Below are 57,671 nucleotides of genomic sequence, written 5' to 3'. Positions count from 1 at the left end.
ATTCCTGATCGACATTGGCTGGTCGATGCAGTGTCATTACTATAAATTCCGAATTCTTCAAACCCAATTCGTCCCAAATCGAGGGCTTTTGGAATCTGTGCCTGTGTTTTAAAAGCGTATCTATCATTGTATTGCCAACAAAAAATATTCGTTCCTCTTCCACTCCAGATTTGCGAAGGTTATTGTTTGCTATTTCGGTAGTAGTAAAAAAGTAGTTGGTAATACTATCAGTCACCATTCTGTTGATTTCCTCCGGCATAGTCCAATCTCCCGATCTGATACCCGCTTCAACATGTGCCACCGGCACATGCAATTTTTGGGCCGCTATCGCGCATGCCATAGTTGATGTCACGTCACCCACCACTAAGCAAAGGTCTGATTTCTCATTTATCAACAATTTCTCGTATCCAACCATTATTGCTGCGGCTTGTTCGGCTTGTGTCCCACCGCCAGCACCTAAGTTGATGTCAGGTTCAGGAATACCGAGCTGCTCAAAAAAACTGTCGGACATGTTCTTATCGTAGTGTTGCCCAGTGTGGACCAATCTAAACCCAATGTTATTCCCTTTGGAACGCGCCTCATAAATGGCGTCAATGATTGGGGCAATTTTCATGAAGTTAGGTCTTGCGCCCGCTATTAAATCTATATTCATATTCCCTTAATCGCTGTCGCTAGTTCTATTGTACTGAAACCCATGACTTGGACTTCAAGCTTTCGATCGCAGCAAAGCTTGCCTTAGTCGTATTCACTAATTCATCGATTGGGATAATGGGATCACCACCTCTCTTAATAGAGTCAATTAATCGATTAAACTGGATTTGATGCCCTTTGTCCTGCCCTGACGAAGCTGAACTGAAATTCCTAAATCCATACCCCTGCAACTTCCGCCAATTGTCCATAATCAGCACCCTGCCCTGATGAAAAACTTCAATCCTCTCCTTCGAATAGCTTTTGTGCCCATTTGAAAAGTAATTAATGACCGCATTTGACCCATTCTCATAGGACAGCAAAATGCTCGCATTATCGGTATTCTCTTCAGGATTTTCCCCAAGCGAATTCATACAGACAGAGTTGACTAAGGATCCTGTGAGGTAGGTGCACAGGTCAATAAAATGACAAGCCTCCCCTATGATTCTTCCCCCACCTACTTCCAAATCGTGAACCCAAGAATTACCTGGAATAAATCCTGCATTCATGGTAGCCACTATGTTCATTGGCGTATCAGTCGAACCCAAAGCATTTCTCATCTGCAATGCAAGAGGTGCAAATCTCCTGTTGAAGCCAACAGAAATCGACTTACCAGATTGGTGATAAACATCCAGTATTCGCATCAACTCTTCATTTGTCAGCGCAAGCGGCTTTTCAACAAATACATGTTTATCTGCAAGAAGTGATTGAATTACAAGATTTGCATGGGAATTGTGCCTTGTAGTAACCATGACCAAATCGACTTCCTGATCATCAAGAATACTTTGATTGCTCGTGGTTGATTGTTCCACACCAAATTTTTTCGCTAGCACGGTTCCGGACAAGCCACCTGAACTAGAAATGACTTTCAGCCTTGCCTGGGTCTTTTTCAAGCACGGAAGAATCATGGCCGAAGTGAAATTACCCGCTCCGATTATTCCGACGACCCCACTACCTGATTTGATTTTGCTGTGGACTAGTGAAATTGTCCTTTTCGGGATTTCATCGTTTTCCGAATATTCGAGGATGGAAGCGATTGACCTCCCATTGGACATATTGCCGTAAATTTGGTCGAATTGTTCCAAAGGAATCCTTTCAGTTATCAGTGGTCCAACCTTGATTGCTCCGGTAGAAATGGCATGAAGGACTGCTTCGAAATTTCTCTTTTCAGTCCATCTTACAAAAGCTAGGGGGTAATCCTGCCCCTTTTGCTCGTAATGTTCGTCATATCTGCCGGGACCGTATGAGCATGACACTTGGAAAGTCAACTCCTTTTCATAAAAATCAGCCCTCGAAATATCCAATCCGATAACGCCGATTAGAACGATCCTTCCTCTCTTGCGTGACATCCTCGCCGCCTGTGAGATTATTTCATTGCTTTTATTTGAAGCCGTGATGATAACGCCGTCGGCGCCAACAGCGTCTGTCACCGAATTCACAAACGCAACAGGGTCGATGCCTTTACTCGGATTCACCCCCACTACACCAAAAGTATTAGCCAAATCCACCTTGGCCTGATCAAAATCAAATCCTATAACACGACATCCGTTCGCCTTTAAGAGCTGGGCAGTAATTAGACCGATTAGCCCAAGGCCTACGACCACAAAAGTTTCCCCAAATGTGGGATTTGCCAGCCTTATTCCCTGCAGGCCAATGGCTCCAATCACCGTGAAGGAAGCATCTTCATCTGATACATCGTCCGGAATTCGTGCAACCAAATTTTTTGGTATTGAAACGTACTCTGCGTGGGGTCCATTGGAGACTACCCGATCGCCAACTTTAAAGTCTGTGACACCTTTGCCGATGCCAATGACCCTACCGACGTTGCAATAGCCCAATGGCAACGGTTGACCAAGTTTGTTCATCACCGCATTAATGGTAGGTCTCAAACCATCCGTCTTCACCTTTTGGAGCACTTCCTTTACTTTATCTGGCTGCTGACGGGCTTTTTCCAAAAAATTGGCTTTGCCGAACTCAACAAGCATCCTCTCCGTACCCAAGGAAACCAAACTTCGTGTTGTTTGGATCAAAATTTGGCCAGTTTTGACTTCTGGAGCTGGTACTTCCTCTAGAATTGTATGGCCGTTTTTTAGGTCCTGTATAATCTGTTTCATTGATCAACTTAAATTAAGAATCGACTTCTTTTCACTTCGATTTGGGTAGCTAATCAATACTGCTCTATATTTTCCTTTGAAGACAAATAGACTACCCGCAGCAGCACCGATGATTCTATATCTATCAATAAGCGACTTGATATCGGAAAAGGTGCCCGCCCCGCCTAGGACCGTGATTGGAAAATCTGTTTGATTCCGGATCGAATCGACCAATTCCAAATCGTAACCTTCCATGGTACCGTCTCTATCTATGGAATTGATGACGATCTCCCCCACACCTATCTCATTGAGATCCTGAATAAGTTTAGACAATTTCACGTCAACTTTTTCCTTGCCATTTTTAATGAAGACTTCAAAAGTCTTACCGAATAAGCCCCCCGTCTTTTTAACATCAATCACGACAACCACACTCTGGACGCCGACTGCGACTCCAATATCCCTCAACAAACGACGGTCTTTAATTGCAGAGGAACTCAACGCAACCTTTTCCGCCCCCAAACTAATGATTGTTTTTGCCTGCTCGACTGTGGTCACTCCACCACCGTAGCAGAATGGCATCCTGCATTCTATCGCAAGTTTTTTGATTAGCTCAAAATCAGGTCCCCTACCTTCTACCGTGGCATCGATATCTAAGACCATTAATTCATCCACTTCTTTCTCATTAAATATCTTGACGGCATTCAGTGGATCGCCGACATACTTGGGATCCTTGAATTTGACGGTTTTGACTAGCCCTTTTTTGTGGACTAACAAGCATGGGATAATTCTTGACCTAAGCATGGCTAAATTTTAGCAAAGTTTTCCAATAGCCGCACACCATTTGAATGGCTCTTTTCGGGGTGGAACTGGAATCCAAAAACGTTTCCGCTGGCAACCCCTGACGCGAACTCAGTACCATAATGGGTCAAAGACAGGATGTCGTCCACATTTTGGGCATCGAAAAAATAACTATGAACGAAATAAAACCCCATATCGTGGTCTATCCCGTCGAAGATGGGGTGGGCTCGTTGAATTTCCACCGTGTTCCAACCCATATGGGGGAGATAAGGCTTCTGGGTAAAATTGGCGACATTAAATCTTTTGACTCGCCCTGCCAGCCAGCCCAGCCCAGGTGTATGGCCCTCTTCGCTGGATTGCGCCAAAATCTGCATTCCGACACAAATTCCCAAAATCTTTCTTTTTCTCTCCAATACCAACTCATCAAGCTTGTCTTTAAGTCCAGAGGAAATCAGCTGATTCATCGTTGCGTCGAAGGCCCCTACCCCTGGAAGCAAAAGCCTTTCTGCACTTTCCAATGACTCTGGAGTACTGAGGATTTCAGCCGGAATGTTAAGTCTGTTGTATATGTTCTTTATAGCTTGAATATTTCCAGATCCGTAGTCAATAATGCCTATCATCGTTTACCTCCTTTTTCCTTTCCAAGTACTCGCATGACTTTGGCCCCAACATTGTAAATACTCTCCTGTGACTTAAAGTCTTTGTAGGTTTTCTTGGGTAAATGAAAATAGTGATTCAATTCTTCCACGGTTATTCCCAATTTGTTAGCCACATACTCAAAGTCGTGTTTGATGTTTTCGGGATCATAGGGAAGATTTTCTAATGCCCTCAATGCCTCTTCCCGGGTCATTTGGTTCGTCAAAATAAGGCTTGAAAACTGCACTCTCCTCACATCATACCCAAATCGCTCATACAACCAAAAGCTCTCGTAAAATCTGGTGAATCTCGACTCGAAGTGTTTTTGAGGGTATTTCTGATAGCCAAATTTATTGACCAGCTCTTCCATCGCTTTTTCTTTATTGTAGGGTACAAAATCCAAGGGTCTGATCAACTTGATTCCCTTGATATAGGGAAGATATATTTTGTGCCATAATATGTTCGTCACGGGATAGTCTCTCAGTTTTCCTGTACCATGCTTCTTGTATATATCTTTGAGCTGAATCGAATCGGACTGATAATACATCCATTCTAAAGGATTTCTAACACACTCGGTTGAATAATTACCTCCAGTTAGTATGTATTTGATTTTATGTTTGCTAGCGAACTTATACATAGTCGCGAAAAAAGCGTGATCCTGTGGGACATCTACATGAGGCACCCCGGATTTAAAAAACGCCAATTGTAGATCCTTTATTTCCTCCCAATTAATGACCTCGGTATATAAGTCCAAACCCAATCCATCAACCAATCTTTCGATGTTGTTTACAGCAATTTGGGAATTCCACCCTGCATCTACGTGAAAAACCAGCGGCCTCAAACCAAACTCCTTTACCATAATGTACAAGAGATAGGAACTATCAATTCCTCCACTCATCCCCATAAGGCAATCAAAATCCTTGTCCTTTCCCTCTTTCTTGATCTTATTAACCAAATCTTCGAGTTTCTTCCTACCACGCTCATCCGTATGCCAAAAAGGAAGAATGTCGTTATAAAAAGTATTGCAATGGTCACATACTCCCTTGTCATCAAAAACGATTTTTGAATCTGAGGTATCCATTACGCAATTAGTACAGATTTGATATTTTTTCATTAGTTACCTAAATATTAATTCATATCGATTGATTTTTTGGCGATTTCAGTGTATGAAAACACTTTTGGCCCTTTTTCCTCTGCATTTTTTCTAAGAGATGCAAATCTATTTGAATCCATCACAATTTCATGCATTGTTTTTCCGATCTTCTCTGCAGAGATTGATTCGATAAAAACGCAATTGCCTCCTACATCCACGTGAGTAACTCCATCCCACTTACAGAATATTGCAGGCAACCCCACACCAACAGCTTGTTCCCACAATACTGAATGTGTCCCAGGGAAAACCCCAAAATCGGCTGCCATAAAATATTCGGATACCTGTTTTGGCTCAAGCCATTTAAGATAGGTTATGTTAGATTGTCCTAGATGCTTTTCTATCTCTACCCTCATCTCGTCAGTGATAGAACCAAATAAAATTAAATGATAATCATCAAAGGCTTTATCCGAAAAGGCTTCCAAAAGTAGATGTATATTTTTCCGTCGATCAATCTTGCCTCCAGAGATAAAGACAAATTTTTCACCAAGGCCATGCTTCGTTCTTACTTTTTCCCTCACGAAAGCCTTGTTAGTAATATCCAACTCTGAATCATCGAGACCAAGAACAAGCAAGTCGACCTTTTCCTTATTGATACCATATACATCTATAAAAAAATCAACCCGCAACGGCGTGACTCCCCAAAATTTGGAAACATAAGGCTCAATCATTTTCGCGCACCACTTGTATATTACTTTGTGCAAAATGTTCCTAGAAACCCAATTCTTTGCACTATTCCCAAAATCCGTATGCCCGTCAGCATAGATCTTAACATTGGGGTTTCTTTGCGCAAAACGAACAATCTCCACAATGCTCAAAAATTGGACATCATGAAGAAAGATAATGTCCGGATTAACTTTTTTCAAAAAAGCCCCAATCCCTTCATATAACCGAAGTTTCCTCACAAGCACACTTGGAATGAATCGAGAATAAGGAATTCTTTTAACAGGTATTCCATTCTCGTTGATATATTCTCCAGGGGAGGTATAGCCCAATTTAGAGCCAATGTAAGTTTCAGTAGAGGCAAGAATGGTCACATCATGGCCAAGGAGCTTATGCATTTTCGGCAAAATGTTTTCCTGATAGCCGAAGTTGTCGATGTAAAAAGCAGCTAGACAGCAATGTAGAATCTTCATTCCAAGAACTTTAGGAAAGCCAACGGATCTTTGATATGAACGGCTGCACGAGTAAGCGTGTCTTCATCCAATTCCCACCATTTGGAAGACAGAAGTCTTTCAATAATAATTTCGTCAAATCTAAATCGGACTAGTTTCGCTGGGTTTCCTGCAAATATTGCATAAGGGGGAACATCTTTAGTGACAACGCTGCCCATGCCGATCACCGCACCGGTCCCAATACTAACACCCTGCTTGATCAATGCGTTTTGTCCAATCCAAACATCATGCCCCACGGTCGTTTTCTTCGGCGCAACCCTCGAAAAAGTGGAAAACTTAGCCTTGACACTATCCCTACCTTCATAAAATACTGGAGATGTACCCACCCAATCAATGGGATGGGAACCGCCACCAATAACCACACCATTCGCTATTGAGCAGAACGATCCGATTTCACAATTGATAATTTCACAATCATACCCGCAAAATGAGTGTTTACCCATTTGAGTATTTACGATATGGCTCCCTGATTCAATTTTTGAGCTTGGGTCAATCGTGGAATTCTTTATAGCAGCTCCACGTAGTTTCTTTAAGATTTTTGACCAATAATAAACTAACATCATTCTAATATTATCGTTATAGACCTAATCTGCTAAATATTTGTTCAGAATAATGGTGCATAGAAATGTATAAACAATCAAAAGATCATCTTATAGGGACAGCAATTATTGGAATTTCCACTAATCGCAAACAGAAACAGCAGGAAATAAGAAATCATCAAACCAAGTGAAAACAATTTCTTTTTTTCAATAGACCATAGGTAATACGCTAAATATGAAAGTAAAATTGGCCTCATGATCAGAAAATAACTATTAAGCCTGTTTATAAGCTGAATCTCGAAAAACAAGTTAAAAATTACTGCTCCAACTAAAAACAAAAAAAGGTGTATCCTCAAATAGTCAAACTCTGCAATTAATTTAGAGGAGTACCATAATATTAACCCATTGATAAGCAGCTTATAAATGAATCCTAAACCTATGCCCACTTCAGATCCAACGAATTTCCCCGACTCAACATACCTTGAGTATCTACTTACTGATTCAACTCCATCGCCCAATAAGAGCAATCCTAATTGAATCTGATCCAATATTGGCGTCAAGTTTCCAGAGACCAATACCAGTATTGACAATCCATAAATCACTAACCAAATTCTTCTCTTGAATAAAAATTGAAAATTGAGAAAATAAAAGACTAACATTAGCCAAGCGGTGGCATGAAATAAACTTGCGATGCCGATATAAAACAGATAGTAAAATAGTTTTCTCTCGTAAATATAACGGACTGAAAATACCCAAATTCCCATTGCCGCAAATTGCCGAACTCCATTCATCCCCCAAAAAAAATATTCGTCAACGAAAAGAAAGTACATCAGTAACGGCAAAAGAAAATTCTGGACCGATCTGAAGAAAAATGTCCAAGTTATGACTGACACAACAAAAAACATTATTTGGAATCCTAGACCCAACCTACCAACCATCCAATTTATGATTAGGTATCCCTTTTCGTAGTATTGATCTGAAGAAAAAATATCAGGAATCTCTGATATGGAATAAAAATCTTGAACATATCCCTTCCAATCTACACCTACGTCATTTCTGAACCCAACAAAAAAAGACAAAAGAACCACAACTAGTATGTGAAAAAGATTTAATCCATATCTTTTCTCCCTTTCCACTATTTCTCTAAGTTTAACCTTAGAAGCAAGTTGGGCCCCATAGATGGAAATTGACATCAAAAAAACGTAGAAAAGAGAACTTGAAAGCGTTTGCATTTTTGGACTCCAAAGTATAAAACTTGGGATCAGGCGATTTTAAATCACATGCCAAGCATTGTCCTGATATGATTTATGGTTTTGAATGTTTTTCTAGTGACTGGTATCCTCTTGTACTTGATCATGTTTGAATACATTTTCGGAATACTTCGCAAAAAATCCAAAAAGAATCCTTCCTTGAGTGCATAGACGGGATATACAACAACAAAATATATCAGAAATTGAACAAAATACTCAATAGGGTAAAGTTGATAAACATTCGCAAGTTTATTTCTCCAACTATTTAAGGTTTCATTTTTGACGTTCCTCGCATAACTTGATTTCTTGTGCCAAAGAATCACGTTTTCAGATTTTCTAATCTCATACCCCTTATCCATTATCCTAAACGATAAATACTGCTCTTCCCCCCCGTATATATAGTCGTCTGGGAAAAGTTCGATCGTGGAAAAAACCTTCTTCCTGATTAGACAAATCCCCCCCTGAAAAGTATGAATCTTATAGGTTTCAGATGGGATAATTTCATATTTGACATCAATCTCCCTTTCATCTGAAAATTCTCGAACTGTCCCAGTGACTACAAAACAATCCGCTCTCCCAGAAATTTCTTCGTAGGCAAATTTAACGGCATCCTTATGCAATACACCATCATTATCACAAAAGAAAATATACTCACCGCTGCATTCTGAAATCCCTCTGTTCCTCCCGCCCGGACAACCATAGTTCTTTGACAGAGATACTATCTTCAGGTTAGGGAACCTACCCGAGATTAACTCTACCGACCCATCTGTTGATCCGTTGTCAACTACGACAACTTCAAAATTTGGATAACTTTGATTAATTGCACTTTCAATGGCTCTGACCGTTTCAGTTGCTCTATTCCAATTTAGAATTTGGATGGTGATCAATGGAAAGTCTATGTTGCTTTTCATTATGGACAACTATTTACTAAACACTAATTCCCTGCTGTATCTTTTCTACGCAATCCGAAAAAAAAGATGGCGAGACTTTTCTTTTGGGTCAGTATAGAGTTCTCTCAAAAACCCAAAATCTTTTTACTGTAAGAATTCAGTCACATATTAACAATCAAGAAAAACGGGGAAACAAGTAAAAAGAATTCTGGCCTAGGTCAAACCTCTCCAAATTACAACTTACCTATTTGTTTTAGCATGATATTATCGAAAATCCCAATTAATTGACCTGATAGAAAAACTTTGTCCAATAAAAATATTGGGAGACTATATATCAACTACTTCTTAAAATTAGTTGCTTTAAGCTTTTCCACTCTTCTCGATTTATGATGACAACGGATAGCAAGATCACCACGAATAGAGTAAGAATTTTATTGAAGAATGTAAACCCATTGAAAAAACCTTCGCTACAGGCTACAATTAACGAAACGGAAAGAATATACACAAAGGGCAATACAAACTCCCAACTTTTGAAGCCCAATATCCTTATAGTTATGATAAATTTCTGGAGATTGTAGACAAAGAATGGGATTGACATTGCAAGGGCAATCACCAAAATCGCATAGTCGGTCGGTTTGAACAATAATAAAATAAATGCGGCTAACATAGCCATGGAAAATCCCATAAGTGAGGTTTCTTTCAATTTCTCCAATGTGACCAAGATGAACGCACTTGGAACGAAAAATACACCAATGGAAATAAACCAAGAATATTTAACTACAAATATTGCCAATTCTGGTGCTTGATCCCCTAGCCAAAGTGGCAATAAATCAGCCGCAAAAAACTGAAATAAAGTCAAAATTAGGAGTGCAGAAATTGAAAATAGTTTTGAGGAAAGCTGATAAATCCCCTTCAATCGTTTTTCGTCACCAGCAGACCGGAAGAAATTAAATAACGGAGCCAACGCAGACGTGACAGGTGAAATCATTCCCCTCACAAGACTATAAAACTGCAGCCCTATTCCATAGTATCCAGAGTAAACTAAACCATACTTACGCGCAATGATTAGCATTGGGATTTGTAAGAATAACACATAATTGAGGTTGTGCAAAAAATTAAGCGAATTGAATTTTATTACTCCAACATAATAAGTCTTGTCAATTGGAACGATCGTTGGTATCGGTTTTATTCTGATCTTTATGCCAATGCTAAAATAAATCGCTAGAGTTACTGCCAAAGATTCCAAAACAAGGATCACCGAATAAACTATTATTGTTTTCGAAAATACGAAGATCGAAAACACCAATAGTATCCTGATAATAAATCCAAAAATCACTGATTTTGCCTGAAACTCGATTTTGTTGGTCGCCTGAAGAATTGCTAAACCAGGAAGAGCCAATATCTGAAGTAAGACATTCATTCCAGTGAGAAGAAAAACAATTCCCAGTTCCTCCGAACCTTCTGACATCAGACTAAATATGAAAAAAATCTCACAAGCAACTACCATTAAGAGGACAATGGCACAGACAATCAAAGTGAGATATGTTGTTGCAAGATAATGTCTATTAAACCCTTCTATATCATTTTTTACGTAATAATCAGTCAATTTCTTTCCCGCGGCCCCCGAAATGCTTGACTGTAATACCGAGATGATATTCACCAATGATACCGAAACAGTTAGAATCCCCCATTTTTCTATACCAACCGATTTAACGACATATCCAATAATCAAAAAACCAAAAATCATTTGAACAACCCTTGCAATTGCAGAATATCCAAAATTTCTAATGAAACTAGTGCGTAATGGAGCGGGTTTCTCTATCATTCAAATTTGATTCCCATATCTTTACAGTGAATGAATTTGAGACTTTTTAAGGTAATTATTTGAATACGAAGTTTTCCTAAAATTCAACAAACACCGTTACAAGGAAAGAAATATCGTTGGAATCCCCCATGGGATAACATTCTGAAAAAAATTGATAACACTAATAAAAAATCGTGAAGTTGAATCAAACGAAGGCCCGCTTAATCCAACTTCTTAAAATTCAATCTTGGAAGAACTCTCGTTAGAGCCTGGCATCCACCAACTCCTTCTCCAATATCGCCTTGACGTCAAACACCACCTGATTTGCGGATTTCGCGATTTTCCAATCCCTAAACTCCCTGTGTGCTACAGCCAATATTACTGCGGAATAATCCTCCAGATTCGGTTTCCGGCCACCATTGATGATGTGAATACCATACTCATGTTCCACTTCGGCAGCATCGGCCCAAGGATCGTAAACATCCACATCCATATCGAATGACTTGAGTTCGTTGTATATATCGATCACGCGGGTATTTCTCACATCTGGACAATCTTCCTTGAATGTAAAGCCCAAAATCAAAACCTTGGAATCGATCACCTTTAGGTCCTTGCGCATCATCAGCTTGATGACTTCTGTTGCCACGTGCTTACCCATTGAGTCGTTGAGTCGTCTCCCTGCCAAAATGATTTCAGGGTGATAGCCTACTTCCTGAGCTTTTTGGGCAAGGTAAAATGGATCCACACCAATGCAGTGCCCTCCAACAAGGCCTGGTTTGAATGGAAGAAAGTTCCACTTCGTCCCAGCAGCTGCCAAAACCTCGTGGGTATCTATTCCCAATAAGTTGAAAATTTTTGATAGCTCGTTGACGAACGCAATGTTGATGTCTCTTTGGGAATTTTCGATCACTTTGGCAGCCTCTGCTACTTTGATGGAAGATGCCTTGTGTGTTCCAGCTTTAATGACTGATTTGTACAACTGATCCACATAATCAGCAACCTCAGGCGTACTTCCTGAAGTCACCTTGAGGATTTTTGTAACGGTATGTTCTTTGTCTCCGGGGTTAATCCGCTCAGGTGAATAACCGGCAAAGAAATCAATATTGAATTTCAGACCAGAGAATTTCTCAAGAACTGGAACACATTCGTCTTCAGTCACGCCCGGATAAACCGTGGATTCATAAATGACCACATCTCCTTTTTTTAAGATTTTCCCGATCGTTTCAGAAGCCTTCAACATCGGCGTCAAAACCGGCCGATTGTGCTTATCGGTAGGTGTAGGTACCGTTACAATATACACGTTGCAGGAGGTGATTGGAATCACGGCGTCAGAGACCAAAAGGCCTTTCCGCTTCTGCTCCAATTCCACAGAAGTGGAGACGAGGACGTTTTTCAACTCCTCATCGTTCACTTCCAAGGTTCGGTCATGCCCTTTTTGCAATTGTTTGACCCTTTCGGCATCAATGTCGAATCCTATTGTAGGGTATTTTTCAGCAAAGGCAACTGCCAAGGGTAAGCCCACGTATCCCAGGCCAATAATGGCGATTTTTGCGTCTTTTATAGGGGTGATCATGATTGCCAAAAATTATAACGCATTCTTAATTAGTTGTTGAACTGGGTCTTGCGTACCGATCCCGTAATGTTCAAAACCATTTTCGGCCAAATAGGATTTGTCATAAATATTCCTTCCGTCAAACACAACTTTGTTTTTCAGCAGTTTGCCCAGTGCCGACCAGGAAGGTATCCTGAATTCGGACCACTCTGTGATCAACAACAAGGCATCGGCGTCCACGCAGGCATCGTAAGCGTCCTTTGCATAGGTGATCTTGTCGCCCACATAGATATGTTGGGCTTCTTTCATCGCAATAGGATCATAGGCCTTCACCTGTGCGCCTGCTGCAATAAGCTCATCAATAATCACAATGGCGGGTGCTTCACGCATGTCATCTGTGTTCGGCTTGAAGCTCAGTCCCCATAGTGCAAATGTCTTGCCGCTGAGGTCTTCGCCAAAATGCTGTTTAACCTTCTTGACCAAAACATACTTCTGGTCGTCGTTCACATCCTCAACCGCCTGAAGAACGCGTAGCTCGTAGCCATACTTCTTGCCGGTCTTGATGATTGCCTTCACATCTTTCGGAAAGCAAGAACCTCCGTATCCCACACCTGGGTAGATGAATTTGTTGCCGATCCTGGGATCTGAACCAATTCCTTTGCGGACCATATTGGCATCGGCACCCACAAGCTCACAGAGGTTGGCGATGTCGTTCATGAAAGAAATTTTAGTTGCCAACATCGCGTTTGCAGCATATTTGGTCATTTCGGCTGAAGGAATATCCATATAGATGATCCTATCACCGTTGAGTTGGAATGGCTTATATAGGCGCTTCATGATTTCTTCGGCACGCTCATCGTCCACACCTATCACAATCCTGTCTGGCTTCATGAAATCCTCCACCGCGGCACCTTCTTTGAGGAACTCAGGGTTGGAAGCAACTGCAAAAGGGATATTAGTGCCTCTTTTTTCCTGCGCTCCGGCAATAGCTGCACGTACCTTTTCACCCGTAGTAACGGGTACAGTACTTTTCGTCGCCACGACGATATAATCGCTCATCGTACGTCCGATCTCGTCGGCAACGGCCAACACATACTTCAAATCCGCGGAACCATCCTCACCGGGAGGCGTACCTACGGCAATAAAGGCTACCTCGGAACCCTGAATGGCTTCCCCGAGGTTGGTGGAAAACTGCAGCCTTCCACTCGCATAGTTTCTTTTGACGATTTCTTCCAATCCCGGCTCATAGATCGGCATGATACCGTTCTTGAGCTTGTCGATTTTTTTCTGATCGATGTCCACGCAGACAACTTCGATCCCCACTTCAGAAAAACATGCACCGGATACCAATCCAACGTACCCAGTACCTACTACTGTGATTTTCATTGATTATTTTAATTTAGGGTTAAAAAAGAATGATAAATTTTGAGATGATAAGCTATTTTGGATTCTTGAGGAATTTACCCTCTCTGAATTACGATTCAAATGTAAAATATTTTTCAAATACAAAAAAAGTATTTTTGAATATTTTTTTTTGTATTTAAATTGAAATCATTCATTTATTGTATACTTTTTATCTGTGTTAAACAGTTCTTCTCTTAGGCCGTTCCAATAAATCTTTCCAAAAACCAAGCCTAGTCCAGTTACGATACCGAAAATCAGAAATACCGCCAAAATCAATACTCTTTTGGGAGAATCTTTTTCTATCGGAACGGAAACAGGTTGAATCACAGAAAAAACGGGCGTATCCCTACTAACCTGCAATTTGGCGGTTTCCAATTGTTTTGCCAATTCTGTATAGACATTTAAGACAAAATTATACTCAGCTTCGAGTTTTGTAAGCCGGTTCTGTGCAAAAGCAGAGGAAATATTCTGATTTCTATCTCTAAAATTCGCCAACCTAGTCTGAATTTCCTCAAACTCTTTCCTTTTTTCTTCGAATCTCTCTTCCGTATATTTTAAATGCTCCCGGGCATTTTGGATCTTATATCCAATTACCTCACGCTGAAGCAAGTCTTCGGCAAATTTGGCCATTTGGGCAGCTAAAAGAGGCTCTGGCATTCTGAAGGATAAAGAAACAAAGCCTTCCTTATCATTGAACTGAACCGACATTTGGTTGTCAAGCCTTTTGAAATGTTCCAATTCTTCTTCAGAGAATGAAATCAATTCCGGATTAGATTCATCCTGTTGAGTCTGGGAAGCCGGTCTGATAGTCTTAAGAATTAACCCAGGTAACCCCAAGGTATACTTTAAGAGGGTTGACAACACTCCCGCATTATAGTTTTCATTGAAAAATTCAGCATAGGTCATTTCCGGAAGACCCGCGGGTGTTACTTTCGCTTCTAAAATCTGTTTCTTGAATGGAACAGATGAGACTATTTTTGGATATAAAGTCGGTGGTATTTCATTCCCTGAAGTGAGACCACCCAAATTAATTCCAGCCAATGAGGCCAAACCACTTAAACTTCCCCCGACTTTACTACCATCTGCGACCTGCGGTACGAAAGTCGACCCTGCAGCATATTCCTTTGGAATTAGGAACGCCACCAGGAGTCCAAAAATAACGAATAAAATAGTCGTTAGAAATATCTTTCTCCTATTTGCCCAAGAAACTCGGAAAATCTCAACCAAGTCTATCTCATCGACTTCCGTATTTTGGCTTTTTTGCATCGTTGAGTCTATGGTTTATTGAATAATGTTATTAACGACCAATGCCAATGTCGCAACGCTCGTTGCAATCGCTATCCACGCCTGGAGTGGAATGGAATCCTTCTCTGGCTTTTTGGGAACAATAATTTCAGATCCTGGCTCAATTTTGGGGTAAACCTTGAAAAAGAGAAAGTTGGAAGTTTTCCTTACGTCCCCGTTGGCATAAACTACGAATGAACGTTTTTTTCGCGCATTTTCCGTAAAACCGCCTGATCTCGAGATATAGCCTTTAAATCCTAAGCCCTCATCGAACCTAGCGGATGTTGGAAACAAAACTTCACCCCTCATCCGCACCGTCTGGAGTAATTTGGGAATACTCAAAACGTCACCTTCCTGAATAAATAAATCATGAACTCCACCTGGATTTCTCACGATTTCCTCCAGATCAATCCCGATCATTTCTAAAGTCTTGTCAGAAATCTCTTCGACGTTCAATGAATCGCCAACCAACTCCTCAATCGCCTCTCTCCTGAAATCATCGATCAAAAGACCACCTTGCTTATTGGAAAGATCTCCTCCCCGCTCCGCAATCTTCCCATCAATCCTTTCCAACAAGTATTTTTCAGCCTCGGTGTTTCTTCCCGTCCTTCTAAGACTGTTTTGCTTGACCTGCGTGAGGTTTTGTGACTTGATTTGGTTGTCACTTGGGGCTTTAAAAAACTCATTCCTGCGGATCAAACTCGCACCTTTTGGGTAGGCAAATTGGTTCAAGCCACCAGCACGCTTCAATAGATCTGAAATCCGCTCATTTGCATTCGAAATTGCATATTCTCCGGGATAAAACACTTCCCCCTCTACTCGAACCAATCGTTCCCGCTGGAAGCCTGGACTTCTTCGGATTATGACATGATCGAACGGCTTCAATATCATATCTGCATTTTCACCGGTGATCTTCAAGTCTTTGCTAATATCAATGTGGAAAATTTCGGCCAATTTGCCCGAAACGTCATCTTTTACCCTTCGCGCAACCTCGATTTGTGAAGGTGTCGCTGATTCCTTGAAACCACCCGCCCTAAGTACCAAATCAGCAACCTTCATATTTTCCCCAAAGGCAAAAGCCCCAGGTCGGTTTACCTCGCCACTAATCAAAACATAATATTCCTCCCGCAAGTCATAAATACTCGGAATATTGAGCACATCCTCTCTTTGCAATGCAATATCGGGGGCTTCTCCCCGCACCACAGCTCCAATATCAACAGTCACAATTTCGAGCGAAAAATCAGGTCTTGTCCGATAAAGCGTTGCCCGGTTCATAAATGCATCTTCCCTCAGGCCTTCCGCTCTTTTGATCAAATCATTGATGCCCATTCCAGGCTCCAACGCAAAAACCCCAGGCCTTATCAACGCGCCAGAGACCTGCACCCTGTTCTCGTATCTGTCAAGCAACTCTCCAAAAATGAACGAGTCACCGTCCTTAGGGTTAAAACTTGCAAAACCCGACTTCTCAATGTTTTCCACTTTCAATTCCTTTTCTGTGGTTCTCATCACCGTTCCAATATTTGGATAAGCGTTGCTTGTGAACCCTCCTGCAAACTTGATCAAATCCTCCAAACTCTCCTTACTTTTTACTTCGAAAAGACCCGGTCTTCTCAGTGGCCCAGCAATTTCCACTCTTGTTTGGACGGGTGGAATCAGAATTACATCGCCCTCTTCCAATCTAATATTGGATTTTTGGTCACCATTCACCAAGAACTGATAAACATCTACTTCAGCCACCAATTTGCTATTTCGATACACTCGGATTTCTCTAAAGGAACCGTCTGCTGTAATACCTCCCGCCGCATAAAGGGCGTTAAATACAGTCGCAAAAGAAGACAAGGTATAGTTTCCAGGAGCAAATACTTCGCCTACCATCGATACTTGTATGGAGCGAATGTTGCCTACCCGCAAGGACATAAAAGTGTTCGGATTGCTCCCTCTCAAACCAGAATAAATGTTAGAAAGGGCGTTCGAAATCCGATTAGTCGCAGCATCTACGGTCAGTCCACTGATATTTATTGGGCCAACGTTGGGGATGAAAATCAAGCCATCTGAATTAACAGTCACATCATACAAAAACTGGGAAGCACCATAGATATCAATCATCAATTGATCCCCAGCACCCAACACATAATTCTTGGGAGTTGGGATGTTAAGGTTGGGAGTGAAAGAAAGCTGAGTATTTCTAAAGACTGAAAAGCCAAAAATACGTTTTTCCTCCTCTGTCATTGGAACCTCCTTTTGTACATCTTCCTCAAGATCGAAGTTAAGTCCCCTTAGTTGGATCTCTCCTGAAGTGCTCGGCTGAGTGGTAGCATTAGAACTTCCACCGCCACTTCGGATTTTGTTGATTCGGGTTCTGAGTTTTGCGATTTCCGAAGCAGGTAACCCTCGTTCCCTTGCCATCATTTCGAGTTGCATTTCAGTCATTCCTGAAGCTTCGGCGCGTTTCAGCAACTGCTCGATTTGTGCATCACTCAGGTTATCCACTTTTATGTTTTGGATATCCGTGAGCGATTGTGAAAACACTGCAACCGCAGAAAGGAGAAAAACAAAAGCGACCAAAAGGCCCTTAACCAACCGCCTACTTGTTTGAGTTTTATTCATTTTGCTAAATAAAAATGACTTTTTATGATGGGTCACTTTTTACTGTCGTTTAAAAGATTTCGAAAATAATCCGAAACTTTGGATTCTTATCAATTTCTGGTCGCCGATCCTCACAGCTTCGCCCTTTCAGTCACATTTACTGTGCTTAACAACTAACGTTTTGATCGGCTTTCGCCCTATTTTTTATACAACACCAATGATTCCTTCGAAGAAAAGGACTCATTGACGCGAAAATTCACTTTCCTCTCGATCAACTCCTCAACCCTCGTACTCAAATGCTGCAGGTAATCTTCATTCAAGGAGGACCCGTTGACTAGAACTTCGATTTTACCACTATCCATACCCCTAGCGTAATCGCCCGTTAGGACGACTTCGTCGACATCTCCCATTCTTTCCAAAACAGCCTCAAGCAACCTATCAAATCCGAGATACTTGCGGATCAAATCCTGGAGGTTGTTGAAAAGTGGGTGGTGCGGGTTTGCCTGATATTCAATCTTGTTTTTGTCCGCAATCCTAACCAAAAATCCGGCTTCAGCCAGATTATTCAGCTCTTTTCTAATTGCATTGGTTGATTCACCAAACTCATCGGCCAAGCCCCTCAAGTGCCCCTGGATTTCGGGGTTGCTAAAAAACTTGATCAAAAGTCTTAGCCTAGTCTTGGATGTGATGAGAGAATCAAGCATAAAAGTGACGAGCACAAAACGAGCAACAAAAGTACTCGCGTAACAAAGAAATGCAAAATTTTTTCCCGGTTTTTCAATAGAAATAGGTATTCGACAACAATCGGTGAGGGCAAACTCAAAAAATAAATAACCAATTCAAATCTGAAAATCAAATAGTTATATGTTCTATATATTCTATGGTCGGGTTTTGTAAATATTTGTGTCGCGCCTCTCGAAAATCTTCTTGAACATACTACCGGTCAGTCCGGCAAATCCACCGATAAGGAATCCTAGAATACCGGTTCCAAACCATAATAGGTTGTCATTTTTAAGCCCCATCAATTCGGCAACCTTTTTTGGAAGCTCCGATTCAGAGTCTATCGATATCCAAATGGAAAGAACCAGCCATGCCAATCCAAACCCAAATCCCGTTGAGAAAAAACCTTTTGTTGGACCAATTCCAGTCAAAAAACAGGTCAATGCAACGAACACCATGAGTATCCAAAACGGAAACCATTTTCCGACCAAAACCACTAACACTGCCGTCAGCGCGAACACCAAAACAAATCTACCCATATCAGTTTCTAAATTCGGTTTCAAATAGAACTCCTTCCAAATCGTCAGCCTTGCGGAGGTCAAAGTTCAAATATTCCCCATTCGCCCACCTTTTGATGAAATTGTCGTAAAATTTACTGCCAGGATTTCCGGATTGTCCGCCTGGATAGATCCCAAAAGCCATTACTTCATCGCCAAGCTCAACTACCATGCGCCAACTTGCACCGTTGCGCTCGCTCGTGGCGTTTAGGATTCCCGCGCCGCCTCCTGTGTACACTTTGTCGTAACTGAAGGATTTGAATGTCGGCACCAAATGGTTGATCGAAGTGCCCTTGTAATTTGCCCAAGTATAATCTCCGTTTTCGGCATCCCATTTTTCAATTTCTGCCACCATCTTCCCAAAACTATCCTCAACCAATATCTGAGCGGTTTCAATTGTTTCGGTTTTCGGATCATCCAAAACTGTTGAAAATGGCTCATCCCTAAGCAATCGTGTGGTTTCATATTTATTTGGCAATACGACTGGCAATTTTTCCTTCCTCCATTTTCCCCAAATCCCGTCATACAAGTGCTTCCACCAACTGTGAAAAAGCGTTGGCTCCTCTTGGTTCGGAAAGGTATTGTAATTCCACGACCTCAGTTTTGCAAGGAATTTTTCTGCATTTGGATTGGAAATGGATACAGAATCCATCAGGCCCAACATGATTGGTAAGGCTTCTGCTGCATGTAGGTGAAAATTGTCAAATTGCAGGCTTTTCATATCATCGAGCGTGATGCCAGACATTTCATACAGTTTTGCATTAAGGCGCCGATTTCTGTAATGCTCGAAACTATTGTCAAAAATGTAGTAGGGATAGGATTGATCCACCGAATGCTGATTGGCAGAGGAAACGAATCCACGCTCAGGATTCAATGTCGATGGGTTTTGCTCAAAAGGAATAAAGCCGGACCACTCATATCTCGGGTCTGATCCATCCATCAGGAACTTACCCTGACCCTTCCATTTCAAAGGAAACCTTCCTTGCACTTTCATCGCAATGTCTCCTCCCCGCGAAGCAAATACAAAATTCTGCGCTGGTGAAGTGTAAAAATCCAAGGCCTCAAGGTAATCTGCGTGGTTCTTTCCCTTGTTTAGCGAGAGGAAAGTCTGTTGCTCATTGGATTCCATGTGTGCGGTCCATTTGAGGGAAAAGTTGACATCCTGACGATTACTACGGAACGATTTATCAAAAACCACAGGCCCATGGTGGGTATAGGCTACTGTATCATAGTAGATTTCCTGGCCCTTCACCTTTATTTCCTCTACCCTAAAGGTCGTCGGAATCCATTGGTTATTGTAGAAATATTCTTTTCTGCTGGCATCTTTGAACTGGATCAAATACCAATCCCTGAGATCACGCGTCGCATTGGTGACACCCCAAGCAATGTTTTGATTAAATCCCGAAATGATCCCAAGCGCCCCCGGCAATGTCGCTCCCTTGGCGGAATGATCCGGCGTAGACAGTTGCATCGCATACCAAAGCGAGGGAAGATTTAAGCTCAGGTGTGGATCGTTTGCCAAAATAGGATTACCACTCTTGGTTTTTTTTCCTGAAACCGCCCAATTGTTTGATCCCACGCCATCTTCCGGATTGGGAAGTGGTTCTTGGACGATCAAGCTGTCAGGATAATTGATGCCTTCTGGAAGGGGTACTTGAATTGCCTGGAAATCCCAAACACGCTCTTTTTCGATTACCGGATCGTTTTCGGCTGGAAATTCAGGAAAGAGCTTCGCAAACCATTCTTGCCCAATCAATTTCCTTGTGTTTGTGTAATCCAAGTCCCTATCTCCAACCAACATGTCCGCCATATATTTCAATAGAAGTGCCGATTTGTAGACGCTCCATTGCTCCGGTTCATAATTGAGAATCTTGTACTCCAATGGAGTGCGGGCTTTAGAAAGTTGCGCAATGTATTGATTAACGCCGTCCGCATAAGCCTCCATCAAACGATAAGTATCAGGATGCTCCTTTTGAATGAATTTCTCGGCTTGCTCGGCACTGTAGGCTAAGCCTTTTCTTCGAGTCATCCGATCCAACTCAAGCGCAACAGGTCCTACAATCTCTGAAATCCTGCCTGCCGCCGCCATAGTCTGGAATTCCATTTGCCAAAGACGATGTTGGGCAGTGACATAACCCTGCGTCCGATACAGGTCACTTTCATTTTGAGCAAAAATATGCGGTACTAAGTGCTCATCATAAACAACCTTCACAGGAGCGGAAAGCCCCTGTAAACTCACGAATTCCTGTGCAAGGCGATCTTCGCTGTAGCAGTTTTGCCAAAAACCATGGTTCGGGTCCAACAATTTCCCAATGGGCGGGACTGACCCAATCTGCATATTCAAAATTGCCCCAAGAAGGATCGAGACGAAAAGACTGACAAGGAATCCTAGGTATCGCATATTGTTGATGGGAGGAGGAAGTCGGCTGCTTGAAATTAGGATTGGAACTGAAAACCTTTTCCGGATCAATTCAAACCGTTCGCGTCATAAGTTTTGAAACCAATCAAATCTTGAAAGAAATGTTTTCGAGGCTCGAGAGTGGGCATTAATAAAAAGCCCCGAATTCCAATCGTGGAATTCAGGGCTTTTAAATCAATTCACATTATTGGATGGCGATCGGGAGCTTGAGCTTTTCCCAACGCACAACAATACCTGGAGACTCGATCGCGATTGTAAGCTGTTCTTGGCTGTCATTCACCCATTCTGGCGTGGATTCTACCCTCAGCACATCGTTTTCTTGCTTGTATTGGAAATGTCCATGCTCCAAATCCCATTCAGAATTGAATATTACCGTCCACTTACCCGATGATTTTGGAATCGTGAAAAGGGAATATCTACCCGCCTTCAACGGCTGTCCCTCTACGGTAACGTCAGCACTGAGGTCAACATAGGTCGCTTCGTTGGCGCCGGTTCTCCAAACCTCATTGTAGGGTACCAAATCCCCCCAAATCACTCGTCCCTTAACCGAAGGCGCTCCATATTGAATGGCAACGGTTGCCGCTCCAATTGTTCCTTGCAGCGATCTCAAGGGGCTTGGGCGCTGTTCGGCCTCGGGTTTTGCCTCCTCAGCACCCGCTTCGGTTGATTCAGCGGAGGTGGATTCCGAAGATTTCTCGCCCCCGCAGGAGGAGATCAAAAGCGTGCCGGCAGCGAGAAATGCCAGCAATAGGATATTTTTTTTCATTTTTGAGTGGTTTTTTGATATCCGAAGATAAATAATTTTTCAAGAACAAAACCAAATGTAAGGCCTTTTGCCTCGTTATGGCACCTTAGGGATTTTTCAAACCACATCAAATCAAACCAAATGAGTATTCAGCAAATTGATTGTCAATTCGTTAAGCATAATTTGATTGGATACCGCAATCTGCCTTTTCATTTTCTTCCACAAAAGCCTATTTTGGCACTTCCATAAAAATCACATCAACTAAAAGAGCCATGCACTCCATTAAGAAGATTGCCGCACTTCTTCTCATGATCGCTACACTTGCCGGATGCAAAAACGAAGCGATCAAACCATCCTTTGAAAATCCATTTTCCGGACCGAGCCCATGGCCAGAAATCAGAAAAGAGAGAATCCAAAAATTGCTCCCAGAGGCAATGAAAGCAGCATCAGTAGATGCGTGGGTTATCATTTGTCGGGAAAACAACAACGACCCCATTGCCCACCACATAGGAGGTGAGAATGCTGGCGGCACGGCACTATTTCTCTTTTATCTGGACGGAGAAAATGTCAAATCTGTCGCATTTTCTCCCATTGGAGAATCCACTGCGCTTGCGGACCTGAAAATCCACGACGAGGTGATTCCGGTCGAGCGTGGAAAATCAGCGGTTTTGGAAGCGATGCCTTTTATCAAATCAAAAGGATTCAAAACCATTGCAGTGAATTCATCTTTTGAAAATGAACTGGCCGATGGCTTGAGCTATACGCAAAGAAAAACATTGGAAGAGGCGCTTGGAGAAGATGCTGCAAAGCTCATTTCCTCCGATCAATTGGTCTATGAATGGCTCAGCGTGAAGTTGCCTGCTGAAGTGGAAATCATGACAAAAGCAGCCGAGTTAACCGCGCAATGGCAAGTGGAAGCCTACGAATCGGTCATTCCCGGAACAAGCACGGATGCTGATATCGGAAAGTTCCTAAAGAAAAAAATGGAAGAATATGGTGTCACCGACGCTTGGCACCCAGACCAGAATCCCAATGTAAACTCTGGACCCGATCGAGGTCACTCCCACGCGACCGACAAAGTCATCATGCCAGGTGATGTTATCCAGATTGATTTCGGTATCAAGGTTTACGACATGTGGGTTTCCGATATCCAGCGCTTTGCCTATGTGCTACGACAAGGGGAAACCAAAGCTCCGGACTCGGTGCAATTCTATTTTGAGTCTTCCATTGGTGGTAACAGGAAAGCGCTTGCCGCGATGAAGCCAGGTGTTCTTGGTTATCAAGTCGACAAGGCACAAAGAGACTGGATGGCGGAAAGAGGCTCTGAACCTGTAATGTGGAGCACCGGACACCCAGTCGGCTATGTGGCGCATGATATCGGGCCTAACCTCGGCGGTGGACTTCTCCCCGACCCTTCCGTAAGACCCGCATCGGTCAAACCGTTGAAAGAAGGAATGTTGTTTGCCTTTGATGGATTTCATGCCTGGAAACTCCCACAAGGTGGGACCAAAACCATGTCTGTCGAAGAGACGGCCGTTGTTACAAAAGACGGTGCCAGGTATTTGATGAAACCACAAGAAGAGTTGATCTTGATCAAATCAAAATGATCCCCGACCCAAGCTTACCAGAGGGCAATTGATTGAGGACATGTGCTTTTTGCAGGTCAAAAATAATTGGCCTGCAAAAAGTATTTGGATGGTGACCGTTTTACGAATAATTTTCGTCGCCAATCCTTTCACCATCCATGCTTAGGTTTTTCACCGTATTCTTTTTTCTGGTATCTCTTGCCCTATTTTTTAGCGTTTACATTTCCCCGCTTTATTTCCCGTACGTCGGATTGGTAGCACTTACGATTCCCGTTTTGCTCGTCATCAATTTGATACTGCTGGTAGGATTGATTTTGGCCAGAAGAAAACTCGCCATTCTTCCGCTCCTTGCGATCATTTTTGGGTGGAAATACGTCGGGATGACCTATCAGATCCGCCAAAATAATCCCGACAAAGAAGGCCTTTCTGTTTTGTCATATAACGTGCATTTGTTCAGTTACAGTCGTGACGGAAAGGCTGAAAATTCGCAGAATATCCTGCAATGGCTCAAGGAAAACGATTCGGATATCAAATGTTTCCAAGAGTTCTACCAAGACCCTACCACCCCGTCAAGAAACGCCATCAAGCAATTGGGTACCGAAAAGGGGTACGGCCATTCCTACCAAATCATCCAAGGCAACCCCAAAAAGGCAACCTACGGTATGGCCATTTTTAGCCGCTATCCTATCGTAAATGACGGCGTAGTCTTGGATTCGAGAACAACCAACGGGATCATTTTTGCCGACGTCAAAGTAAACAAGGACACGATCCGCATCTACAATGTGCATTTGGAATCAATGAATATTCCCTCTGCCGAATTGGACAACATCGAGGGTATAAAGGAACACTATAGAAAAACGCTTGGAAAACTCAAGCGGGGGCAGGTATCCCGCGCCTCGCAACTCAAGACATTGTTCGAACACATGGAGAATAGCCCCTACCGTAACATTCTTGTGGGCGATTTCAATGATGTACCATACAGCTACACGTACATGTCACTGCGAAGCATCATGGACAATGCCTTCGAAATGGCTGGCCGCGGCTTTGGGTTCACGTACAACAAAGTGCTTTTTTTCCTCCGAATTGATAATATTTTCCATGATAAATCATTGAAAATCAAAAATTTTGAAACCCATTCGGAAGTAGATTATTCAGACCACTATCCTATATCAGCTGTGTTTGAACTCGACGAGGATACGATTGCAAGATCAAAAGATTGACCTCGATTTTTCTACTTTGTGATAAAAAACCATCAAAACCGGCAACAACACCATATCCGCAATCAGCGCAAAAAATAACGCCAAGCTGATGAGCAATCCGACATAAAAAGTCACTCCAAACTGGCTGAAAACCAAAATCCCAAAGCCCGAAATCAAAACCAACGAGCTAAGTACGATGGACTTTCCCGTTTCAAGGTAGGTCCGCTTGATGGCATAAAGCCAAGGTTTCCCCTGCTGGTACTCGTACTGGAGTTTGGACATGAAATGAATCGTATCATCGACCGCTATCCCAAAAGCAACCGTAAAAATTATCGCTGTGCTCAAACTCAAATCTGCTCCAATCATCCACATGACCCCGGCAACCCAAAAAAGCGGAATCACATTTGGAATCAAAACCAAAATCGGCAAAAGCCATGACCGGAACAAGAATCCAACGAACACAGCCACCACCAAAAAAGCAATCCCGATGCCCTTTGCCAACTGCACTGACACATTTTGATGACTGATGTCAATCAGGTGAGAAGTACCAGTCAACCTTACCCGCAATAAATCCTGATTGATTTCTTTTTTAATGAATTCTTCAAATTTGACCTTGTCCTTTTCAGACCTATAGCTCCCAAAATCAGGCGATCTTCCCGAAATCCTACCTTGCTTTTGATCCGGGGAAAATACCTTCACTGGGCTGTTTTCGTCCCATTTCTGAATCAGCGGCCTCATTCGCTCAAGTTGACCCGGGCTTGGCAGTACAAAGGCCTTGTCGTTTCCTCCATTTTGGGCTTTATTCAAAAACTTGGCGACAGATACGGGCGAAACCACACTTGAAACACCAAAATGCTCCATCGCAAAACCTTCGATTTTTTCAATTTCAAGCAGTACATCCCGATCAAAAACGTTGTCTTTTAGCGCACCAACTTGCAGGTGGATTTCAATTGGTTTTGAACCACCAAACTCATCATCGAAAAACTTAAACTCTCGCGAAAGTTCACTGTCCTGAGGAAGACTATCCAATATAAAACCATTGATTTTCAATTGATTGGAAAGATACATTGAACCTAAGGTGGCAATAAGAAAGAATAGTGCAATGTTTCTTTGATATCGAATGACACCCATAAAGCTGAGTCTCAGAAAAGGCTCCCAGCGGTCTGTTTCGGCAATACCTTCCTTAGTCTTGAATCTCGGAAAAAGGTAAAATAAGCCCGGACTTAACCCAATCACAGCTAGCATCATAAGTATCACACCAAGTGCAGTAAACAATCCGAAAAATTTCAAGACGGGAACATCCGTAAAATACAGGGTGAAAAATCCCAAGGCTGTAGTCGCAGATGTGAAGAAAACCGGCAAAACAAGTTGAGAAAAAGCTTTTTGGATCGCTGCCTCCTTATCCAATCCTTCCTTGACCAGTGCCCGGTATTTGTTCATGAAATGTATCATGGCCGCCAAACCTACAATAGCGAGGATTGTCGGCAACATGACCGACATCAAATCCAGCGCCTTGCCCGCCCATAATTGGATGGCAATTGACCAGATTATTCCGATTGCCAATACGAGCAAGGGAACCACCACCGACCACCAAACTCTGAAAAGCAGCCATAAGACAAAGGCAATCAGGAGGAAAGACAATCCCAAGAAAAACCCAAACTCATTTTGCATCAGTGTCACAAATTCCCCTTGAGCCCTAATTTTTCCCGCGATGTGAAATGATTCAATCCCTGATTTTTCAAGGACTTCAAGAATCTTACCGTACAAGATGTCTCCTTCCTCCTTGGAAATCCTTTGTTTATTCTTGATTTGAATTAGAAAAAATTCAGCAGATTCACTAAAGAAATTACCCGCCAGATTCTGATCTTGGGCAATTTTTGATTTCGAATTGGTCAACGCTGAATTCGATGACCAATCCAAGACTTTCCGAAAACGCATCCCAAAAGGACTGATAACTGGTTCATCGACGGTCAATATAGAAATTGTCTCCTCCACCCCAGTCAAAGTATCGAGCATCATTTGTATCCGAAAAGCTTTGTCCAAAAAAAGGCTGTCAAAAATATCCGGTCTATTCCCTAATGCCAGCAATAAATAGTCATTGTCATTTTCAAAGGTGTTTCTGAAATCCTGGTAAAATTTGAGTTCATCGTTATCCTGACTGAAAAAATTCTCGAAATCGTAATCAAACTTTGGCTCAGGCCGAAAAATCAATATCAAAACGGTGACAAATAGCCCCATTAGTAGGTTGAAAATCGCCTGTTTTCTTTGAAAGTTCATGTTCGCTAAGATATACAGCGTAGGACAAATATTGTTTTCGTATCATTTGGGTTTGGGTGGATTTTGCGACTGATTTTTCCACAATTCAGATGCTTTGTTTTCAGGAAAACCAGACTCTTCCTATCTTGCCCACACAAATCCCGCTCCCTTATGAAACAGTATCATGATTTGATGCAGCATATTTTGAACAATGGCGTCAAGAAGGAAGACCGCACAGGTACAGGTACTATCAGCGTATTTGGCTATCAAATGCGTTTTGACCTTACTGAGGGCTTTCCTTTGGTTACTACCAAAAAGCTACACTTACGCTCCATCATCCATGAACTGCTTTGGTTTTTGAAGGGCGAAAGCAATATCCAATACCTCAAAGAAAATAAAGTGAGCATTTGGGACGAGTGGGCAGATGAGAATGGGAATTTGGGTCCGGTATATGGCTATCAGTGGCGGCATTGGCCTGATGGAAAGGGCGGCGAAATCGACCAAATCAAAAACCTTATCCATCAAATCAAAACCAAACCTGACAGCAGAAGGCATATCGTTTCGGCGTGGAACGTGGCGGATGTAGACCAAATGGCGCTTCCACCCTGTCACACCCTGTTCCAATTTTATGTAGCTGAAGGAAAGCTTTCCTGCCAATTGTACCAGCGAAGCGCCGATGTCTTCTTGGGAGTACCTTTCAACATCGCATCATACGCCTTGTTTACAATGATGGTCGCTCAGGTATGTGGATTGGAGCCAGGAGATTTTGTACACACCTTTGGTGATGCACACCTCTACAGCAATCACTTGGAACAAGCCAGGTTACAGCTTAGCAGAGAACTTAGGCCTTTGCCGACAATGAAAATCAACCCTGAGGTGAAGGATATTTTCGGATTCAGATTCGAGGATTTCGAACTGCTAAACTATGATCCACATCCCCACATCAAGGCTGAAGTGGCAGTTTAAAAAATTGGTTTCAAATACCTGTTTTTCAATGAAATAATTGGTCCAATTGATCGATTCTGGAAATATCAAATCTGTTTCCGTCGATTTCTTGGATATAACTGATTCCCGTGACATTGCTGACGAAAACCCTGTCAGCGTTCATTAGTTCTTCTGGTTTGAATTTTCCCTCTGCGAGGGGAATACTGTTTTTTTGAAAGTGGTTTAAAATCGCATTTCTCCCGACTCCAGCGATACAGGAACATTCCAGCGAAGGCGTATAAAACCTCCCGGTCTTCTCCCAAAATATATTCGCCGCGCCTGCTTCGGAAATGTACCCATCGGAATTTAACAGAATCACTTCGTCTTTCCCGAGTTGCTTCCGCTGTCGGTTGGCTAGGACGTAGGGCAGCGCGTTGAGCGTCTTAAAATGGCTCCAGGGCGTTTGCGGAACAAAATACGCTTTACTAACGTAGGCGTGTTGCTTTATCGAAACTGCGGGATGAAAACTTTGGATGAGAAGGTTTTCACCAATCCGGTCTGTTTCTGGCGTGTATTTCCCAAGACCGGCACGAAATACATTCCACCGAATTCTCAGTGGCTGGTTACATGAAGCCATTTTCAGTACCGCTTCTTCAATTTCCTCTAAAGTTGACAGTGTCGAGGATTCCAACCCAAGCACACAACAACCCTCTTCAACGCGACTTTTGTGAAAATCGGAAAACCTTATTTTTTGGTTTTTTAGCACCATGGTTTCAAAAATGCCGTCCCCGAAAAGAAACCCACGATTAATCGCCATGCCATCACCTATTTCCCATTTCCCAGAATCATGTTTCTGAATAAAAATTGTCTCAAAATCGGTCGTAGTAGTGTTCATTTTCGGTCAAAAGCATCGTTTGTTTTCTTTTTGCATGCTAAAAATAGTTAAAGAAAGCCTGATTTATCTCAAATTATCTGCGCTTCTCAAGTTTTATCCCTCCCATCTCTACCAAACTTATTACATTAGCACGTTAATTGCCTCATCAGGACAGCATGGGAACCAAAAGCAGCATTTTTGATATGATCGGGCCAGTGATGATTGGGCCATCTTCCTCCCATACTGCGGGCGTAGTACGAATCGCTCGGGCTGCAATAAAGATTTTAGGGGGTCGTCCAGATAGCGCGACGATCACGTTTTATAATTCTTTCGCCAGAACTTATGAAGGCCACGGAAGTGACAGAGCGATCATTGGTGGCTTATTGGATTTCAACACCGACGATGAACGTATCAGGACAGCCTTTGATTTTGCGGCCGCAAATGGACTGCAATACACGTTCAAATCAGTCGGTAACGCATCTATTTATCATCCCAATACCATCAAATTGAATTTGAAAAAAGGTGATCGAGAGATTGAAGTGATTGGCGAAAGCCTCGGCGGCGGGGTAATCAACATCGCGGCCGTGGATGGATTCAATGCGAATTTCTCCGCCCAGTCCCACACGCTGATCATCAAAGCTGACGACATTTCCGGAGCCATCGCCTTTATTTCTTCGGTAATTGCACAGGAAAAGACAAACATCGCTACAATGTCTGTGTCGCGAAAAGGCAAAAATGATCTAGCCTGCCACGTGATCGAGATGGACAGCGGAATCAGGGAAACCACAATAGCTTATTTAAGAAGTCTCACTTGGATTAAAGAGTTGATTTATATACCAGATATTGATATTTAACTACATGATTAAAAGAATTCTAACCACTATTGTTTTTTGTAGTAGCTTCTACTTTACCTACGCACAATCAACACCAGGTCAATCCTGGAACCAGACGGATCTGGAAACATGTATCCGATTAGCACTCGAAAACAACTTAACGCTGTTACGCAGCAGGGTTGAACTGTCAAGGTCAGAGGTAGACCTCATGGCTGCAAATGGTCAAAGAATCCCAACGTTCAACATGGGCGCGAATACGGGCTACCGTTGGGGTCGTTCCATCAACCCAGTGACCAACCTATTCGAAAATAACCGGATCGGCAACGTCAACTTGTTTTCCTCTTCTAACCTTACCGTCTTTGCGGGAAGACAAATCCACAACTCTGTCGAGCAGGCCAAAACAAACATCGAGCTGCAGACATACAATGTGGAAACCACGAAAAACAACATTACGCTCAACGTAGTCAATCTGTTTATCAATGTGGTTTTTGCCAAAGAACAGCTCAAGATAGCCCAAAACCAGCTCATCAGTACGAAAGAACAATACGAAAACACCTCAAAAAGAGTCGATGCAGGTGCTTTGCCTTTGGCCAATAAGCTTGACTTGCAGGCACAAATGGCAACCAACGAACTGGAAGTCATCAATGCAACCAATACGCTTCAGCTGGCGAAATTGAATCTGATACAAGCTTTGGTTTTGCCTAATATTCTTACTGAGGATTTCGATGTTTTCACCCCTGATTTAGATGCTGAAGAATACGTGTTGGCAATGACCGATCCATACCAAATTTACTCGGTTTCAAAGGAAATCATGCCCCAAACCAAAGCCGCATCGCTTGGCGTGAAAAGTGCCGATTACGGCATCAAGGTCGCGAATGGCGTTTTTCTACCAACTTTAGGTATTGGCGGTAGTTCGTTTTCCAACTACGTTGACCAATATTTCATGGGCCAACGCGATGTCTTTTGGACACAAATCCAAAATAACTTCTCCTACTCTGGAACGATCCAGTTGAACATTCCAATCCTTAACAACCTCAGAAACAAGGCCAACTTGCAGCGTGCGCGCCTGCAAAAAAGATTGAGTGAAATTCAGGAGTTTGAAACTAATCTACAGCTCAGACAGGATATTGAAACTGCACTTACCCAGGCCAATGCGGCAAAACAGTCCTACCGCGCTTCGATTATTCGGGTTGAATCGCTCGGCGAAGCGTTCAGGATTGCGCAGCAGCGATTCGATGCGGGTGCCATCAACTTCGCTGATTTTCAATTGGCTCAAAACAATTACTTCAACGCGCAGGCTGACCTTGTCGCAGCAAAGTACACATACATATTCAGGGCAAAAGTCCTTGATTTTTACCTCGGAAATCCTCTTGAACTTTAACCAACTTATCGCTTTATGGCAAAGAAAAAATCAAACAATAAGCTGATTTATATACTCCTTGGGGTCCTTGTAGGTGTGATCCTATTGGCAATTATCGGTAGGTCCGCCGGCTGGTTTGGCGGCAAAAAGGAAACGAGTGTCGAGATCGCGACCGCTTCCAAAAAATCAATTATTGAAAAAGTAAGTGCTTCCGGCGTCGTCGAGCCGGAAATCGAAGTGAAGCTCAGCCCCGATGTGGCGGGTGAGATCATCGAACTCAACGTGATCGATGGCGACTCTGTCAAAGTTGGCGACCTTTTGGTCAAGATCCGTCCTGACAATTTTATCTCAGCCTTGGACAGAGCTCGCGCAAACCTAAACCAAAACCAGGCAAATCTCGCACAGGCCCGTGCGAACCTCAAAAGAGCGGAGGCGCAGTTTACCCGTGCCGAACTTGAGTTCAGGAGAAACGAAAAGCTCTACAAAGACAAGGTCATTTCGGATGCAGATTGGGAACAGTTCCAAGCAACGTTCTTCACTTCCTCCAACGACCTTGACGCTGCCAAACAACAAGTGATTGCAGCTGAATACATTGTGAAAAGCTCACAGGCTACCGTGTCTGAAGCTGCTGAAAACCTCCGCCTGACCAACGTATATTCACCTGTCAACGGCATCGTTTCCAAACTCCTCGTCGAAAAAGGTGAAAGGGTGGTTGGAACGCAGCAAATGGCAGGTACCGAAATGCTGAGGTTGGCTGACTTGACCCGTATGGAAGTACGTGTGAATGTCAACGAAAACGACATCGTGAGGATCAGTATGGGTGACACCACAATCATCGACGTGGATTCTTATTCAGCCTCAGGCAAGAAATTCAAGGGTGTCGTAACCTCGATTGCAAATTCTGCAAACACAAAGGCTAGCGCTGATGCAGTTACCGAATTTGAAGTGAAAATCAGGATCATCAACGACTCGTACGCGGAATTGGTCACTGAAAGGAATAAGTATCCTTTCAGGCCGGGAATGACTGCAACAGTGGAAATCATCACACAGAAGAAAGATAATGTCCTATCCGTTCCACTCGGTGCAGTGACGACAAGGCCTGATACGACCATCAAGGATGCAAGTGCCAAAGCTCAAGAGCTTGTTTTCCTGATTGAAGATGGCAAGGCCAAAATCCAAAATATCAAAACGGGAATCTCGGACTTTGACAATATAGAAGTACTCGAAGGATTGACCGAAGGTCAGGAAATCATCTCGGGTCCATACTTCGTGGTCAGCAAGGAACTGAAAGAAGGCGATCCTGTCAAAAAGTTGGAAACCCCTACTCCACCTGTGAAAAAATAGCAAACGCTATTCGGGAAAAATGGGGCTCGGTATCACAACCGAGCCCCATTTTTATTTTACGGGAGACAAGCGCTACCCAGAAATATGCGATCTAGAACTTGAAATCGTTGTCTACTATTTCGCTTCCCTTCGGAAAGAAAATACTACAACTAACAATTCCAAGATTTCAAAACCTGATAAACCAAATGTAGGGGTAGCCCCATAACGGTGAAAAAAGAACCCTCGATCTTCTCGACACCGATAAATCCAATCCATTCTTGGATTCCATAGGCTCCAGCTTTGTCAAATGGTTTGAAACTTTCGATATAAAAATCGATTTCACCCTCACTCAAATCCCTGAAGTAGACCACTGCCGTATCTGATTCGGTCACTTGCTTAGTAGCCGAGGTAAAGCTAATGCCCGTTACAACCAAATGAGATTTTCCGGAAAGCGCCTTCAGCATCGACTTTGCCTCCGAGGCGTCCACAGGTTTGCCAAGTATTTTCCCGCCCAAAATCACCACTGTGTCTGAAGTAAGTACGATCTCATCTGTCCCAATGTCAGGCCGATAAGCTTCCGCCTTTTTCTTTGCGAGAAATCCGGCGACCTCAGTCACGGCAAGTTCTTCCGGATAGTCCTCGGCGATTGGTTTGACTTTGACATCAAAATCCAAGCCCAAACCGGCAAGCAATTCCCGGCGACGCGGTGACTGTGAGGCTAGGATTAGTCTAAATCCTTCGAGTTTGATCATGGGAAAAACGCTTCGTATGGAAAATCGAACTCCTCCTGTTTTATCGATCCGAAAAGAAGTCCAGACAATGTTTTTGGGTAAAAGTTTGTGGATTTCTGGGGCATCGTGTAGCCGCTTTTGCAAACATCCAAAACCTCGGACATTTTCACCTCTTTGGCGACCACGGCAAAATCGGCCCTTCCGGATTCTACTTGCGCCACGCACTTCATCAAACTTCGCTCGTACTCAATCTTCTCACTGAAGCGTTGTGCGTCCATCGGTATTCCCAGAACCTTCTCGACGAAAAAATAATGCAGCACGGTCATATCAACACGTTTGACTAGGTGAGGTACTTGCATATCCATTTGTTCGATGCATTCCGGTATGAGTCTGATTTTGTAGGCATTTTCTGGGAACACCAATCCAAAGGCCCAATCCTTTTGAAGAATGAGTTCGGAAATCTCGCTGACATCGTTGAGTTTTTTCACAATGAAAAAAGCCTCCAGCCTCTTCAGAATTTCGCCTTCATCTAAGCCGAAGTCTCTGAAAAGTCGATGAGTGGGCAATATCCTTAGATCTTTTGAAAGCGCGTTGGTAAAATACATCATGTGGTAATCATATGCGTTCCATCTTAGTGGCGGGGCATGTTCAGACTTTTTTTCTTTACGATATGCAATCGCACCTTCATACCGATGATGTCCATCTGCCAAGATGATCTGCTTGCTTGCCATCACTTCCAGGAATTTTCGAATCAACGACGCATCATGAATGACGGCCAAAACCTCCCTAACACCTTGATAATCTTCGATATCGAAAATTGGATCCAAGATCGCATCATCCATATAGGGTTCCAACTCGTGTAGTGGATCCTCGTAAAGCCCATGTGTGGGGCTCGGCTGGAATTCAGTTGCGCGCAAAATGTCCAAACGATCATTGACGGCTTTTGAGATAGTGTTTTCGTGCCGCAGCACAACACGTTCATCCCAATCATAGGTCTTGATTTGGGCAATAAAGCCTTTGCGGCAGGATTCCTGTTCCTCCCCCGGGAATCTAAAATACTGATAGTAAACATAAATCCCGGGAACAGCGTCTTGTTTGATTATTTTTTCAGCTTTCCAATCCACCAGTGTCTCGACTGCAGCGGCACCGGGATTTTCACCAAGCGGCACCGACAGATGGATGCTATTGTATGGGTTGGCATATAAGGCCTGCCTTTGCTTGTGAGAAACTACATCAAATAGCGGAGAGGTGAGTTCCTCTATGTTCTCAGCAAAGCGTCCGTGGTATCTCCAAGCCTTGATTGGAAGGATTTCAGCCATCAGATCAGGCGGTTTTTCCAGTTCGTTCTTGGACTCGAATTTGATTCCGTCGCGCCAACTCTGACGAGCTTCGACTTTGATTGTTCGAAGATTTCGACTGCCAGTCCTGCGAGTAGTTTCTTTTCTGTATCGGACCATTGGATCTTCAACATATCCGGCTTGAAATGCTTTTCGACGAACTTTGTGTCAAAATCACCAGAGGCAAAAGCCTCATGGCCCAATACAAACCTGCAAAAATCAAGTGTTGTCTCGATGCCCGTAATCTGATACTCGTCGATTGCACGGATCATCCTTTGGATCGCCTTCTCACGGTTTTCATCATGCACGATTAGCTTCGCAATCATGGGGTCATAGTAAATCGGAATATCCATGCCCTCCTCGAATCCGTCATCCACCCTGATGCCCGGCCCTTGAGGGCGCACATAGGTTCTCAGTTTTCCGATATCAGGGAGAAAGTTGTTTTTCGGGTCCTCGGCATACACGCGTACTTCAATGGAATGCCCAGAAATCTTGAGATCATTTTGGGAAAAGGATAATGGATAGCCCTCAGCTATCAGAATTTGCTCTTTTACCAAGTCCTTGCCCGTAATCATCTCGGTTACCGGATGCTCGACTTGGAGGCGGGTATTCATTTCCAAGAAGTAAAAATCCAGATTTTCATCGACGATAAACTCCACAGTTCCTGCACCGTAATAGTCGCAAGCCTTCGCCACTTGCACCGCTGCTTCGCCCATTTCCTTTCTCATCTTTGGAGAAACAACAGCGGAAGGAGCCTCCTCAATCACCTTTTGGTGACGCCTTTGCACGGAGCATTCTCTCTCGAACAAGTAGACGACATTGCCATGCTGATCTCCCAAGACTTGTATTTCTATATGCCTCGGCGAGGTAATGTATTTCTCTATAAATACCGCCCCATCACCAAAAGCAGACTGTGCCTCGGAAATTGCCCTTAGCATTTGTTCCTCAAATTCCTCCTCTTGATTCACGATGCGCATGCCCTTTCCGCCACCTCCCGCACTTGCCTTGATCAGTATCGGATAGCCGATTTCAGAAGCCTTGCGTTTTGCGGCAGGGATGTCCGAGATCGCGTCTTCAGTACCAGGTACCATGGGTATGCCGTACCTGGCGACCGCTTGTTTGGCAGCAAGTTTGCTGCCCATTACCTCGATCGACTCAGGAGAAGGTCCCACAAAAATGATCCCTGCTTCCGTTACTTTCTTAGCGAAATCAGCATTTTCGGACAGAAAACCATATCCTGGATGGATGGCATCCACACCCATTTTAAGAGCTGTTTCGATGATTTTATCTGCGCGCAAATAGGATTGACTGGACGGCGCGGGGCCTAAAAGGACTGCTTCATCCGCAAAGGCTACATGGGGGGAATTTCTATCTGCCTCACTGTAAACAGCAACCGTAGAAATCCCCATCTCTTTTGCCGTGCGCATGACTCTGAGGCTGATTTCACCCCGATTGGCAACGAGCAATTTTTTGATTTTTCGCATATTTGGGTTTTATGTACCAAAAAAACTGACCCTGCGAAGTAAGTAAATTAACCCGAATGCTGAAAGTATAATCGATTTGGAAATGGAATTTTGCAGGGTTGGGTGAATTGTGTTAGTTTTGCGCGATTTATTGGACAAAAGTCCTTTTGTTGATTTCACAACCCTAAATACTTCAAACCTTGGATTTATTCTCAAAATTAACTGTCAACATGGGCCCATTGGGCAAACATTCCGAGATGTCAGAGGGATACTTTATGTTCCCGAAACTTGAGGGGGAAATCGCCCCAAGAATGAGATTCAAAGGAAAAGAAGTATTGACATGGAGCCTTAACAATTACCTCGGATTGGCAAATCATCCTGAAGTACGAAAGGCAGATGCAGAAGCAGCTGCAAAATGGGGAGCTGCATATCCGATGGGTGCAAGGATGATGTCCGGTCAGACTGATCTCCATGAACAGCTTGAAAGGGAATTGGCCGAATTCGTTGGAAAAGAAAGCTCCTATTTGCTCAACTATGGCTATCAGGGCATCATGTCCGTGATTGATTCGCTTTTGGACAGGAAAGATGTCGTCGTTTATGATTCAGAGTGCCATGCCTGTATCATCGATGCCTTGCGCATGCACCTTGGAAAAAGGTATGTATTCCCGCATAACGACATAGAGAATTGCGAAAAACAACTTCAAAGAGCAACCAAACTGGCTGAAGAAACCGGTGGTGGAATCTTGGTAATCACCGAGGGTGTGTTTGGAATGACCGGAGACCAAGGAAAGTTGGCCGAAATCGTCAAACTGAAAGAGAAATTCCAATTTAGATTGTTGGTAGATGACGCGCACGGGTTCGGAACTATGGGTAAAACAGGTGCTGGAACTGGTGAAGAGCAAGGCGTACAAGATCAGATCGATCTTTATTTCTCCACATTTGCAAAATCAATGGCGTCCATCGGGGCATTTATCGCAGGTGATGCGAATGTGATTCGATTCCTCAAGTATAACATGCGCTCACAGATTTTCGCCAAATCACTTCCGATGTTATTGGTAGAGGGAGCATTGAAACGCTTGGAGTTGCTTAGAACAAAACCGGAACTGAAGGACAACCTTTGGAAAATCGTCAATGCGCTGAAGAGTGGGCTTCAGGCGAAGGGATTCAGCACAGGAAAATCCAATTCACCGGTAACCCCCGTAGTACTAAACGGCACGGTTGGTGAAGCTGCTACACTGAGTAAAGATTTGAGAGAAAACTACAATATCTTCTGTTCTGTTGTCATTTACCCGGTTGTGCCGAAGGGAATGATCATTCTGCGTCTCATCCCAACGGCCGTCCATACCCTGGAAGACGTGAAGGAAACAATTGCGGCATTTGAAGCGGTTAAAGAAAAATTGACTTCAGGCTACTACAGAAATACCGAATTGGCCAAATCTTTTGGTGAATAAAATCAAAAAATGGCCTTGGCTTGTTGTTTTAAAAACATTTTAGCTATATTGAACATTCAAATAAACTTATCATCAACCTTTAAAAACTGACTTTTGTTATGAGCAGATTTAGTGAACTAAAAGATCTCGTCCTTGGATTGGAAGCTGATTTTGAAAAGTTTTACGACAAACAAAATCAAGCTGCCGGTACAAGAGTACGAAAAGGCATGCAGGATCTTAAAAACTTGGCTCAGGCGATCCGTACTGAGGTTCAAGACAAGAAAAACACAAAATAACAACCAAATAAAAAGGCATTCGGAAGAATGCCTTTGTTTAATGTTATCAAACCCTTGGATGCCATCATCCAAGGGTTTTTCTTTTTACTTTTTGCCTTCGATAGACAAGACCTCAAATTTATTGTTTTCCCGATTGACGTCCGCCATTCGCAGGCTAGGATCAATCTCCACACTCAAAACACTCTCTATCGGCTTCGAAAGCTGCACCTCATGGGTAGGATTAGTCCAAGCCCATTTAGATACTTGGGATCTTTTTGGCATCCCAGCCTCCTCGGGTTTGTCACCCCTCTGAATCACCAACGGCAGGTAGATCGTTTCCTTGGTGCCATCTGTATAGGTCACTACAACATCCAGAGGCATAGGCATTTGCCCCTTTCTTTCGAAAGTAATTTTTGTTTCCTTCCCGACAGGCTCTACGCCCTTTATCCCATAGTCAATGGTCTTGGTAGATGCAATAAAGTAATCATAATACCAATCCAACTCCAAGCCACTCACTTTTTCCATTACGCGCATGACGTCGTTACCATTGGGATGCTTGAACTGCCACTCATTCCAAAGCCTCTTCATCCCTTTGTCGAAGTTTTCCCGTCCAATCACATAGGATAATTGTTCCACAAAAACAGCGCCTTTGCTGTAGGTCCCTGGACCATAGGCTGCATTCAGATTGTAGTGGTCACCATGTGTGGTCAACGGTTCTTCATACCCCCCTTTCGCCAATCGGAAATAGGATTTATAATTACCATCCAATACAAAACCAGTCGATTTCTTAAACACTGCGTCCATGACCACATCAGTTCCCCAAGTTGTAAAACCCTCGTCCAACCATGGTTCCGATGACTCATTGAAACCCAAAACGCCATAATACCAGCTGTGGATCAATTCGTGGACAGTCACTCCTACCAAGCTCGCCAGATTGCGATGACCGGTGATCAAAGTTGACATAGGATACTCCATGCCGCCATCGCCTCCCTGCACGACAGAGAACTGTTCGTAGGGATATTTGCCAAAACGGTCACTCATATAGCGGATTGCATCGACCGTGTAGCCTTTAAGTTTGGCCCAATTTTCCTCCGTTTTTTCACTCTTCACATAAAGAAAATGTACCATCGGTCCGTTTTCCATTTTCACCTTTTCGTGCGTGTATTTTGGATCGGCAGCCCACATAAAATCATGAACGTTTGGCGCGAAAAAATGCCAGGTGAGGTTTTTTCCCTTTGGCTCCGGTACGGTTACCCCGTCCGATTCGTATCCATAGCCAATCTGGTTTGCATTCTGCAAATAACCCGTACCGCCAAGAATATACGTCTTGTCTATTGTGATTTTGACATCAAAATCCCCAAAATTCCCATAGAACTCACGCCCCACATAGGGATTGGCATGCCATCCTCTCCAGTCGTAAGCGCTCATTTTTGGATACCATTGCGACATGGAGTATCGGATTCCCTCTGCGTTGTCCCTGCCAGCTCGGCGTACCTGCAAGGGCACCTGGCCTTCGAAAACCATATCAAAAACGACCGTTTGACCAGGTAGAATTGGTTCGACAAGATCCACCTCAAGGATGGTTTCTACTTCCTCATACTTTACCTTTTTCCCATTCATCGTTAGTGATTTGACTTTGAGGTAGCCAATCTCATTGGGGGCCAATTTCTGTATCCGGTCCAAAACCCTCCGATCAGGATCTGCGATTGTGCGCGATCGCACGTCCATCATGGAATTTGGCTGGAAAGCATTGAAATACAAGTGATAAAACGCCCTCGTGAGTGTGTCAGGCGAGTTGTTTGTATAATATAGTTTTTGTGTTCCTTGATAGATATTTTTCTCAACATCCATCGTGACATCCATTTCATACTTGACTTTCTGCTGCCATCGGTCCGGCTGTAAGGCTGGTTTGGCAATGGCAAAATGGGCACTAAAAACGAACACTGATAGAATGAATCTTTTGAGCATAGCTGTTGAATTAATGCTTTAAAGAAAAACAAATTCTTATTCCTAATCAAACCAATGATCAAATCAGATTCATTCAGACGTGGGGAATATTTGGTATATTCAAAGCTTAAAATAAGCGTACATGAAACCCTTCCTATTACCCTTCTTTTTGTTTGTGTTACTTTTCTCCGGGGCTCTTAAAGGCCAGGATAGCCCAAAATCCTCCAGGAAAAAGGTGCTGACATTCAAGATTGACGACAATATCGATCCACGGATGAATAGACGTGTGAAGTTGGCGCTGGAAGAGGCCGAAAAGCAAAACGTCGATCTCGTCGTCATCGAAATGGACACCTATGGAGGTGCTGTCAATGATGCGGACGACATCCGCACCATGATTTTAGAGTATGAAAATCCCATACACGTTTGGATCAACAAAGACGCGGCTTCGGCTGGTGCGTTGATTTCCATAGCTTGTGACAGCATATACATGGCGCCGGGAGGGAGTATCGGTGCGGCAACGGTTGTCATGGGAGATACTGGTGATGCGGCTCCAGACAAATATCAAAGCTATATGCGCTCAATGATGCGAAGTACCGCGGAAGCAAAGGGGCGTAATCCGAAAATCGCCGAGGCGATGGTGGACGAAGATATCGAGATCGAAGGCGTGAGCGAAAAAGGGTCGGTCATCACATTCTCGGTTTCCGAAGCAATCGAAAACGGCTTTTGCGAGGGTGAGGTAGATTCAGTGGAAGAAGTGATCAAACTTCAGGGTTTTGAGGATTTTGAAGTATCGACCTTCGAAGTTTCAAATGTCGAAGCCATCATTTCATTTTTCCTTCATCCGGCAGTGAGTGGTTTCCTGATTCTGGTGATTTTTGCTGGAATTTACTTTGAATTGCAGACGCCGGGAGTTGGGTTTCCGTTGGCGTCTGCAATTGTCGCCATCATCCTCTATTTCATACCCTACTACCTCAATGGACTTGCGGAAAACTGGGAAATTGCTGTATTCATTATCGGTTGTATTCTACTTTTGGTGGAAATATTCGTCATTCCCGGATTTGGAGTTGCGGGTATCGTGGGCATAATTTGCGTGCTTACTGGGCTCACGCTCGGGATGATCCCGAATCAGGCATTCGACTTCACATTTGTTCCGGCAGGTGAACTTTTCGTAGCGTTGCTTACGGTGATTTTGGCGGCAATTGCAGCAATGGCTCTGATTTTTACACTCGCACCCAAAGTGAACCAATGGCGTGCATTCAGTTCAATAGCCTTGGCCACTACTTTGGACAAATCAGCCGGATATACTTCAACAGTATACCAGGAAACGCTGCTTGGAAAGGAAGGCGTAGCACATACCCGTCTGATGCCGAGCGGTAAAATCCTCATCGACGACGAGGTTTACGACGCCCATTCGCGGGGCGAGTTTATCGATCAGGGAGAAAAAATCAAAGTCATCAGCACAGAAGGCACATCCCTCAAAGTAAAACGAATCGGCTAATCCTTTTTAAGAATATCATCAACTCCATAAAACGCTAAGACTGTTTTTATTTCCAATTATGAAAATTTTAGTCCTTAATTCTGGCAGTAGTTCTCTAAAGTATCAATTATTCGAGTTTCCAAATGAATCTCCACTCTGCACAGGATTGGTGGAGCGAATAGGTTTGGACGGCTCTATCATTACCCACAAGGTTGCACGTGATGGCGGAGAAGCAAAATTCACAATCAAACGCAAGATCCAGAATCATGAGGAGGCCCTTGTGACGGTTACTGAAATCCTCTTGGAGAAGGATAAGGGCGTTTTGTCTGATATGTCAGAGGTCATTGCGATTGGTCACCGCGTGGTTCATGGAGGTGAACAGTTTGCCTCGACCACTCTTATCTCCGATGAAGTCAAAGACAAAATCGAGGAATTGTTTGCATTGGCTCCACTTCACAACCCGCCAAACCTGCTGGGTATCCAAGTGGCAGAAAGGATTTTTCCGCAAGCGAAGCAAGTTGCTGTATTTGACACGGCATTCCATCAGACAATGCCAGCGCGAGCATATCGCTTTGCTGTACCAAAAGAGATGTACGAAAAAATGGGAATCCGTGCTTACGGTTTCCACGGCAGCAGCCATCAGTACGTTTCCAAGATGGCGATGAAATTCCTTCAAAATCCTGGCGTAAAACTCATTTCCATTCATCTCGGAAACGGCAGTTCGGTAACAGCGATTGAAGCCGGGAAATCCGTCGATCATAGTATGGGTCTTGGTCCGATGGGTGGATTGGTGATGGGGACACGGTGTGGGGATATCGATCCGTCCATCATTTTTCACCTGATAAATGAACGGGGAATCTCAGCCCATGAACTCAATGATATTCTGAACAAGAAGAGTGGTCTTTTGGGCCTCTGTGGGCATAGCGACATGCGGGATGTGAAGGATGCGATCGCAGCAGGTGACAAAGACGCCGCCTTGGCCTATGAGCTGTATGCATACCGCATCCAGAAATACATCGGCATGTATGCTGCGGCAATGAATGGGCTCGATGCCATCATCTTTACTGCGGGTATTGGAGAAAATGATACGGATATGCGGGAAAAAGTATGCGCAAACATGGAATTTTTGGGAATCCGATTGGATCAATCCCTAAATACGGCAAGGTCCTCTGGCATTCGCGAAATCAACCGATCGGATTCCAAAGTCAAGGTAATCGTGGTCCCAACAAACGAAGAACTTGAAATCGGGCAGCAAACTTATCACTTGGTTCAAGCGATATCACGGGGATAATCTCACTGAAAAACCAAATTACAACCTACTCCATTTTTAACACATCCGGATATCGACCAATTATGGAAATTAAACTATCAAATGCCGAACGCTTTCTGGAATCGTTCAACGCCATCGAAAATTTTCTTAGAAGAAACCTCGAAGCAAGAAACTTTGTAAGTTATTTCTCGCTTTTGGATGACGCATGTGATGAAAACGTAGTAGTTCGTCAGTACCGCGAACAGCTGCGACTTTTTGGGAATCTGAGAAATGCGATTATTCACTCTGAAAAAAAGCAAGGCAAGCCAGTTGCCGACCCAAGAGAAGACATTGTGGAGGAAATTGAGAAAATTGCTGGTTTTCTGATGCACCCGCCATTGGTTTGCGAACATTTTCTCTCCGAAGTTTACTCTGTTTCCCCGGAGGAGAATGTGGTTCCCGTGCTTCAAAAAATGGTCGAAAAGGACTATTCTCAAGCGCCTATCGTCAAAGAAGGATACATATTGGGTCTTATCAACTATGAGGCAATGGCAAGATGGATGGCTAAGCTCACTGCGACTCCTGAACCCCTGAAGCTTTTCAGAGAGTCAAGTATCCAGGATGTGATCAACGGTATCACCCGATTAAAAAACTACCGCATCATCAAAAAAACAACGGATTTTGTGACCGCAAGAGAATATTTTGTAGAAAGCCTCGGGAATCCGCATCCTGCCGAAGCTTTGCTCATCACGGAAACAGGACGGCGGGACGAGCCGATATTGGGAATTATCACGATAAGTGAGGATTTGGAAAAAATCATTGATGTATTGAGAAAATAAAAAGGCCCCGAACTTGGGGCCTCTAATGTCTTAATACATTGGAAACTCCTTTTGGAGTCCCTTGAAAGCATCGATCATCTCCCATTTTGGTTGGACGAAGTCAAACTTGAGTCGAGCGTTTACGGTGCCGCTTTCGATAAAATCGAGCGCCGCCTTAAATCTGTCTTCCTCAAGGTCACCCCAGTTTTTACTTGGATTGTCGTTGACTGCAAAGTTGACCGGGAAGCCTTCAAAATACTCAGCTTTCCCTTCGGAATTAGCAATTGCAAAGGTGATTGGCACCAATTCAACATTGTTTGAACTCAGGACCCTATTGTATCCGGATAGCGGAAACGAACCGACCGGCTTTCCATAGGTCCTATCCCCTATCAATACCAAATCCATGTAAGGATCCAAGCAGTTGATGAGAAGTTCTGACGCAGATGCAGAACCACGAGAGGTGATGAAAATTACCCTGTTCAAGTTCAGACTCCCTTTCTTGTTAAAATTGACTGACCTGTTGAAATCAAACTTGTTGGCATTGTGCTTATTTGTGTACATGACCCGTCCGTTGGCACTGGCAGGTGCGATGTAATTCAGGATTTGCTCGGTCACGGCTACAGAACCACCACCATTATAACGTAGGTCGATAACTAGCTCTTCGATTCCCTGTGCTTGGAAAAACGTGAACGTATCATCAACTTCCTGGGAGCGCGTCGGCGTAAGACCGGCGGTTGCCCTGAAACTTTGATATACCCAATAGCCGACTTTTTTGCTTCCGACTTGGTAAACATCCCGATGCAATACAGAATTGCTCTGGAATGCCGCCTTTTGGATCGTCCTTGTGGTTTCTGTTCCGTCTGGCAGTCTGAATTTGAATGAATTGGTAACACCAGGTGTATTTGCACCCAAGTCAAAAGAGTAGGATCCGGTAGATGTCCTATATTGGGATATTGGCTTTCCGTTGATTTCGGTGATTTGCCAACCTCTTTTCCATCCATCCAATCCAGCAGGTCCTCCGTCAAACACAAAAGCGACAAATAATCGTTCCTGGCTATCAAATGCGAAGCTGAATCCATGTGCGCCAGAGACCTGACCTGTGAAAGCGGCATCAAAAGCCGCTCTTGTTGTCAAATAGGACCAGCGGTCCAAATCCTTGTACATTAACGCATCCAATACCTCATCATTGGATGAAAACTTGCTTGCATCAAAGGTCGTCGGCAATCTGTTTTCCCAAAAATACCACTCCTTCATGCTGTCGAAAATTGCCTTTTTCACCTGGTCTGCGGCAGAAATCGGTGCAGGCCCCCCATCGTCTTCCTTATCACAAGCGGAAAACACAAGCAGGAGAACTAGCAATAATCCCCAGCTCGAATACTTTACTCTCTTCATTCAGTTGTTATTTGGTTGTTACTCTTTACGAATCAAACCCAAGAAAGGATTTAAACTACAAAATCATATACCTTAACTGACGCCCATTTGTTTGAATTTCTCTCAATAAACTTGAGATGTTCGGGATCCGTTTGGTAGATGTTTTGATCCTCAATGCTGTCAAAAAACAGCGTACAAGCCACTTGGTAGCTATGGTCAACCACATCCCTTGCTTCAGTAGGCGCTGGAACACCCATGTAGGATTTTGCGACTGTTTTACATTTGCCCAAGACGGAGGCCTCCTTTAGGAAATCTTTGACATCCTCTCCTGGCTTCAACCAAAAGAATACTTGGTGGATCATTTTCTGTTTTTTGGATTGCTCTGCCATAAGTTCGATAGGTAAGGCTGTGGCGACACTCGCAACAGCAAGGGTTTGAATAAATTTTCTACGTGTTTTCATAATGGATAAAAACGGTTCTAAAGATAAAAATTTAAATTGCTTCCCGAAACGCAGGTATCCATTAATACCACCTATTCATGAACTTTCGAACTTTTGGCAAAACTGGCTGGCAGGTTTCCGACATTTCCCTAGGCACTTGGCAGGTCGGCGGAGGTTGGGGAAAACCATTTTCAGAAAAAAACGCCCAGGACATTATCCATGCCGCCATTGATCTTGGAGTGAATTTTATTGACACAGCGGATGTATACGACAATGGACTCAGCGAGGCGGCTGTCGGCAAAGTGGTTAGGGAAAGAAAGCAAAAAGTATATGTGGCAACAAAGTGCGGACGGAGAATTTCACCCCATATTGCGGCCAGTTATACAATAGACTTGCTTAGAAAACACGTCGAAGACTCGCTCCGAAACACGGGACTTGAATCGATCGATTTGATCCAATTGCACTGTCCGCCTTCGAAAATTTACCAAAAACCTGAGATTTTTGGGCTGTTTGAGGACTTGATCGCAGAAGGAAAAATCCGGGCCATGGGGGTTTCTGTTGAAAGGGTTGACGAAGCGATCCAAGCAATGAGCTATCCGATTGTTTCATCCATACAGATTATCTTCAACATGTTCCGTCAGAAGCCTTCAGAAACACTCTTCAATCATCCCGAGATTTCAAGATTCGGAATCATTGCAAGAGTACCCTTGGCGAGTGGCCTTCTTTCAGGTAAATATTCAGCAAATACTACTTTCAACCCGCAGGATCACCGAACATTTAATCGCAACGGTGAGGCTTTCGATAAAGGAGAAACATTCTCCGGCGTTCCCTATGACCTAGCCCTTGAAGCAGTTGAAGCACTGAAGGAGATTTTCAAGGGGGACATTCCGCTCGCCCATTGGGCATTAAGGTGGATACTCCAGTTTCCGCAAGTGAGCACGGTTATCCCTGGCGCATCGAATCTCCAGCAATTGACCAGTAATGTTGAGGCAGGCAGTTTACCCCAGATTTCACCTCAGGTGATGTCTCAGGTAAAAAATATCTATGACCTGTTTCTCAGGGATTTAATCGATCCTCAATGGTAAGATTTTGTACCAAAAAGACCTGCTGGACAATATGAGCAAACGCGTTCTCATCATCACCTACTATTGGCCGCCATCGGCAGGTTCAGGGGTGCAGCGGTGGTTGAAGTTTGCCAAATATCTCCCCGAATTTGGTTGGGAGCCAGTTATTTTTACACCAGAGAATCCAGACTTTGATTTGAAGGATCATGGCTTGGAAAAGGAAATCCCAAAAAACGTCGAGGTGTTGAAATTCCCGATTTGGGAACCGTATGATCTTTTCAGAAAAGTCAAAAACCAACGGGAAAATCCTGCAAAGATCCTTGAAAAAAGAAAGAAATCCTGGAGGGACTTAGCGGCTATATGGCTCCGCGCAAATGCCTTGATTCCAGATCCGAGGATTTTCTGGAAAAAACCTGCCGTTGGATTTCTATTGGACCTTATGAAAAATGGCCAGTTTGATGCGATAATCACCACTGGGCCACCACATAGCATGCATTTGATCGGATTGGAGCTCAAGCGGAAAACCGGCATAACCTGGTTGGCTGATTTTCGCGACCCTTGGTCCACCTGGGAGTTTTTGGATACCTTGCCCATGGTGGATTGGGTAAAACAAAGACATCAGAAATTGGAAAAACAGGTGCTTTCCCAAGCAGATGTCGTGACGACCATCAGTCCGACCTTTCAGTCCGACCTTGAGGCTATTGGCGAAAGAAAAGTCGATCTATTGACAAATGGATTTGACGAATCCGATCTGCCACATCCTTGGCCCCATACTCCCGAAAGCGAGGAACCCATTGAAATCCTATACACCGGGGTCATCGACTCCATTAGAAACCCGACACCGTTTTTGCTGGCCTTCAAGAAAGTGTTTGAAAATGAGAAGAAAAACGTCCTACTACGATTTGTCGGATTGGTTTCTGAAGGTGTTCAGGAATCGGTGAAAAATGATCCTTGGTTATCCTCTCATGTCGTGTTTGAGGGCTATATAAGCCATCAAGCGGTGTTTGAATATTACAAAAAGTCCCATCTGCTGCTATTGATCCTGACAGATACCAAAAACGCCAAAGGAAACATTCCCGGAAAACTATTCGAGTACATGGCTACAGGCAGGCCAATCATTGCATTGGGCGATCCAGAAGGAGATGCTGCCAAAATCCTAGCCGAGGCGCATGCGGGAAAAGTTTTTGCACACACTGACTTCACCGAAATTGAGGCTTTTCTCTCCGCTTTCGAACCCAACGCGGCAAATCCGGATCCGGCCTCAATCCACCAATATTCCAGAAAAGCACTTACACAGAGACTAACCGAGCTCATCGATGCGAAAACCCGTTCCTTTTCTTGACCTCAGCCAATTCCCAGTTGATCTAAAGTCAGCTCTCAAAAAGAAATTCGGAGAGATGATGGATACGGGCATTTATTCCGGAGGCAATGAACTGACGTTACTCGAAAACAAACTGAAAGAACTCACCGGAAGCGCTGAGGTAATTCCCTGTTCCAATGGGACAGATGCATTGGAAATTGCGCTTAGGGTTCTGGAAATCGGTCCTGGAGATGAGGTTTTGGTTCCTGCATTGACTTGGGTCTCCACGGCTGAAGCGGTCTACCTTGCAGGTGCCAAGCCGGTATTTGTCGATACCGACACCTCGGGTTTGATCGATCTGAAACTACTTGACACCCATGTCACAGCCGCAACCAAAGCCATTATCCCGGTCCACCTTTACGGAAAGATGGTCGATATGAAGGCATTGAATGCATGGGCAAAGTCCAGAAACATGAATGTCATTGAAGATGCTGCGCAAGCATTGGGGGCAATACAAGAAGGGAGATCGGCAGGAACCTGGGGCGATATAGGTTGCCTGAGCTTCTACCCTACCAAAAACCTCGGCGCTTTGGGCGAAGCCGGCGCCTTGTTGACCCAAGACAAAAAACTCGCGGAAAAGATGCGGCTTTTTGTCAACCATGGTCAGATCGAAAAAGGAAATCACATTGTGTTGGGTCGGAACGCCCGAATGGATAGCATACAAGCAGGCTTTCTGAACCTCAAGCTCGAGTATTTCGAGCAGTGGCAACAAAGACGTAAGGCAATTGCAAAAATCTATCTTGAGGCATTTTTTGGCCTAGAGTTGACACTGCCAATGGATATTCTGGGGGAAAATCACAATGCTCATTTATTTGTGATTAAATCAGATAGGCGGGATCAATTCGCCGAAATATTAAAGAATTTGGGAATAGGAACTGCCATCCACTACCCCGTAATCCTCCCAAGGATGAAGCCCTTTGGCGATTCCAAGAAATATCCTGTCGCTGAAATGCTCGCGAAGCGCGTTCTTTCCATTCCGCTCAACCCCTGGATGGGTCGACGCGATTTTGAAACGGTGATCAAAATGGTCAAATACGCTTACTCCAAGACCTCATAGGTAGTTACTGGTTTTTCCCGGTTCTTAAGTGTCAGGGCACCAATACTCTTGAAATGGAAGGATTCCTTAACCCTTTCGTAAGTTTTGTCACTAATAAGGATTTGGCCGCGCTCGGCTGAAGACTGCAACCTGGCTGCTACATTGACAGTGTCGCCAATCACGGTGTAATCCAAGCGCTTGAGTGTCGCCGAACCAATATTCCCGCTCACCATATCGCCGGAATTGATTCCAATCGACACGTCTGGCTTGAAACCGATTACATCCAACCCAATCTCAGTATTGTGAATCTTGTTTTTGATAGCAATACAGGCCTCAATGGCCCGTGCTGCATGGAATTCACCGCGGAACGTCGCCATCACCGCATCTCCCAAAAACTTGTCCACATTTCCACCCTCGGCAATGATATCCTGTACCATGATGTCAAAATAGGCGTTTAGAAGACCCACGACTTTGTTGGCCGGTTGATTTTCACTGATCGTCGTAAACCCACAGATGTCGATGAATACGACCGTTCCGTCTATGATTTCATTGTCAAAAAGAGAGTTTTCACTTTCCTTGCTCGCCATGAAGCTCAGGACTGTATGATCTACATACATCTTGAGGATGTTGTTTTCCTTGAGCGCCTTGATGGTTTCCTTGAGGGCCTTGACATGCGCAAGCGTCTTTTCGATCGTGATCTCCAAATCATTGAAATTGACCGGCTTGGTTACAAAATCAAAGGCACCACGATTCATGGCAGTTCGGATATTCTCCATATCTCCGTAGGCAGAGACGATCACAGACTTTAGGATCGCATGTTGCTCGTTGAGTTTGGTAAGCAAGGTGAGCCCGTCCATTTCAGGCATATTTATATCCGACAGGACTACATCCACGTCCTGATGTTCCTTCAGCTGTTCTAGCGCTTGCCTGCCATTGAGGGCAAAGACAAACTCATATTCATTTTGCCGGATCTTTTGCCTGAACTTTTGCTTGATCAGCATTTCCAAATCGGCCTCATCATCCACTACCAGTATCTTTGCCATCACGCAGTTTGTTTTAATTCAAAAGTGCTGTAATCTCTTTTCTCAATGAATCAAAGTCAATCGGCTTGGTAAAAAATTCCTTTGCGCCGGATTTGATCGCCTTGTTATAATTTTCAGTATCCCCGTAAGCCGAAATCATGCTGACGTTGATGTTTGGAAACTTCGTCTTCACTTTTTCCAGGAGTTCAAGACCGGTCATTCCAGGCATGTTGATGTCCGAAAACACATAAACTACCTGTGGCGGATCGGTTTCACTTAGGATATCTAGCGCCTGCTGCCCTGAGAATGCAAACACCAACTCCAAACCTCCAGTTTTGATTTCCTTCCGGAATTTTTGCCGAAACAACATCTCGACATCACGCTCATCGTCAACAATCAATATTTTCATGACTTTTTGGTATTTAAAAATATGGTAAATTCTGTAAATTCTCCTGTTTTGCTTTCAACTTCAAGCCTCCCTTGGTGGCCTTTTGTGATGATATCGTAGCTCATCGATAGTCCCAAACCCGTGCCTGAACCGGCCGGCTTTGTCGTAAAAAACGGTTGGAATATCTTGGACTTGATGTCATCCGGGATGCCGTTGCCATTGTCACGAATGGAAATGGTCACGCCCTCTGACTCGTTCTTGGTGATAACCCAAACTTTGGGCTTAAAGTCCCCGAGGTTTCCGGATTCTTCCAACAATTTTTTCTTTTCCGAAGCAGCGTAGAAGGCGTTATTGATCAGATTCAACAACACCCTGCCGATTTCTTGGGGGATGACTTCTACTTTGGGGAGACTCGGATCCGCATCCAAATGGAAGTCAGCAAAGAATGATTTGTCCTTTGCCCGCAAGCCGTGGTAAGAAAGCCTGAGATACTCGTCTGCTACCTGATTGATGTCCGTGAGTTCTTTTTTGCCATTGTCCTTGCGACTGTGCTGGAGCATGCTTTTTACGATGCCATCAGCCCTTTTTCCGTGGAACTTGATCTTGCCTAGGTTTTCCTTGAGGTCATCGGAAATCAACTTGACGTCATCGTAATTGCCCCGGTCGATCTCCTCCTTCATTTCTTCAATCAACTCCTCACTTACCTCCGAAAAGTTATTCACAAAATTCAGCGGATTCTGGATTTCATGGGCGATTCCGGCAGTGAGTTCTCCCAAAGAGGCCATTTTCTCGGATTGAATGAGTTGCTCCTGGGTATTCTTGAGTTCATTGTACGCTTTCTGGATCTCCCGCGCGTGCTCCAATTCCCGTTGTCGGACTTTCTCCTTCTCCCTAATCAACAATCTCCTTCTTTGGAACCTATCGATACCATAAATCAATAGACAGAATAAGGCAAAGTAGATTAGATATGCCCACCAAGTAGCATACCAAGGAGGTAGTATCGTGAACTTATAGGTTGCTTCCTCACTGATGTTGTTGTAGAGGTTCTTGGCTCGGACCCTGAATGTATACGTGCCTGTACCCAAATTGGTGTACTCCTTGTAAGAGTTGCTTCCCCAATCGGTCCAGTCTGCATCAAATCCTTCTAGGAAAGTCTGGTACAAAGTCCGCTCTTCCTGTTCATAAAAGGGAGCCGCGTACATGAACCTGAGTGAATTGTTGTTGTTTTCGAGTTCTATATTATCAACAACAGTGAGTTTCAATGTGTCTTGTTTCGTGATTGCTTGACGTAGCAATACTTTGAATGGCCGCTCCTTTGATCTTTCTTTCTGTATTTCCATTTTGACCAGGCCGTCTCCGCTACCAATCCAAACCGTAGTGCTGTCTTCAGGAAAAATCGTGGTGATATCTTCCCATGGATAGCCGTTGAACAAGTCATCCTCCAATTTGTAGCCACCAGCAGGCTGGGGCGTTGCCAATCGAATCTTGTTTTTAATGGTGATCCAGACCCGACCCAAATCATCCTCTTTCATATTGAAGTTGTCTGTCGAGGCGTAGTTTATCTCTATTTCGCCGAACGTATCATCTACTTCAAACTTCCCGGACTGTGGATTATAAGAAAAAAATCCTTTCTCTGATAATGCAAAAATTTTACCTGCCACGCCATAAATTACCCCATCGCCTGCTTTTTCCTGACCTTCTCCTCCAAAGGGCACGATTTTCGATTTATCAAAATCTATGTTTCCATTTTGGTCCAAAACCGGCGTTATTTTGTAGGCGTATCCTGACTGTGTGCCGGCCCAAATGTCCCCCTCATTGGTCTCGGCCATAGTCCAAACGCCGAAAAAGCTACCCGGAAAATGTCCTTCCTTTTCCCAACGATTGGTTTTTAGGTTCTTTCTAATCACGGCGACACCAAATCCTCCACCGATCAATACTCTCTCATCCAAATGCCTTGATTTCAAAAAAACAGTACCGCTCAGCCGATTGTCAACTAACTCATAGGAAGGCTTCAAGTTCATGTCGAGTACTCCAAGGCCGCTAATGTTTCGGAATATAACCTCTTCTCCAATTGGCAAAATATCAAAAACCTGTGTCCCTCCTCCAAAGTCAATCTGTTCAAATCTTCCCGTGGCCTTGCTGAGGGCGGAAAGCCCGGTGGGGGTTCCAATAAGCAACCTTCCATTTGCGCGTTGGATGGACAGTATCCCGGTTTTCAGACCCGATTGTTTGGAAAAAGTGGTAATCTTAGGACTCAGTTCCGCTTTGGAAATGCCATTGTCCAACCCCAACCAGAGCGTTCCCGAAGGATCCAAATAAGGCCAATAGACCGATTCATCCTGCAAACCAGCGTCGTAATTGATGTTCCGGAGTAGTTTTCCTTCAGGACTCATCACAAAGATGCCTTTGCCAATGACCGAAACTAGGTAATCGCCGTTTGGTAAGTTGATTGCTCGATAAAGGAATAAATCCTTCAAATGTGGATCTAACTCTGTATCGACCTTTTCGAAGGTCTTGCCATCGTAGCCGAAAAATCCCTCACTTGAGGTGCCGACCAAGTACCTGAAACCCTTTTTTCCGTTGTACGGAAGCATGATGTAAATCCGGGTGCCTTTGAAGATCTCAGAACCGGGGACTAACTGCAAAGAGTCGCCTGAGAGTCGGTAAAGGCCTCTTTCCAGTTGAAAGGTATACAATTGATCGTCGAGCACCATGGTGTACGGAAAAAATGAATCGGCCTTCCAAGCCTTGAATTCACCCCCCTCCGAAAGCTTTTTGGTATTGAATCTGAAGATATATTCAAGACTCTGTACATAAAGGTAATCTCCCAGCAAGCGAATCGATCTGGTATCAGAAAAATCCCTGAACTCAGGCTTTACCAGTCCAACCAAAGAAATCACTTTCGAATTGCCATAGTCGTCAGGCTCCAAGTAGCCAAAATTCAACCCACCTGCGAAATATATTCTCCCCCCTTCGGCCTTCTCAAAAGCCCTCACCGTCTGAAAGACAATGGAATCCGAAACACTCACGCGATTCCAATTGACCCCATCATACTCCACAATGCCGGCAGAAGTCCCGAAATACATCACACCCCGATCGTCCTGGATAACTGCCCATACCTGCCCATGGCCCTTATAAGTTTTGGGAGAGTAGTTGTCAATCAAAGGGAATCCCAACTCTCCATTTGATTGACCAAATGAATGGTCAGCAAAATAGAGAATGAAAAGCAAAAACAGTGGTACCGTCTTTTGGGTCATTTTTGATAGTATGTGGTACAAATGATGCGACAACATAAGTTAATATTTTATATCAAGGCTTTTTTGGAAGGATGATAGAGAATACGGTGCCCTTTCCGATCTCAGATTCCACCAGCAATTCACCTCCATGCGCCTTTACAATATCAAAGCTCATAGACAATCCCAGACCAGTCCCTGACCCGGTAGGCTTGGTCGTGAAAAAAGGCTGGAATATCTTGGACTTGATGTCATCCGGGATCCCATTGCCATTGTCACCAACCGAAATCTTGACGCTTTCAGTGGTATTTTTGGTCGCGACCCAAACGTGAGGCTTAAAATCCCCTAGGTTTCCGGATTCCTCCAAAAGATTTTTCTTTTCAGAAGCTGCATAGAACGCGTTGTTGATCAAATTTAGCAAAACCCTGCCAATTTCTTGGGAAATGACTTCAACCTTTGGAAGGTTGGGATCCGCATCCAAATGGAAGTCAGCAAAGAATGATTTGTCCTTTGCCCGCAGGCCGTGGTAGGAAAGCCTTAGAAACTCGTCTGCTAGCTGGTTGATGTCCGTGAGTTCTTTTTTGCTATTGTCCTTGCGACTGTGCTGGAGCATGCTTTTTACGATGCCATCAGCCCTTTTTCCATGAAACTTGATTTTGCCGAGGTTATCCTTGAGGTCATCGGAAATCACCTTGACGTCATCGTAATTGCCCCGGTCGATCTCCTCCTTCATTTCTTCGATCAACTCCTCACTTACCTCCGAAAAGTTATTCACAAAATTCAGCGGATTCTGGATTTCATGGGCGATTCCGGCAGTGAGTTCTCCCAAAGAGGCCATTTTCTCCGCATGGATCAACTGGGATTGGGTAGACTTCAGGTCGGCCAACGATTTCTCCAAAGCAGCAGTTCGCTCATTGACCCGCTCTTCCAGGATACGGTTTTCAGCTTTCAATTTTTGTGAACGCCACTTCACAATGGCGGTGATTATACCGCCTATCAACAGCGCGTATAGCAAATATGCCCACCAGGTGGCGTACCATGGCGGCAATACCACAAAGGAATAGACAGCCTCTTCGCTGATTCTTCCGGTATGGGCCAGGGCCCTGACATGAAAGGTGTACGGACCTGGAGGAAGATTGGTGTATTCTTTGAACTTATTGTCGGTCCAGTCCACCCAATCGGAATCAAATCCTTCCAGAAATGTCTGGTATTTGGTTTTCTTTTCGTCTTCGAAGTAAGGTGCCGCAAACTCAAAGCGGTAGGAGTTTTCTTTTCTTTCAACAGGGGCTAGACCTTTGTTTCTACCATAAAAAGGCAAAGGAATGGTGTCTGTCTTGGTTTCGATTCGTCGGATCAGTGTAAAAAATTCCTTATCGGTCTGATTGTCTTTTTTGGGATCGTAGCGGATCAGGCCTTTCGGAGATCCAAACCACAGGATGCTGTCCTCGTCAATAAAATCCACTTGAGATAAATAAGGTGCTATGGAATTGGTTCTCTCGTCCTTGACAAATTTCCCTTCTTTATTCCGTTTTAGGATATTCTTCTTTTTATCTAAGGATTCATACCAGAGAATGCCTGATTTGAATTGGGTGAAATCAAATAGATCATTCTCCACTGCACTAAAGTCCTCAGTAGCTACAAATTTCCCCTCCTCGGGGGAATACTTCTGCATACCCTGAGGGGAAGTCATATAAAATTCTCCATCAATCTTGGAAAAAGAACCCGAAGGGTCTACATCAAAAACAGTCGGTTTGATGACCTGATTCCCTATGGGTTCTACCCCCTGCGCCTCAATTTCGAGTGCATATAGCTTTCCGTGACCATTCGTAAAAATGATTCCATCTTTTCCTTCAAAAAAGTGGTTGCTGATTGGGCCTATTCCCGGAACTTTTCCCCTTAATTCCCATGGGAATTGTTTGGAAAGGCCCTTTTCGTAGAGAAGAAGCCCTAAGGTGGTTCCGACTAATAGGATATTGGGGTTGTCTTTTGGGATAATTGCAGTTTGTGGCCGGCTCCCATCTTGTGGAAAATCCAAACGAATGGCTTTACCATCTCGAATTACATGTAAATTCCGTCCAGGAACAATCAAATTATCCCCATCACCCAACAATCCAAAAATCTCTGAATTCTCGTTTTCCAGGCCTGATTTGAATTCCTTTTCAATCGCGTCAAATTTGATCAAACCAGTATTAGTCCCTAAATAGAGTTCATCGCCCTTTTTTTGGATGGAACGTACTGCTGAATTGATCCCTAACTCTTTTCCAAAACTAAGAATCGGAGAATCTATAGCTATCCTGGCCATACCGTCCTCAGTGGTTACCCAAAGGCCATTGTTTTTATCAAGGTAGACACCTGTTACCACATCCGAATGCAGGCCTTGGTCAGATCCTATCTTTTTGAGTATTTCTCCTTTGGGATTCATGATCACTACTCCCACTCCTAGGACGCTGAGGATATAGTTACCCTGATGGGATATTGCACCGTAAAGTTGATTTCCTTCTTGGATCAGTAGGTCTACTTCGGTCGGAAACTTTGTTAAAGCACCTTTCTCCAAAAAGTAGAACCCTGTATTCGCTCCACCAAGCAGTATGTTATTACTATTCTTTTCAGGATAAGGAAGCATTACACTAACTGCATCTTTTCCAAAAAAATCTTTCGTACCTGGGATCAACGTTAATTCCTCATCTTCCAATAGGAATAAACCTCGATCTAGATAACGGACATAAATTTGATTGCCAACCAAAAAACTTTTTCCAAATCGTGTTTCTGACTGCCATGATTTTAGGGATTTTAGGGTGAAATCTTCCCCCAATTCCAATCTGATGAGGTAATTCGGAGTTCGAAGTAGAATAAATTCATTCAAAAATAGGATTTCAACGATGGTTTGTCCTGATTTCAGTTCCTCAGGAATTAGGTGAAAGAGTGAAACCGCTCTCGCTTCACCTTTTTCGTCAACTTCCAGATAGCCAAAATCATCGCCCCCATAAAAAATTCTTCCCTTGCTGTCCTTTGTCAGACTTCTTACGGTTACATAATCCCTGATATTAAAAATAGAACGCCAAGAAACCCCGTCATATTCATACATTCCACCTGTTGCTCCAAAATACATGAGTCCATCCTCACTCTGTATGGTGGCCAAAACAGTTGGATATCCACCATACTCCTCGGTGGTATAAGTAGTGATAGGAAGCCTTCCGACCTGCTCGTAGATGGATTGGGCGGATGAAGCGAAAGTCAGTAACAGAAGGAAAAAGCCGGGTATTAAACCAATTCCCGATCTCTTCCGGGACTCTTTAGAAATCACCATAAATGCCTTCAAATTATTATTTTAGACTGTATCCGCTTCGGCTTTTGCAGGTTTTGACCTTTTATTAACATAGAAAATTACACAGCTATTCAAGATAGCATTGTTTCTGTCGAAATAGCTTCCTCACCAGAATTTTTTCCCATCCGGATAGCTCTCCAGAGCCACCTTCATTTGATTATATCCCTTCTGCACGATCTCCCGCCATTTCGTATCATCCAGCATGCCAATTCCCTTGAGGTCCATCTCGATGTAAATATCAACACCGGATTTGGCCATTTCCTGCTTCTGCCTGCTATTGAGTGTCAATGAGTTGACAAGGATCGAGCTGATACCTGGCAGACGGTACTTTTTCTTGCCTCTGACCCTGCTCCAAATCAGTTGCGAAGCGGTAGGCGTTTCCTCAAAATCGACTTCCTGAGTTTTCAACTGGCTGAGAGAGATGGCAATGATATGTTTGACAGGGTATTTGAACATCGTTTCTATCGGAAGATTATCCACCACCCCACCATCTACATGAAGCTGATTCTCAATAACCACCGGCGGATAAATCCCCGGAATAGCAATACTTGCTGCAATTTGCTTCCATGCCAAACCACGTTCGTGAATCTTTATCGTAGAATTGGAGTAATTGGTCGAAACACAATAGCTCGAAACCCAAAAATCCTCCAAATAGGTATCGCCCATCATTTTTTTCACATAGTCGGTCATTTTTCTCCCCGACATGATGGAAATCAGCGGGATGGTATAGTCGTTGGAAGTGAGCTTACTCTCCGCAGACTCCTTACAATAGAAGTCAATCTTTTCTTTGTCAAAATCCGAATAAGATCCGGTCATGCCGTAAAGTGCACCCGCGCTAGTCCCGCCAAGGAAATCGATTTCCAAACCCGCATCATAAAGCGCCTTTATTGCACCCAAATGGGCAAATCCTTTGGCACCTCCTCCACCCAAAACAAGGCCAATGGCCTTATTTGCCAATATCCTTGCGAATCTGCGGATATCAGGACCATGGTTTTTGCGGTAGTGGATATGCAGGTCCACCTTCCTATTTTCAAACCAGCGGCGTGTGTTTTCGGGAAATT

45 protein-coding genes (2 of these 45 cut by a window edge) are annotated in these 57,671 nt (G+C 43.7%); 14 read left to right on the top strand and 31 right to left on the bottom strand.

All coding sequences use genetic code 11. From position 1 onward, the window contains the following. From wecB to C943_RS13395, 18 genes are all read right to left on the bottom strand, one after another. A protein-coding gene (wecB, locus tag C943_RS13480; RefSeq protein ID WP_040480676.1) for a non-hydrolyzing UDP-N-acetylglucosamine 2-epimerase crosses the window boundary here: on the bottom strand, nucleotides 1-652 show its 5' portion. 446 nt of this gene lie to the left of the window's left edge; only the first 652 of its 1,098 coding nucleotides appear in the window; the start codon lies at nucleotides 650-652; the stop codon falls past the left edge of the window. Nucleotides 653-677: 25 nt separating this feature from the next. After that, nucleotides 678-2,801 (bottom strand): bi-domain-containing oxidoreductase, encoded by a 2,124-nt coding sequence (locus C943_RS13475; RefSeq protein ID WP_040480674.1) that lies wholly within the window; start codon nucleotides 2,799-2,801, stop codon nucleotides 678-680. A gap of 3 nt (nucleotides 2,802-2,804) precedes the next feature. After that, nucleotides 2,805-3,581 carry an AglZ/HisF2 family acetamidino modification protein gene (locus C943_RS13470; protein ID WP_040480672.1) on the bottom strand — a complete coding sequence of 259 codons (777 nt, stop codon included), beginning with the start codon at nucleotides 3,579-3,581 and terminating at the stop codon, nucleotides 2,805-2,807. 2 nt (nucleotides 3,582-3,583) lie between these two features. Next, complete coding sequence (hisH, locus tag C943_RS13465; protein WP_008628768.1) at nucleotides 3,584-4,198, bottom strand: imidazole glycerol phosphate synthase subunit HisH; 615 nt, start codon at nucleotides 4,196-4,198, stop codon at nucleotides 3,584-3,586. Next, the gene (locus C943_RS13460) at nucleotides 4,195-5,328 is read right to left on the bottom strand and encodes an N-acetyl sugar amidotransferase (protein ID WP_081610490.1); all 1,134 of its coding nucleotides are present in this window, start codon (nucleotides 5,326-5,328) and stop codon (nucleotides 4,195-4,197) included. The genes hisH and C943_RS13460 overlap by 4 nt, the downstream gene beginning before the upstream one ends. A gap of 14 nt (nucleotides 5,329-5,342) precedes the next feature. After that, nucleotides 5,343-6,425, bottom strand: coding sequence for a glycosyltransferase family 4 protein (locus C943_RS13455; RefSeq protein WP_169334624.1), 1,083 nt, complete (start codon nucleotides 6,423-6,425; stop codon nucleotides 5,343-5,345). 71 nt (nucleotides 6,426-6,496) lie between these two features. Next, nucleotides 6,497-7,102, bottom strand: a complete 606-nt coding sequence (locus C943_RS13450; RefSeq protein ID WP_081610489.1) for a CatB-related O-acetyltransferase — start codon at nucleotides 7,100-7,102, stop codon at nucleotides 6,497-6,499. Nucleotides 7,103-7,176: 74 nt separating this feature from the next. Then, the gene (locus tag C943_RS13445) at nucleotides 7,177-8,310 is read right to left on the bottom strand and encodes an EpsG family protein (RefSeq protein WP_008628760.1); all 1,134 of its coding nucleotides are present in this window, start codon (nucleotides 8,308-8,310) and stop codon (nucleotides 7,177-7,179) included. A gap of 44 nt (nucleotides 8,311-8,354) precedes the next feature. Further along, nucleotides 8,355-9,239 (bottom strand): glycosyltransferase family 2 protein, encoded by an 885-nt coding sequence (locus tag C943_RS13440; protein WP_008628757.1) that lies wholly within the window; start codon nucleotides 9,237-9,239, stop codon nucleotides 8,355-8,357. A gap of 313 nt (nucleotides 9,240-9,552) precedes the next feature. Next, the gene (locus C943_RS13435; protein ID WP_008628755.1) at nucleotides 9,553-11,043 is read right to left on the bottom strand and encodes an MATE family efflux transporter; all 1,491 of its coding nucleotides are present in this window, start codon (nucleotides 11,041-11,043) and stop codon (nucleotides 9,553-9,555) included. A gap of 241 nt (nucleotides 11,044-11,284) precedes the next feature. After that, on the bottom strand, nucleotides 11,285-12,595 hold the full coding sequence (locus tag C943_RS13430; protein WP_008628752.1) for a nucleotide sugar dehydrogenase: 1,311 nt from the start codon (nucleotides 12,593-12,595) through the stop codon (nucleotides 11,285-11,287). 12 nt (nucleotides 12,596-12,607) lie between these two features. Beyond that, nucleotides 12,608-13,960 carry a UDP-glucose dehydrogenase family protein gene (locus C943_RS13425; protein ID WP_008628750.1) on the bottom strand — a complete coding sequence of 451 codons (1,353 nt, stop codon included), beginning with the start codon at nucleotides 13,958-13,960 and terminating at the stop codon, nucleotides 12,608-12,610. A gap of 165 nt (nucleotides 13,961-14,125) precedes the next feature. Then, nucleotides 14,126-15,244 carry a Wzz/FepE/Etk N-terminal domain-containing protein gene (locus C943_RS13420; RefSeq protein WP_008628748.1) on the bottom strand — a complete coding sequence of 373 codons (1,119 nt, stop codon included), beginning with the start codon at nucleotides 15,242-15,244 and terminating at the stop codon, nucleotides 14,126-14,128. Nucleotides 15,245-15,259: 15 nt separating this feature from the next. Continuing rightward, nucleotides 15,260-17,842, bottom strand: coding sequence for an SLBB domain-containing protein (locus C943_RS13415; RefSeq protein WP_008628747.1), 2,583 nt, complete (start codon nucleotides 17,840-17,842; stop codon nucleotides 15,260-15,262). 203 nt (nucleotides 17,843-18,045) lie between these two features. Further along, nucleotides 18,046-18,552 carry a helix-turn-helix domain-containing protein gene (locus C943_RS13410; RefSeq protein ID WP_040480667.1) on the bottom strand — a complete coding sequence of 169 codons (507 nt, stop codon included), beginning with the start codon at nucleotides 18,550-18,552 and terminating at the stop codon, nucleotides 18,046-18,048. Between the two features lie 174 nt (nucleotides 18,553-18,726). Next, entirely contained in the window at nucleotides 18,727-19,107 is a 381-nt protein-coding gene (locus tag C943_RS13405; protein WP_008628745.1) for a hypothetical protein, read from the bottom strand. Nucleotide 19,108: 1 nt separating this feature from the next. Continuing rightward, nucleotides 19,109-21,526 carry a penicillin acylase family protein gene (locus C943_RS13400; protein ID WP_040480665.1) on the bottom strand — a complete coding sequence of 806 codons (2,418 nt, stop codon included), beginning with the start codon at nucleotides 21,524-21,526 and terminating at the stop codon, nucleotides 19,109-19,111. Between the two features lie 202 nt (nucleotides 21,527-21,728). Further along, entirely contained in the window at nucleotides 21,729-22,310 is a 582-nt protein-coding gene (locus tag C943_RS13395; RefSeq protein WP_008628738.1) for a DUF2911 domain-containing protein, read from the bottom strand. Between the two features lie 251 nt (nucleotides 22,311-22,561). Here C943_RS13395 and C943_RS13390 point away from each other — a divergent pair, with 251 nt between their 5' ends. Next, a complete protein-coding gene (locus C943_RS13390) occupies nucleotides 22,562-23,896 on the top strand; it encodes a M24 family metallopeptidase (RefSeq protein WP_008628728.1) in 1,335 nt (444 codons plus the stop codon). A gap of 137 nt (nucleotides 23,897-24,033) precedes the next feature. Beyond that, on the top strand, nucleotides 24,034-25,095 hold the full coding sequence (locus C943_RS13385) for an endonuclease/exonuclease/phosphatase family protein (protein WP_008628723.1): 1,062 nt from the start codon (nucleotides 24,034-24,036) through the stop codon (nucleotides 25,093-25,095). Here the strand turns inward: C943_RS13385 and C943_RS13380 are convergent. Next, complete coding sequence (locus tag C943_RS13380; protein WP_040480663.1) at nucleotides 25,084-27,351, bottom strand: efflux RND transporter permease subunit; 2,268 nt, start codon at nucleotides 27,349-27,351, stop codon at nucleotides 25,084-25,086. The two genes, C943_RS13385 and C943_RS13380, sit on opposite strands and share 12 nt — an antisense overlap. A gap of 150 nt (nucleotides 27,352-27,501) precedes the next feature. On the opposite strand from C943_RS13380, the gene C943_RS13375 reads away from it, so the two are divergent. Continuing rightward, nucleotides 27,502-28,296, top strand: coding sequence for a thymidylate synthase (locus C943_RS13375; protein WP_008628720.1), 795 nt, complete (start codon nucleotides 27,502-27,504; stop codon nucleotides 28,294-28,296). Nucleotides 28,297-28,321: 25 nt separating this feature from the next. Here C943_RS13375 and C943_RS13370 read toward each other — a convergent pair whose 3' ends face one another. Then, nucleotides 28,322-29,071 carry an aminotransferase class IV gene (locus C943_RS13370; RefSeq protein ID WP_008628718.1) on the bottom strand — a complete coding sequence of 250 codons (750 nt, stop codon included), beginning with the start codon at nucleotides 29,069-29,071 and terminating at the stop codon, nucleotides 28,322-28,324. Between the two features lie 233 nt (nucleotides 29,072-29,304). On the opposite strand from C943_RS13370, the gene sdaAB reads away from it, so the two are divergent. Genes sdaAB through C943_RS13355 form a run of 3 tightly spaced genes read left to right on the top strand, consistent with a single transcriptional unit; the run spans nucleotide 29,305 to nucleotide 32,665 of the window. Beyond that, nucleotides 29,305-29,982 (top strand): L-serine ammonia-lyase, iron-sulfur-dependent subunit beta, encoded by a 678-nt coding sequence (gene sdaAB / locus C943_RS13365; protein WP_008628716.1) that lies wholly within the window; start codon nucleotides 29,305-29,307, stop codon nucleotides 29,980-29,982. 4 nt (nucleotides 29,983-29,986) lie between these two features. Next, nucleotides 29,987-31,342 (top strand): TolC family protein, encoded by a 1,356-nt coding sequence (locus C943_RS13360; RefSeq protein WP_051069608.1) that lies wholly within the window; start codon nucleotides 29,987-29,989, stop codon nucleotides 31,340-31,342. A 15-nt stretch (nucleotides 31,343-31,357) separates the two neighbouring features. Next, the gene (locus C943_RS13355) at nucleotides 31,358-32,665 is read left to right on the top strand and encodes an efflux RND transporter periplasmic adaptor subunit (protein WP_008628712.1); all 1,308 of its coding nucleotides are present in this window, start codon (nucleotides 31,358-31,360) and stop codon (nucleotides 32,663-32,665) included. Between the two features lie 149 nt (nucleotides 32,666-32,814). On the opposite strand, the gene C943_RS13350 is transcribed toward C943_RS13355, so the two are convergent. From C943_RS13350 to accC, 3 genes are read right to left on the bottom strand one after another with little or no spacing between them, the layout of a single operon-like run. Next, complete coding sequence (locus C943_RS13350) at nucleotides 32,815-33,396, bottom strand: Maf family nucleotide pyrophosphatase (protein WP_008628710.1); 582 nt, start codon at nucleotides 33,394-33,396, stop codon at nucleotides 32,815-32,817. Beyond that, nucleotides 33,393-34,694, bottom strand: coding sequence for a DUF1015 domain-containing protein (locus C943_RS13345; protein ID WP_008628708.1), 1,302 nt, complete (start codon nucleotides 34,692-34,694; stop codon nucleotides 33,393-33,395). Before C943_RS13345 ends, C943_RS13350 begins: the two co-directional genes overlap by 4 nt. Further along, on the bottom strand, nucleotides 34,694-36,196 hold the full coding sequence (gene accC, locus C943_RS13340) for an acetyl-CoA carboxylase biotin carboxylase subunit (protein WP_040480659.1): 1,503 nt from the start codon (nucleotides 36,194-36,196) through the stop codon (nucleotides 34,694-34,696). The genes C943_RS13345 and accC overlap by 1 nt, the downstream gene beginning before the upstream one ends. 179 nt (nucleotides 36,197-36,375) lie before the next feature. Between accC and C943_RS13335 the strand changes: the two genes are divergently transcribed. Further along, nucleotides 36,376-37,626 carry an aminotransferase class I/II-fold pyridoxal phosphate-dependent enzyme gene (locus tag C943_RS13335; protein ID WP_040480657.1) on the top strand — a complete coding sequence of 417 codons (1,251 nt, stop codon included), beginning with the start codon at nucleotides 36,376-36,378 and terminating at the stop codon, nucleotides 37,624-37,626. A gap of 98 nt (nucleotides 37,627-37,724) precedes the next feature. After that, entirely contained in the window at nucleotides 37,725-37,901 is a 177-nt protein-coding gene (locus C943_RS13330; protein ID WP_008628702.1) for a hypothetical protein, read from the top strand. An 84-nt stretch (nucleotides 37,902-37,985) separates the two neighbouring features. On the opposite strand, the gene C943_RS13325 is transcribed toward C943_RS13330, so the two are convergent. Beyond that, nucleotides 37,986-39,848 carry a M1 family metallopeptidase gene (locus C943_RS13325; RefSeq protein ID WP_008628700.1) on the bottom strand — a complete coding sequence of 621 codons (1,863 nt, stop codon included), beginning with the start codon at nucleotides 39,846-39,848 and terminating at the stop codon, nucleotides 37,986-37,988. Nucleotides 39,849-39,969: 121 nt separating this feature from the next. Here C943_RS13325 and C943_RS13320 point away from each other — a divergent pair, with 121 nt between their 5' ends. From C943_RS13320 to C943_RS13310, 3 genes are all read left to right on the top strand, one after another. Beyond that, entirely contained in the window at nucleotides 39,970-41,325 is a 1,356-nt protein-coding gene (locus C943_RS13320) for an NfeD family protein (RefSeq protein WP_008628698.1), read from the top strand. A 58-nt stretch (nucleotides 41,326-41,383) separates the two neighbouring features. Continuing rightward, nucleotides 41,384-42,595, top strand: a complete 1,212-nt coding sequence (locus tag C943_RS13315; RefSeq protein WP_040480655.1) for an acetate/propionate family kinase — start codon at nucleotides 41,384-41,386, stop codon at nucleotides 42,593-42,595. A 62-nt stretch (nucleotides 42,596-42,657) separates the two neighbouring features. Beyond that, complete coding sequence (locus C943_RS13310) at nucleotides 42,658-43,392, top strand: CBS domain-containing protein (protein ID WP_008628693.1); 735 nt, start codon at nucleotides 42,658-42,660, stop codon at nucleotides 43,390-43,392. A gap of 30 nt (nucleotides 43,393-43,422) precedes the next feature. Here C943_RS13310 and C943_RS13305 read toward each other — a convergent pair whose 3' ends face one another. Continuing rightward, nucleotides 43,423-44,763, bottom strand: coding sequence for a S41 family peptidase (locus C943_RS13305; protein WP_008628691.1), 1,341 nt, complete (start codon nucleotides 44,761-44,763; stop codon nucleotides 43,423-43,425). Between the two features lie 50 nt (nucleotides 44,764-44,813). Further along, the gene (locus tag C943_RS13300; RefSeq protein WP_040480653.1) at nucleotides 44,814-45,203 is read right to left on the bottom strand and encodes a Dabb family protein; all 390 of its coding nucleotides are present in this window, start codon (nucleotides 45,201-45,203) and stop codon (nucleotides 44,814-44,816) included. Nucleotides 45,204-45,280: 77 nt separating this feature from the next. Between C943_RS13300 and C943_RS13295 the strand changes: the two genes are divergently transcribed. From C943_RS13295 to C943_RS13285, 3 genes are read left to right on the top strand one after another with little or no spacing between them, the layout of a single operon-like run. Then, on the top strand, nucleotides 45,281-46,267 hold the full coding sequence (locus tag C943_RS13295; protein WP_008628675.1) for an aldo/keto reductase: 987 nt from the start codon (nucleotides 45,281-45,283) through the stop codon (nucleotides 46,265-46,267). A gap of 31 nt (nucleotides 46,268-46,298) precedes the next feature. After that, a complete protein-coding gene (locus C943_RS13290; RefSeq protein WP_040480651.1) occupies nucleotides 46,299-47,588 on the top strand; it encodes a glycosyltransferase family 4 protein in 1,290 nt (429 codons plus the stop codon). After that, on the top strand, nucleotides 47,563-48,663 hold the full coding sequence (locus tag C943_RS13285; RefSeq protein WP_008628671.1) for a DegT/DnrJ/EryC1/StrS family aminotransferase: 1,101 nt from the start codon (nucleotides 47,563-47,565) through the stop codon (nucleotides 48,661-48,663). Before C943_RS13290 ends, C943_RS13285 begins: the two co-directional genes overlap by 26 nt. On the opposite strand, the gene C943_RS13280 is transcribed toward C943_RS13285, so the two are convergent. The 5 genes from C943_RS13280 to C943_RS13260 all read right to left on the bottom strand — a co-directional run. Then, entirely contained in the window at nucleotides 48,645-49,685 is a 1,041-nt protein-coding gene (locus tag C943_RS13280; RefSeq protein WP_008628669.1) for an adenylate/guanylate cyclase domain-containing protein, read from the bottom strand. The two genes, C943_RS13285 and C943_RS13280, sit on opposite strands and share 19 nt — an antisense overlap. 13 nt (nucleotides 49,686-49,698) lie before the next feature. Further along, a complete protein-coding gene (locus C943_RS13275; protein ID WP_008628668.1) occupies nucleotides 49,699-50,073 on the bottom strand; it encodes a response regulator in 375 nt (124 codons plus the stop codon). Further along, the gene (locus C943_RS21490) at nucleotides 50,070-53,309 is read right to left on the bottom strand and encodes a sensor histidine kinase (RefSeq protein ID WP_008628667.1); all 3,240 of its coding nucleotides are present in this window, start codon (nucleotides 53,307-53,309) and stop codon (nucleotides 50,070-50,072) included. The genes C943_RS13275 and C943_RS21490 overlap by 4 nt, the downstream gene beginning before the upstream one ends. Before the next feature lie 52 nt (nucleotides 53,310-53,361). Next, nucleotides 53,362-56,604 carry an ATP-binding protein gene (locus C943_RS21485; RefSeq protein WP_008628666.1) on the bottom strand — a complete coding sequence of 1,081 codons (3,243 nt, stop codon included), beginning with the start codon at nucleotides 56,602-56,604 and terminating at the stop codon, nucleotides 53,362-53,364. Between the two features lie 111 nt (nucleotides 56,605-56,715). After that, a protein-coding gene (locus tag C943_RS13260) for a patatin-like phospholipase family protein (RefSeq protein ID WP_157198545.1) crosses the window boundary here: on the bottom strand, nucleotides 56,716-57,671 show its 3' portion. It continues 709 nt past the right edge of the window; the window shows 956 of its 1,665 coding nt (coding positions 710-1,665); the start codon falls outside the window, past its right edge — the gene reads right to left on this strand; the stop codon is at nucleotides 56,716-56,718.

Origin of the sequence: Mariniradius saccharolyticus AK6, assembly GCF_000330725.2 — a bacterium.
GTDB lineage: Bacteria > Bacteroidota > Bacteroidia > Cytophagales > Cyclobacteriaceae > Mariniradius > Mariniradius saccharolyticus.
This window is presented reverse-complemented; position numbering and strand designations above follow the sequence as displayed.

Bases quoted from the DNA above. Each gene is read 5' to 3' on its own strand.
- C943_RS13475 (WP_040480674.1), bottom strand. From the start codon at position 2,801: ATGAAACAGATTATACAGGACCTAAAAAACGGCCATACAATTCTAGAG.
- C943_RS13470 (WP_040480672.1), bottom strand. From the start codon at position 3,581: ATGCTTAGGTCAAGAATTATCCCATGCTTGTTAGTCCACAAAAAAGGG.
- hisH (WP_008628768.1), bottom strand. From the start codon at position 4,198: ATGATAGGCATTATTGACTACGGATCTGGAAATATTCAAGCTATAAAG.
- C943_RS13460 (WP_081610490.1), bottom strand. From the start codon at position 5,328: ATGAAAAAATATCAAATCTGTACTAATTGCGTAATGGATACCTCAGAT.
- C943_RS13455 (WP_169334624.1), bottom strand. From the start codon at position 6,425: ATGCATAAGCTCCTTGGCCATGATGTGACCATTCTTGCCTCTACTGAA.
- C943_RS13450 (WP_081610489.1), bottom strand. From the start codon at position 7,102: ATGATGTTAGTTTATTATTGGTCAAAAATCTTAAAGAAACTACGTGGA.
- C943_RS13445 (WP_008628760.1), bottom strand. From the start codon at position 8,310: ATGCAAACGCTTTCAAGTTCTCTTTTCTACGTTTTTTTGATGTCAATT.
- C943_RS13440 (WP_008628757.1), bottom strand. From the start codon at position 9,239: ATGAAAAGCAACATAGACTTTCCATTGATCACCATCCAAATTCTAAAT.
- C943_RS13435 (WP_008628755.1), bottom strand. From the start codon at position 11,043: ATGATAGAGAAACCCGCTCCATTACGCACTAGTTTCATTAGAAATTTT.
- C943_RS13430 (WP_008628752.1), bottom strand. From the start codon at position 12,595: ATGATCACCCCTATAAAAGACGCAAAAATCGCCATTATTGGCCTGGGA.
- C943_RS13425 (WP_008628750.1), bottom strand. From the start codon at position 13,960: ATGAAAATCACAGTAGTAGGTACTGGGTACGTTGGATTGGTATCCGGT.
- C943_RS13420 (WP_008628748.1), bottom strand. From the start codon at position 15,244: ATGCAAAAAAGCCAAAATACGGAAGTCGATGAGATAGACTTGGTTGAG.
- C943_RS13410 (WP_040480667.1), bottom strand. From the start codon at position 18,552: ATGCTTGATTCTCTCATCACATCCAAGACTAGGCTAAGACTTTTGATC.
- C943_RS13405 (WP_008628745.1), bottom strand. From the start codon at position 19,107: ATGGGTAGATTTGTTTTGGTGTTCGCGCTGACGGCAGTGTTAGTGGTT.
- C943_RS13400 (WP_040480665.1), bottom strand. From the start codon at position 21,526: ATGCGATACCTAGGATTCCTTGTCAGTCTTTTCGTCTCGATCCTTCTT.
- C943_RS13395 (WP_008628738.1), bottom strand. From the start codon at position 22,310: ATGAAAAAAAATATCCTATTGCTGGCATTTCTCGCTGCCGGCACGCTT.
- C943_RS13390 (WP_008628728.1), top strand. From the start codon at position 22,562: ATGCACTCCATTAAGAAGATTGCCGCACTTCTTCTCATGATCGCTACA.
- C943_RS13385 (WP_008628723.1), top strand. From the start codon at position 24,034: ATGCTTAGGTTTTTCACCGTATTCTTTTTTCTGGTATCTCTTGCCCTA.
- C943_RS13380 (WP_040480663.1), bottom strand. From the start codon at position 27,351: ATGAACTTTCAAAGAAAACAGGCGATTTTCAACCTACTAATGGGGCTA.
- C943_RS13375 (WP_008628720.1), top strand. From the start codon at position 27,502: ATGAAACAGTATCATGATTTGATGCAGCATATTTTGAACAATGGCGTC.
- C943_RS13370 (WP_008628718.1), bottom strand. From the start codon at position 29,071: ATGGCGATTAATCGTGGGTTTCTTTTCGGGGACGGCATTTTTGAAACC.
- sdaAB (WP_008628716.1), top strand. From the start codon at position 29,305: ATGGGAACCAAAAGCAGCATTTTTGATATGATCGGGCCAGTGATGATT.
- C943_RS13360 (WP_051069608.1), top strand. From the start codon at position 29,987: ATGATTAAAAGAATTCTAACCACTATTGTTTTTTGTAGTAGCTTCTAC.
- C943_RS13355 (WP_008628712.1), top strand. From the start codon at position 31,358: ATGGCAAAGAAAAAATCAAACAATAAGCTGATTTATATACTCCTTGGG.
- C943_RS13350 (WP_008628710.1), bottom strand. From the start codon at position 33,396: ATGATCAAACTCGAAGGATTTAGACTAATCCTAGCCTCACAGTCACCG.
- C943_RS13345 (WP_008628708.1), bottom strand. From the start codon at position 34,694: ATGGCTGAAATCCTTCCAATCAAGGCTTGGAGATACCACGGACGCTTT.
- accC (WP_040480659.1), bottom strand. From the start codon at position 36,196: ATGCGAAAAATCAAAAAATTGCTCGTTGCCAATCGGGGTGAAATCAGC.
- C943_RS13330 (WP_008628702.1), top strand. From the start codon at position 37,725: ATGAGCAGATTTAGTGAACTAAAAGATCTCGTCCTTGGATTGGAAGCT.
- C943_RS13325 (WP_008628700.1), bottom strand. From the start codon at position 39,848: ATGCTCAAAAGATTCATTCTATCAGTGTTCGTTTTTAGTGCCCATTTT.
- C943_RS13320 (WP_008628698.1), top strand. From the start codon at position 39,970: ATGAAACCCTTCCTATTACCCTTCTTTTTGTTTGTGTTACTTTTCTCC.
- C943_RS13315 (WP_040480655.1), top strand. From the start codon at position 41,384: ATGAAAATTTTAGTCCTTAATTCTGGCAGTAGTTCTCTAAAGTATCAA.
- C943_RS13310 (WP_008628693.1), top strand. From the start codon at position 42,658: ATGGAAATTAAACTATCAAATGCCGAACGCTTTCTGGAATCGTTCAAC.
- C943_RS13305 (WP_008628691.1), bottom strand. From the start codon at position 44,763: ATGAAGAGAGTAAAGTATTCGAGCTGGGGATTATTGCTAGTTCTCCTG.
- C943_RS13300 (WP_040480653.1), bottom strand. From the start codon at position 45,203: ATGAAAACACGTAGAAAATTTATTCAAACCCTTGCTGTTGCGAGTGTC.
- C943_RS13295 (WP_008628675.1), top strand. From the start codon at position 45,281: ATGAACTTTCGAACTTTTGGCAAAACTGGCTGGCAGGTTTCCGACATT.
- C943_RS13290 (WP_040480651.1), top strand. From the start codon at position 46,299: ATGAGCAAACGCGTTCTCATCATCACCTACTATTGGCCGCCATCGGCA.
- C943_RS13285 (WP_008628671.1), top strand. From the start codon at position 47,563: ATGCGAAAACCCGTTCCTTTTCTTGACCTCAGCCAATTCCCAGTTGAT.
- C943_RS13280 (WP_008628669.1), bottom strand. From the start codon at position 49,685: ATGGCAAAGATACTGGTAGTGGATGATGAGGCCGATTTGGAAATGCTG.
- C943_RS13275 (WP_008628668.1), bottom strand. From the start codon at position 50,073: ATGAAAATATTGATTGTTGACGATGAGCGTGATGTCGAGATGTTGTTT.
- C943_RS21490 (WP_008628667.1), bottom strand. From the start codon at position 53,309: ATGACCCAAAAGACGGTACCACTGTTTTTGCTTTTCATTCTCTATTTT.